Source organism: Vibrio wakamikoensis (genome assembly GCF_050337275.1).
In the GTDB taxonomy this organism is placed as follows: Bacteria; Pseudomonadota; Gammaproteobacteria; order Enterobacterales; family Vibrionaceae; genus Vibrio; species Vibrio chaetopteri.
Window position 1 is genome coordinate 1 of record NZ_JAKJST010000032.1, and the last position, 55,638, is coordinate 55,638.

At 47.0% G+C, this 55,638-nt stretch carries 66 protein-coding genes (1 of these 66 only partly in view); 17 read left to right on the forward strand and 49 right to left on the reverse strand.

The genetic code is table 11. The annotated features are described in order from the left end of the window. From L4C42_RS18595 to dusA, 7 genes are all read right to left on the reverse strand, one after another. Window positions 1-192: IS4/Tn5 family transposase DNA-binding protein (locus tag L4C42_RS18595; RefSeq protein ID WP_429761594.1), on the reverse strand; the 192-nt coding region annotated here is incomplete at its 3' end. A 140-nt stretch (window positions 193-332) separates the two neighbouring features. Then, window positions 333-1,166 carry a phosphoadenylyl-sulfate reductase gene (locus L4C42_RS18600; RefSeq protein WP_429761595.1) on the reverse strand — a complete coding sequence of 278 codons (834 nt, stop codon included), beginning with the start codon at window positions 1,164-1,166 and terminating at the stop codon, window positions 333-335. Beyond that, window positions 1,159-2,892, reverse strand: coding sequence for an assimilatory sulfite reductase (NADPH) hemoprotein subunit (cysI, locus tag L4C42_RS18605; protein ID WP_429761596.1), 1,734 nt, complete (start codon window positions 2,890-2,892; stop codon window positions 1,159-1,161). The genes L4C42_RS18600 and cysI overlap by 8 nt, the downstream gene beginning before the upstream one ends. Beyond that, entirely contained in the window at window positions 2,892-4,766 is a 1,875-nt protein-coding gene (locus tag L4C42_RS18610) for an assimilatory sulfite reductase (NADPH) flavoprotein subunit (RefSeq protein WP_418641775.1), read from the reverse strand. The genes cysI and L4C42_RS18610 overlap by 1 nt, the downstream gene beginning before the upstream one ends. Before the next feature lie 98 nt (window positions 4,767-4,864). Continuing rightward, on the reverse strand, window positions 4,865-5,095 hold the full coding sequence (locus L4C42_RS18615; RefSeq protein ID WP_042478735.1) for a hypothetical protein: 231 nt from the start codon (window positions 5,093-5,095) through the stop codon (window positions 4,865-4,867). A 98-nt stretch (window positions 5,096-5,193) separates the two neighbouring features. Continuing rightward, window positions 5,194-5,403 (reverse strand): envelope stress response protein PspG, encoded by a 210-nt coding sequence (locus L4C42_RS18620; protein ID WP_353497219.1) that lies wholly within the window; start codon window positions 5,401-5,403, stop codon window positions 5,194-5,196. Between the two features lie 169 nt (window positions 5,404-5,572). Then, window positions 5,573-6,577, reverse strand: coding sequence for a tRNA dihydrouridine(20/20a) synthase DusA (dusA, locus tag L4C42_RS18625; RefSeq protein ID WP_353497220.1), 1,005 nt, complete (start codon window positions 6,575-6,577; stop codon window positions 5,573-5,575). A 111-nt stretch (window positions 6,578-6,688) separates the two neighbouring features. Here dusA and L4C42_RS18630 point away from each other — a divergent pair, with 111 nt between their 5' ends. Beyond that, on the forward strand, window positions 6,689-7,756 hold the full coding sequence (locus tag L4C42_RS18630) for a site-specific integrase (protein ID WP_429761597.1): 1,068 nt from the start codon (window positions 6,689-6,691) through the stop codon (window positions 7,754-7,756). Window positions 7,757-7,766: 10 nt separating this feature from the next. On the opposite strand, the gene L4C42_RS18635 is transcribed toward L4C42_RS18630, so the two are convergent. The 21 genes from L4C42_RS18635 to L4C42_RS18735 all read right to left on the reverse strand — a co-directional run bounded on the left by L4C42_RS18635 (window position 7,767) and on the right by L4C42_RS18735 (window position 18,682). Beyond that, window positions 7,767-8,696 (reverse strand): abortive infection family protein, encoded by a 930-nt coding sequence (locus tag L4C42_RS18635; protein ID WP_429761598.1) that lies wholly within the window; start codon window positions 8,694-8,696, stop codon window positions 7,767-7,769. Window positions 8,697-8,814: 118 nt separating this feature from the next. After that, window positions 8,815-8,973 carry a hypothetical protein gene (locus L4C42_RS18640; RefSeq protein ID WP_429761599.1) on the reverse strand — a complete coding sequence of 53 codons (159 nt, stop codon included), beginning with the start codon at window positions 8,971-8,973 and terminating at the stop codon, window positions 8,815-8,817. Continuing rightward, window positions 8,966-9,166 (reverse strand): hypothetical protein, encoded by a 201-nt coding sequence (locus L4C42_RS18645; RefSeq protein WP_171391212.1) that lies wholly within the window; start codon window positions 9,164-9,166, stop codon window positions 8,966-8,968. Before L4C42_RS18645 ends, L4C42_RS18640 begins: the two co-directional genes overlap by 8 nt. Before the next feature lie 97 nt (window positions 9,167-9,263). Further along, entirely contained in the window at window positions 9,264-9,743 is a 480-nt protein-coding gene (locus L4C42_RS18650) for a structural protein (protein WP_429761600.1), read from the reverse strand. A 5-nt stretch (window positions 9,744-9,748) separates the two neighbouring features. Beyond that, window positions 9,749-10,513 carry a hypothetical protein gene (locus L4C42_RS18655; protein WP_429761601.1) on the reverse strand — a complete coding sequence of 255 codons (765 nt, stop codon included), beginning with the start codon at window positions 10,511-10,513 and terminating at the stop codon, window positions 9,749-9,751. Window positions 10,514-10,515: 2 nt separating this feature from the next. After that, window positions 10,516-11,235 (reverse strand): hypothetical protein, encoded by a 720-nt coding sequence (locus L4C42_RS18660; protein WP_429761602.1) that lies wholly within the window; start codon window positions 11,233-11,235, stop codon window positions 10,516-10,518. After that, a complete protein-coding gene (locus L4C42_RS18665; RefSeq protein WP_429761603.1) occupies window positions 11,232-11,789 on the reverse strand; it encodes a chemotaxis protein in 558 nt (185 codons plus the stop codon). The genes L4C42_RS18660 and L4C42_RS18665 overlap by 4 nt, the downstream gene beginning before the upstream one ends. Window position 11,790: 1 nt before the next feature. After that, window positions 11,791-12,165 carry a DNAase gene (locus L4C42_RS18670; protein WP_429761604.1) on the reverse strand — a complete coding sequence of 125 codons (375 nt, stop codon included), beginning with the start codon at window positions 12,163-12,165 and terminating at the stop codon, window positions 11,791-11,793. Continuing rightward, on the reverse strand, window positions 12,162-12,362 hold the full coding sequence (locus tag L4C42_RS18675; RefSeq protein WP_429761605.1) for a hypothetical protein: 201 nt from the start codon (window positions 12,360-12,362) through the stop codon (window positions 12,162-12,164). The genes L4C42_RS18670 and L4C42_RS18675 overlap by 4 nt, the downstream gene beginning before the upstream one ends. Beyond that, window positions 12,363-12,491: a hypothetical protein gene (locus tag L4C42_RS18680; protein WP_353497230.1), complete on the reverse strand. Its 129-nt coding sequence runs from the start codon at window positions 12,489-12,491 to the stop codon at window positions 12,363-12,365. Further along, a complete protein-coding gene (locus L4C42_RS18685) occupies window positions 12,491-12,826 on the reverse strand; it encodes a hypothetical protein (protein WP_429761606.1) in 336 nt (111 codons plus the stop codon). Before L4C42_RS18685 ends, L4C42_RS18680 begins: the two co-directional genes overlap by 1 nt. Window positions 12,827-12,837: 11 nt before the next feature. Further along, window positions 12,838-13,671 carry a major capsid protein P2 gene (locus L4C42_RS18690; protein WP_338163416.1) on the reverse strand — a complete coding sequence of 278 codons (834 nt, stop codon included), beginning with the start codon at window positions 13,669-13,671 and terminating at the stop codon, window positions 12,838-12,840. A 3-nt stretch (window positions 13,672-13,674) separates the two neighbouring features. Next, window positions 13,675-13,803: a hypothetical protein gene (locus L4C42_RS18695; RefSeq protein WP_275426429.1), complete on the reverse strand. Its 129-nt coding sequence runs from the start codon at window positions 13,801-13,803 to the stop codon at window positions 13,675-13,677. Between the two features lie 125 nt (window positions 13,804-13,928). Continuing rightward, the gene (locus L4C42_RS18700) at window positions 13,929-14,678 is read right to left on the reverse strand and encodes a hypothetical protein (protein WP_252013261.1); all 750 of its coding nucleotides are present in this window, start codon (window positions 14,676-14,678) and stop codon (window positions 13,929-13,931) included. After that, window positions 14,653-15,090, reverse strand: coding sequence for a hypothetical protein (locus L4C42_RS18705; RefSeq protein ID WP_429761607.1), 438 nt, complete (start codon window positions 15,088-15,090; stop codon window positions 14,653-14,655). The genes L4C42_RS18700 and L4C42_RS18705 overlap by 26 nt, the downstream gene beginning before the upstream one ends. Continuing rightward, window positions 15,083-15,613, reverse strand: a complete 531-nt coding sequence (locus L4C42_RS18710) for a hypothetical protein (RefSeq protein WP_429761608.1) — start codon at window positions 15,611-15,613, stop codon at window positions 15,083-15,085. Before L4C42_RS18710 ends, L4C42_RS18705 begins: the two co-directional genes overlap by 8 nt. After that, complete coding sequence (locus L4C42_RS18715) at window positions 15,606-15,914, reverse strand: hypothetical protein (RefSeq protein WP_429761609.1); 309 nt, start codon at window positions 15,912-15,914, stop codon at window positions 15,606-15,608. The genes L4C42_RS18710 and L4C42_RS18715 overlap by 8 nt, the downstream gene beginning before the upstream one ends. 206 nt (window positions 15,915-16,120) lie before the next feature. Next, a complete protein-coding gene (locus L4C42_RS18720) occupies window positions 16,121-18,013 on the reverse strand; it encodes a replication endonuclease (RefSeq protein WP_429761610.1) in 1,893 nt (630 codons plus the stop codon). Between the two features lie 3 nt (window positions 18,014-18,016). Further along, window positions 18,017-18,235 (reverse strand): hypothetical protein, encoded by a 219-nt coding sequence (locus L4C42_RS18725; RefSeq protein ID WP_429761611.1) that lies wholly within the window; start codon window positions 18,233-18,235, stop codon window positions 18,017-18,019. Between the two features lies 1 nt (window position 18,236). Further along, a complete protein-coding gene (locus tag L4C42_RS18730; RefSeq protein ID WP_429761612.1) occupies window positions 18,237-18,422 on the reverse strand; it encodes a hypothetical protein in 186 nt (61 codons plus the stop codon). Beyond that, window positions 18,419-18,682, reverse strand: coding sequence for a pyocin activator PrtN family protein (locus tag L4C42_RS18735; protein WP_353497238.1), 264 nt, complete (start codon window positions 18,680-18,682; stop codon window positions 18,419-18,421). The genes L4C42_RS18730 and L4C42_RS18735 overlap by 4 nt, the downstream gene beginning before the upstream one ends. 134 nt (window positions 18,683-18,816) lie before the next feature. Here L4C42_RS18735 and L4C42_RS18740 point away from each other — a divergent pair, with 134 nt between their 5' ends. After that, window positions 18,817-19,422 carry a S24 family peptidase gene (locus L4C42_RS18740; RefSeq protein ID WP_429761613.1) on the forward strand — a complete coding sequence of 202 codons (606 nt, stop codon included), beginning with the start codon at window positions 18,817-18,819 and terminating at the stop codon, window positions 19,420-19,422. A 22-nt stretch (window positions 19,423-19,444) separates the two neighbouring features. Here the strand turns inward: L4C42_RS18740 and L4C42_RS18745 are convergent, their stop codons facing one another. The 3 genes from L4C42_RS18745 to L4C42_RS18755 form a co-directional block, all read right to left on the reverse strand. Next, a complete protein-coding gene (locus L4C42_RS18745) occupies window positions 19,445-20,278 on the reverse strand; it encodes a DUF3800 domain-containing protein (RefSeq protein ID WP_429761614.1) in 834 nt (277 codons plus the stop codon). Between the two features lie 539 nt (window positions 20,279-20,817). Further along, window positions 20,818-21,261: a hypothetical protein gene (locus L4C42_RS18750; RefSeq protein ID WP_353497241.1), complete on the reverse strand. Its 444-nt coding sequence runs from the start codon at window positions 21,259-21,261 to the stop codon at window positions 20,818-20,820. After that, window positions 21,245-21,571, reverse strand: coding sequence for a hypothetical protein (locus L4C42_RS18755; RefSeq protein WP_418641777.1), 327 nt, complete (start codon window positions 21,569-21,571; stop codon window positions 21,245-21,247). Before L4C42_RS18755 ends, L4C42_RS18750 begins: the two co-directional genes overlap by 17 nt. 273 nt (window positions 21,572-21,844) lie before the next feature. On the opposite strand from L4C42_RS18755, the gene zur reads away from it, so the two are divergent. Further along, window positions 21,845-22,297: a zinc uptake transcriptional repressor Zur gene (gene zur / locus L4C42_RS18760; RefSeq protein WP_112460381.1), complete on the forward strand. Its 453-nt coding sequence runs from the start codon at window positions 21,845-21,847 to the stop codon at window positions 22,295-22,297. 8 nt (window positions 22,298-22,305) lie between these two features. Next, the gene (locus L4C42_RS18765) at window positions 22,306-22,767 is read left to right on the forward strand and encodes a chemotaxis protein CheX (protein ID WP_112481216.1); all 462 of its coding nucleotides are present in this window, start codon (window positions 22,306-22,308) and stop codon (window positions 22,765-22,767) included. 75 nt (window positions 22,768-22,842) lie between these two features. On the opposite strand, the gene pmbA is transcribed toward L4C42_RS18765, so the two are convergent. After that, window positions 22,843-24,186, reverse strand: coding sequence for a metalloprotease PmbA (gene pmbA / locus L4C42_RS18770; RefSeq protein ID WP_353497243.1), 1,344 nt, complete (start codon window positions 24,184-24,186; stop codon window positions 22,843-22,845). Between the two features lie 117 nt (window positions 24,187-24,303). Between pmbA and yjgA the strand changes: the two genes are divergently transcribed. Beyond that, window positions 24,304-24,831, forward strand: coding sequence for a ribosome biogenesis factor YjgA (gene yjgA, locus L4C42_RS18775; protein ID WP_353497244.1), 528 nt, complete (start codon window positions 24,304-24,306; stop codon window positions 24,829-24,831). A 65-nt stretch (window positions 24,832-24,896) separates the two neighbouring features. On the opposite strand, the gene thiQ is transcribed toward yjgA, so the two are convergent. The 5 genes from thiQ to mpl all read right to left on the reverse strand — a co-directional run bounded on the left by thiQ (window position 24,897) and on the right by mpl (window position 30,559). Beyond that, window positions 24,897-25,601, reverse strand: coding sequence for a thiamine ABC transporter ATP-binding protein (thiQ, locus tag L4C42_RS18780; RefSeq protein WP_353497245.1), 705 nt, complete (start codon window positions 25,599-25,601; stop codon window positions 24,897-24,899). Further along, entirely contained in the window at window positions 25,585-27,216 is a 1,632-nt protein-coding gene (gene thiP, locus L4C42_RS18785) for a thiamine/thiamine pyrophosphate ABC transporter permease (protein ID WP_353497246.1), read from the reverse strand. The genes thiQ and thiP overlap by 17 nt, the downstream gene beginning before the upstream one ends. Before the next feature lie 79 nt (window positions 27,217-27,295). After that, entirely contained in the window at window positions 27,296-28,279 is a 984-nt protein-coding gene (gene thiB, locus L4C42_RS18790) for a thiamine ABC transporter substrate binding subunit (RefSeq protein WP_418642299.1), read from the reverse strand. Between the two features lie 310 nt (window positions 28,280-28,589). Continuing rightward, window positions 28,590-29,210, reverse strand: coding sequence for a flavin prenyltransferase UbiX (locus L4C42_RS18795; RefSeq protein ID WP_353497247.1), 621 nt, complete (start codon window positions 29,208-29,210; stop codon window positions 28,590-28,592). Beyond that, window positions 29,210-30,559 carry a UDP-N-acetylmuramate:L-alanyl-gamma-D-glutamyl-meso-diaminopimelate ligase gene (gene mpl, locus L4C42_RS18800; protein ID WP_353497248.1) on the reverse strand — a complete coding sequence of 450 codons (1,350 nt, stop codon included), beginning with the start codon at window positions 30,557-30,559 and terminating at the stop codon, window positions 29,210-29,212. Before mpl ends, L4C42_RS18795 begins: the two co-directional genes overlap by 1 nt. Window positions 30,560-30,841: 282 nt before the next feature. Here mpl and fbp point away from each other — a divergent pair, with 282 nt between their 5' ends. After that, on the forward strand, window positions 30,842-31,852 hold the full coding sequence (gene fbp, locus L4C42_RS18805; protein WP_353497249.1) for a class 1 fructose-bisphosphatase: 1,011 nt from the start codon (window positions 30,842-30,844) through the stop codon (window positions 31,850-31,852). Between the two features lie 136 nt (window positions 31,853-31,988). Continuing rightward, window positions 31,989-32,519, forward strand: coding sequence for an inorganic diphosphatase (gene ppa, locus L4C42_RS18810; protein ID WP_353497250.1), 531 nt, complete (start codon window positions 31,989-31,991; stop codon window positions 32,517-32,519). Between the two features lie 114 nt (window positions 32,520-32,633). Here the strand turns inward: ppa and L4C42_RS18815 are convergent, their stop codons facing one another. From L4C42_RS18815 to tamA, 4 genes are read right to left on the reverse strand one after another with little or no spacing between them, the layout of a single operon-like run. Next, the gene (locus L4C42_RS18815; RefSeq protein ID WP_353497251.1) at window positions 32,634-32,987 is read right to left on the reverse strand and encodes a DUF2799 domain-containing protein; all 354 of its coding nucleotides are present in this window, start codon (window positions 32,985-32,987) and stop codon (window positions 32,634-32,636) included. Window positions 32,988-33,035: 48 nt separating this feature from the next. Further along, complete coding sequence (locus tag L4C42_RS18820; protein ID WP_353497252.1) at window positions 33,036-33,389, reverse strand: DUF2799 domain-containing protein; 354 nt, start codon at window positions 33,387-33,389, stop codon at window positions 33,036-33,038. Between the two features lie 58 nt (window positions 33,390-33,447). Next, window positions 33,448-37,215, reverse strand: coding sequence for an autotransporter assembly complex protein TamB (tamB, locus tag L4C42_RS18825; RefSeq protein ID WP_353497253.1), 3,768 nt, complete (start codon window positions 37,213-37,215; stop codon window positions 33,448-33,450). Then, window positions 37,212-38,927: an autotransporter assembly complex protein TamA gene (tamA, locus tag L4C42_RS18830; protein WP_418641780.1), complete on the reverse strand. Its 1,716-nt coding sequence runs from the start codon at window positions 38,925-38,927 to the stop codon at window positions 37,212-37,214. Before tamA ends, tamB begins: the two co-directional genes overlap by 4 nt. Before the next feature lie 164 nt (window positions 38,928-39,091). On the opposite strand from tamA, the gene msrA reads away from it, so the two are divergent. Then, the gene (gene msrA / locus L4C42_RS18835; RefSeq protein WP_353497255.1) at window positions 39,092-39,715 is read left to right on the forward strand and encodes a peptide-methionine (S)-S-oxide reductase MsrA; all 624 of its coding nucleotides are present in this window, start codon (window positions 39,092-39,094) and stop codon (window positions 39,713-39,715) included. 59 nt (window positions 39,716-39,774) lie between these two features. On the opposite strand, the gene L4C42_RS18840 is transcribed toward msrA, so the two are convergent. Then, the gene (locus L4C42_RS18840) at window positions 39,775-39,975 is read right to left on the reverse strand and encodes a DUF1107 domain-containing protein (protein WP_112460392.1); all 201 of its coding nucleotides are present in this window, start codon (window positions 39,973-39,975) and stop codon (window positions 39,775-39,777) included. 279 nt (window positions 39,976-40,254) lie between these two features. Here L4C42_RS18840 and L4C42_RS18845 point away from each other — a divergent pair, with 279 nt between their 5' ends. From L4C42_RS18845 to L4C42_RS18865, 5 genes are all read left to right on the forward strand, one after another. Continuing rightward, on the forward strand, window positions 40,255-40,806 hold the full coding sequence (locus L4C42_RS18845) for a YtfJ family protein (protein WP_353497256.1): 552 nt from the start codon (window positions 40,255-40,257) through the stop codon (window positions 40,804-40,806). 244 nt (window positions 40,807-41,050) lie between these two features. Beyond that, entirely contained in the window at window positions 41,051-41,758 is a 708-nt protein-coding gene (gene zrgA / locus L4C42_RS18850) for a zinc uptake protein ZrgA (RefSeq protein ID WP_429761615.1), read from the forward strand. A gap of 55 nt (window positions 41,759-41,813) precedes the next feature. Next, window positions 41,814-42,503 carry an ABC transporter ATP-binding protein gene (locus L4C42_RS18855; RefSeq protein ID WP_353497258.1) on the forward strand — a complete coding sequence of 230 codons (690 nt, stop codon included), beginning with the start codon at window positions 41,814-41,816 and terminating at the stop codon, window positions 42,501-42,503. Then, window positions 42,500-43,759 (forward strand): ABC transporter permease, encoded by a 1,260-nt coding sequence (locus L4C42_RS18860; RefSeq protein WP_353497259.1) that lies wholly within the window; start codon window positions 42,500-42,502, stop codon window positions 43,757-43,759. Before L4C42_RS18855 ends, L4C42_RS18860 begins: the two co-directional genes overlap by 4 nt. Before the next feature lie 79 nt (window positions 43,760-43,838). Next, a complete protein-coding gene (locus tag L4C42_RS18865) occupies window positions 43,839-44,300 on the forward strand; it encodes a DUF3299 domain-containing protein (RefSeq protein ID WP_418642300.1) in 462 nt (153 codons plus the stop codon). A 58-nt stretch (window positions 44,301-44,358) separates the two neighbouring features. Here the strand turns inward: L4C42_RS18865 and L4C42_RS18870 are convergent, their stop codons facing one another. Beyond that, on the reverse strand, window positions 44,359-44,493 hold the full coding sequence (locus tag L4C42_RS18870; RefSeq protein ID WP_353497260.1) for a hypothetical protein: 135 nt from the start codon (window positions 44,491-44,493) through the stop codon (window positions 44,359-44,361). A 198-nt stretch (window positions 44,494-44,691) separates the two neighbouring features. Between L4C42_RS18870 and L4C42_RS18875 the strand changes: the two genes are divergently transcribed. After that, on the forward strand, window positions 44,692-45,594 hold the full coding sequence (locus L4C42_RS18875) for a TIGR03899 family protein (protein WP_353497261.1): 903 nt from the start codon (window positions 44,692-44,694) through the stop codon (window positions 45,592-45,594). 12 nt (window positions 45,595-45,606) lie between these two features. On the opposite strand, the gene cysC is transcribed toward L4C42_RS18875, so the two are convergent. From cysC to cobA, 5 genes are all read right to left on the reverse strand, one after another. After that, window positions 45,607-46,239, reverse strand: a complete 633-nt coding sequence (cysC, locus tag L4C42_RS18880; protein WP_353497262.1) for an adenylyl-sulfate kinase — start codon at window positions 46,237-46,239, stop codon at window positions 45,607-45,609. Window positions 46,240-46,261: 22 nt separating this feature from the next. Next, a complete protein-coding gene (locus tag L4C42_RS18885; protein ID WP_353498736.1) occupies window positions 46,262-47,986 on the reverse strand; it encodes an SLC13 family permease in 1,725 nt (574 codons plus the stop codon). An 87-nt stretch (window positions 47,987-48,073) separates the two neighbouring features. Further along, window positions 48,074-49,486, reverse strand: coding sequence for a sulfate adenylyltransferase subunit CysN (gene cysN, locus L4C42_RS18890; RefSeq protein ID WP_353497263.1), 1,413 nt, complete (start codon window positions 49,484-49,486; stop codon window positions 48,074-48,076). An 18-nt stretch (window positions 49,487-49,504) separates the two neighbouring features. Then, window positions 49,505-50,413, reverse strand: coding sequence for a sulfate adenylyltransferase subunit CysD (cysD, locus tag L4C42_RS18895; RefSeq protein WP_042502781.1), 909 nt, complete (start codon window positions 50,411-50,413; stop codon window positions 49,505-49,507). 84 nt (window positions 50,414-50,497) lie between these two features. Then, complete coding sequence (gene cobA / locus L4C42_RS18900) at window positions 50,498-51,373, reverse strand: uroporphyrinogen-III C-methyltransferase (RefSeq protein WP_418641782.1); 876 nt, start codon at window positions 51,371-51,373, stop codon at window positions 50,498-50,500. Between the two features lie 319 nt (window positions 51,374-51,692). On the opposite strand from cobA, the gene cpdB reads away from it, so the two are divergent. Both cpdB and L4C42_RS18910 read left to right on the forward strand, forming a co-directional pair. Next, the gene (gene cpdB, locus L4C42_RS18905; RefSeq protein WP_418641783.1) at window positions 51,693-53,654 is read left to right on the forward strand and encodes a 2',3'-cyclic-nucleotide 2'-phosphodiesterase; all 1,962 of its coding nucleotides are present in this window, start codon (window positions 51,693-51,695) and stop codon (window positions 53,652-53,654) included. Window positions 53,655-53,774: 120 nt separating this feature from the next. Then, on the forward strand, window positions 53,775-54,227 hold the full coding sequence (locus L4C42_RS18910; protein ID WP_353497266.1) for a GNAT family N-acetyltransferase: 453 nt from the start codon (window positions 53,775-53,777) through the stop codon (window positions 54,225-54,227). Between the two features lie 64 nt (window positions 54,228-54,291). On the opposite strand, the gene L4C42_RS18915 is transcribed toward L4C42_RS18910, so the two are convergent. After that, window positions 54,292-54,888: a LysM-like peptidoglycan-binding domain-containing protein gene (locus L4C42_RS18915; RefSeq protein ID WP_353498737.1), complete on the reverse strand. Its 597-nt coding sequence runs from the start codon at window positions 54,886-54,888 to the stop codon at window positions 54,292-54,294. Between the two features lie 211 nt (window positions 54,889-55,099). On the opposite strand from L4C42_RS18915, the gene bamJ reads away from it, so the two are divergent. Beyond that, on the forward strand, window positions 55,100-55,638 hold the 5' portion of the coding sequence (bamJ, locus tag L4C42_RS18920) for a BamJ family beta-barrel-assembly machinery protein (protein WP_042502775.1). Its footprint extends 85 nt past the window's final position; the window shows 539 of its 624 coding nt (coding positions 1-539); the start codon lies at window positions 55,100-55,102; its stop codon lies beyond the right edge, outside the window.

Here is a 55,638-nt window from a genome sequence, read left to right on the forward strand (position 1 = left end):
TTGGTCATTACGGATAAAGCGGTAAGCGCCTTCCATATCTGCGGGTGAAATAGCAAGCTTAGACACGGCAACGCCTGGTTGATTAGCAAGTGAAGTAGCCATTGATATCAATCGTTGAGTTCGTCTAGGGTCGTTAAGCTTTGCCAGACCAAACTGTACTTGTGCCCACTTCATTGGTGTTAAGTTTTCCATATTAGCTACCTAATCAATATTGCTTAAGTGATCAGATCGCAGCCTTGGAAAAGAGTTCAAAAAAATCCCCGAACTAAGTTCGAGGATTTGTGTATAAGAGACAGGGCTCAGCCCTCCTTTTTTAATAATGTGAGCAAAGGTTAAATACCAGAACCGTCTGTCTCACCGTCGTCTTCATGCAAACCACACTCTCGTTTTAAACCGTTAAAGCGTGTTTCCTCTTCTTTCATACCTGGTTCCCACTTCACTGTAGAGTGAATGTCACCCAAAGATAGGTACCCGGCTTCTTTAAGGGGGTGGTAACTCAAGCCATGCTCTTCTATATAGCTATCAACTTGTTCGTTGCTCCAATCGATGATTGGTAAGAACTTAAAACGGCCATTTTGAATCACCAGTACTGGCAAGTTAGCTCGACTCTCTGACTGCTCACGTCTTAGGCCAGAAAACCAAGTGTGAACATCCAACTCTTCGAGTGCCCTTTTCATTGGCTCTACTTTATTAAGCTGGTTGTATTGCTTGAGTCCATCGAGCCCTTTTTCCCATAACTTACCGTAGCGAGCCTCTTGCCAAGCTGGCGAGATGTTCGCTTTATATATATGTAGGTTCAGATCTAGTTGCTTCTGAAGCTCATCTATAAACTGATACGTTTCTGGAAATAGATACCCAGTATCGGTAAGCACTACCGGAACGTCTGCTTTTACACTTGTTACTAAGTGAAGCATAACCGCTGCCTGAACTCCGAAGCTTGAGCTTAGGATATGCCCACCAGGCAAATTCTCTAGCGCCCACTCAACTCTCTGCTTCGCAGTTAATAGCTCAAGCTGACCATTTAGCTCTGCTAGCTTTAAAATTTGCTCGGTTTTAGTCAGTGATAACAGGTCTTGAAGCTCTAGCGCTTTTCTCTGACCTTGCACGCTTTCGCTAACTGAGCCTTGTTTAACTGCTTTTTTCTGGGAAATAACGTCTCTAGGCATAGAAGTCCCTTTTCGATACTTTGACTTCTTCTATAATCCCAGCGCGGATAACGAAGTCACCAAATGCTTCACCTTCGTTACGTTGCTCCGCCCATTGACCTACCAAAGCATCAATCTCTTCTAGGATTTGCGCATCCGTAATGTTCTCTTTATACATCTTAGGTACACGAGTACCTGCTTTGTTGCCGCCTAAGTGCAGGTTGTATCGACCAGGCGCTTTACCAACTAAACCAATTTCAGCCAGCATCGCTCGACCACAACCATTTGGACAACCGGTGATCCTCAAGATGATGCTCTCATCACTTGGGATCTGGTGTTTATCCAGAATGCTCTCTACATCAGTAACAAAGCTTGGTAGGAAACGTTCCGCTTCTGCCATGGCAAGAGGACAAGTTGGGAAAGCCACACACGCCATAGAGTTTTTGCGCTGCTCAGATACCGCATCGTCCATCAGACCATGTTCACGAGCGATCTTCTCAATCTTGGCTTTGTTTGACTTAGATACCTTAGCGACAATCAGGTTTTGGTTCGCCGTCATCCTAAAGTCGCCTTTGTGAATCTTAGCGATCTCAGCTACACCAGTTTTAAGAGGCTTACCTGGGAAGTCGAGCAGTCGGCCATTCTCAATGAATAGTGCTAAATGGTATTTACCATCGATACCCTCAACCCAACCAATTCTGTCGCCACGCTCAGTAAACTCGTATGGGCGGCTTTGCTCGAAGCTAATCCCTGCACGTTTTTCAACTTCTGCTTTAAATACATCAATACCAACACGGTCAAGTGTGTACTTAGTTTTGGCGTTCTTACGATTTGAACGGTTACCCCAGTCACGCTGAGTCGTTACAACCGCTGCAGCTACATCAAGCGTTTTTTCTAGAGGAACAAAACCAAAGTCATCGGCACGTCTTGGATATGTCGAGGTGTCACCGTGAGTCATGGCAAGACCACCGCCAACAAGAACGTTGAAGCCCACCAGCTTGCCGTTATCAGCAATAGCGACGAAGTTCAGATCATTGGCGTGCACGTCCACATCATTTTGTGGTGGGATCACGACTGTCGTTTTGAACTTACGTGGTAAGTAGTTTTTACCCAGAATAGGTTCGTCTTCGTCTGTGCTTTCTACTTTCTCACCATCAAGCCAAATCTCTGCATACGCTTTGGTTTTCGGCAGCAAATGCTCACTGATCTTTTTCGCCCACTCATAGGCTTCTTGATGTAGCTCGGATTCCACAGGGTTGGTCGTACATAGCACGTTACGGTTCACGTCACCGGCTGTCGCAATAGAATCAATACCGATAGAGTTCAGCGTTTGGTGCATTAGCTTGATGTTTGGCTTAAGCACACCGTGAAACTGAAATGTTTGACGAGTCGTTAAACGAATACTTCCATAAAGAGAATGGTCAGTCGCAAACTTGTCGATAGCTAACCATTGCTTAGGCGTGATAATACCGCCCGGCATACGTGCACGAAGCATCACGTTATGCAGAGGTTCTAGCTTTTGCTTAGCTCGCTCGTTACGGATATCACGGTCATCTTGCTGATACATACCATGGAAACGAATAAGCTGGAAGTTGTCAGCGGTAAATCCACCGGTGATACGATCTTGTAGATCGTTCTCAATGGTTCCGCGCAGTAGGTTACTCTGCCCTTTTAGACGCTCGTTATCAGACAACGGCCCCAACTCTTCACCCAACACTTCTTGAATAGTGACTGATTGCTTGCTCATTAGTACACATCCTTCTGATAACGTTTTGCTTTTCTTAGTTCGTTGACAAATTCTTCTGCCTGGTCAGCTTCTTTTCCACCATGCACCTTAACAATCTCAATCAGGGCATTGTGAACATCTTTGGCCATATGGTTGGCATCGCCACATACATAAATGTGGGCACCTTCCTGTAACCATTGCCATACCTGCTCACCTTGCTCTAGCAATCGATGCTGAACATACACTTTCTCGTGCTGGTCACGGCTAAAGGCCACATCCAATCGGTTTAGCACACCTAATTTCAGGTACTTTTGCCATTCCACTTGATATAGGAAATCTTGAGTGAAAGTGCGATCCCCAAAGAACAACCAGTTTTTGCCAGTGTCGCCTTGGTTATCACGCTCTTGAATGAAGCTTCTAAATGGCGCAATACCCGTACCTGGACCCACCATAATCACAGGCGTATCACCATTTTCTGGTAGCTTGAAGTTATTGTTGTGCTCAACGAATACTTTGACTTCACCACCTTCTTCCAATCCACGCGATAGGAAGTAAGACGCGCCGCCAAATCGGCTTTCTTCACCTGCTTGATACTCAACAAGCCCAACCGTCAGATGAACTTCTTCATCCACTTCTTCTTGGCTTGATGCAATGGAATAGAGACGTGGGGTTAAACGGCGTAGTAGACCCAGTAATTGCTCGGCCTCTAGTTTTGCTTTCTTCTCTTTAAAGACATCAATCACTTGAGTATTCGAAGCATACTCGCGAAGTCTGTCTTTATCAGCCGCTAGCTTCTCAAGCTTCTTGCTGCCTGAAATCTCCGCGTATTGCGCGACTTGCTGAGGATTTGCCGAAGTGATCTCATAGTGCTTAATCAGCGCAGAGCGCAAAGATAAGCTCTCCCCATCCACATCCACACTTTCAATGCCTGATAAACCGACTTGAGCAAGAAGTACATCCACCAGCTCACTGCTGTTCTCGAACCACACACCCAGCGCGTCGCCCGGCTTGTAAGTGATGCCTGAGCCTTCAAGATCAATCTCGATATGACGAACATCTTTGCCAGAATCACGACCCGTGATCTTTTGGCTAGTCAGTAATGTGGCGGTATATGGATTTTTCTTGGTGTAGTTAACCGTAGCGGCTGCAGTTGCAACAGGCAGTGTCACAACATCTGCCGGTTGAGAGGCAAGATCCTCTTTGATGACCTCTAGCGCTTTCGCTCGCCACTCACCCGCTGGTGCGTCGTAATCAACGTCGCAGTCGATACGATCAATAAATGAGGTGGCACCTAACTTGCCTAAGTATTCATCAAAATCTTTACCCGTTTGGCAGAAGAACTCATAGCTAGAGTCGCCTAAGCCAATAACACCATACTTAAGGTTCGGAAGTTTTGGCGCTTTCTTAGATTGAAGGAACTCATGTAGTTCTATCGCGTTATCAGGCGCTTCGCCTTCTCCGTTTGTAGAGGCAACAACGATGACGTGTGTCTCTTTCGCTAGGTTTTTACCTTTGTAGTCACTGGCATCAAATAGCTCAACATCGATACCAAGCGCAGAAGCTTCTTCTTTTAGTTCCTCAGCAACCCCTTTGGCGTTGCCCGTTTGAGAGGCAAAGATAATGGTCAGCTTACCTGCAGGTACAGCAGCCGCAGCTGTATTCACTGCGCTAGCAACTGGAGTCAGCGTTGAAGGTGCACCCGCCTGACTCAATCCCCAAAAATACCCGCTTACCCATGCAAGCTGGTTTGAAGATAGGTTCGTTGATGCTTGTTGTAGTTGTGATAGCTGCTGATCGTTAAGTGGAGCAGCTAGGCTTGGTAATTCTTGAGAATTGTTATTACCGTTCGGCGACTGTTTTACGTTTGAAGACATTGTCACGACATCCCTAATCATTGCGTGACGATAGATTAACCAACCACCTTAATAACAAGAAAGAATAGATATGAATGTTTTATAACTTTTTGGAAGAAGAGGTTCGTTTGGAAGGGAGACTATTTAGCCTCAATACGAACCTCAGTGAAGCCGACGGCCAGCGCTGACTTAGACGCCTTGTCGAGATCATTGTACTGACACTCTGCGCCATGAATATCCGTCAACATAACGAAACCGCCCTGTTTGTGGCGAAACTCAACGATCCAACCGCCTTCAGATTCGGCGGGTTCAATGATCGCTTCTGCCAGTAAATCTTGATGGAATAAATACTTCAATTCCGTAATTGTCATGGCTCCCTCCAGAAATCCTATAATGACCGACGCCCTTGGTCATATAGATAACTATAGCAATTGTGCTTATCCCTGTAGGGTTATTTGTGATCAGTTTGTTAATTTGTGGGCGCCATTACCTTTTTATAGATCCAAATCGCTATAAGGAACGCGATAATGTAAGGCAAGAGATTGAACACAACCCCGACCATGCCCAATAGAAACATTACAGCAAACGACACCACAATCGCCATTGTCACCGTGACAAACGTAACGCCAGTCATTACTAGAGTTGCAAGGAATACCAAAACGAAAATTAGTTCAAACATAACCTCTCCCATTTCGTTGCTAGTTTAAGTCTTTTGAATTACTTAAATGGATTGCAGGAAACGTTCCAACTTTCATAAACCTTAAAAATCATAGACATAGTCAAAAACAAAAACTCCGACACGCTTTCGCACAGTCGGAGTTGGTATTTATCGCCAAATGATTGGTAAATTACACATCCAATTCAGATGGGATTTTTGCTAGTGCTGTTTCAAGCACTTCAATGCCTGCACCTTTCTTATGTGCATTTTCACTGATGTAACGACGCCACTGACGAGCGCCCGGCATTGCTTGGAACAAACCAATCATATGACGCGAGATATGACCAAGATACGAGCCGTTCGAAAGCTGACGCTCAATGTACGGGTACATCTCTTCAACCACTTGCTTACGCTTTTTCACTGGTGTGTCTAAACCAAAGATAAGCTGGTCAACCTGCGCGAGGATATACGGGTTCTGATAAGCCTCACGACCAATCATCACGCCATCAAGATGCTGCAGGTGCTCTAGAGATTCTTCTAGCGTTTTTACGCCGCCATTCACCGCCATATTCAGATGTGGGAAGTCTTTCTTAATTTGGTAAGCGCGAGGGTAATCCAACGGTGGGATCTCACGGTTCTCTTTAGGGCTCAAGCCACTTAGCCAAGCTTTACGTGCGTGAATGGTAAACTGATCCACACCGCCCTTCTCAGATACCGTAGATACAAACTTAGTCAAAAACTCATACGAGTCTTGATCGTCGATACCAATACGAGTTTTTACCGTCACTGGAATATCAGCCACTTCACGCATCGCTGCCACGCACTCAGCCACTAAATCAGGTTCAGCCATCAGGCATGCACCGAAGCGGCCATTCTGAACGCGATCTGACGGGCAGCCTACGTTTAGGTTTACTTCATCATAGCCACGCTCAGCAGCAAGCTTTGCACAGGTTGCCAAATCAGCAGGATTTGAACCACCTAGCTGAAGTGCCACTGGGTGCTCTGCTTCGTTGTACGCTAGAAAATCACCTTTACCGTGAATGATCGCACCAGTTGTCACCATCTCGGTGTACAGCAAAGTTTGTGATGACAGAAGACGATGGAAGTAGCGGCAATGTCTATCTGTCCAATCGAGCATCGGTGCCACGGATAAGCGGTTTGATTGGAAATTGCTTGTGTTATCTGGCTTGGTCATTGTTTTACCTAATAATTTTACCCATCAAATCCGCTTTGAATATCGTGGAATTTTCCCAAATTTCGTCCTATAGTACCCCTTACAGTACCCCTCAAAGAGTAGGACGACGGAATGGCTTCACTCTCAATCGAAAAGCGGCAACTTAAAAACGGTGAATTCCGCTATAAAGCAACAATCATCGTCAAGAAAAAGCAGGCAATCATACACAGAGAGTCAAAGACTTTCAAAAAGAAAGAACATGCTCGTACCTACGGTAAGAAACGCCTATCCGACATTGAATTGAACGGCGTAAATAGTACCAAAACAGTCCCCCTTTCGGTACTCCTCGATAAGTTCATGGCGGATAAGGATTTATGGAACAACACAGGACGAACCAAGCGCTACGTTATAGAAATGCTTAGGGATTGCGACATAGCGCAAATAGACACTAATGAGCTAAAAACTAGCGACCTCATCCAGCACTGCAAAAATCGTCGTGGTGCTGGTGCCAAACCTGCAACCATCTATCACGATATCGCTTATCTTCGTTCTGTAATGAAGAAAGCAAATCCCGTGTTCGACATTGAAGCCAACTATAAGATCTTTGATGAAGCAGTACCGGTACTAACGGATATGCAGCTTATTGGAAAAAGTGAGAAGCGAACTCGCCGCCCTACTGGTGAAGAACTCGAAGCGCTAAAACAAGGGTTGATTGAACGTCAAAACGCTAGAGCCAATGGCCAAGCTCGTATCCCGTTTGTCGATATCCTTGAGTTTAGTATTTTGACTTGCATGAGGATTGGTGAAGTTTGTTCTCTGCGTTGGGAAGATATCAACGAAGAGCATAAAACTGTGGTTGTGCGTGACCGTAAAGACCCACGCAAGAAGCAAGGGAACCATATGGTTGTGCCTCTATTGGCAGAGTCGTTTGATATTGCAATGCGACAACCAAAAGAAGGTGAACTAATTTTTCCTTTTAACTCTCGAAGTGTGACCGCAGGTTTTCAAAGAGTTAGGAACAAACTTGGCATTGAAGATTTGCGTTATCATGATTTGCGTCGTGAAGGGGCTAGTCGTCTATTTGAGAAAGGCTACTCCATTGAAGAAGTAGCGCAAGTTACAGGGCACAAGAACTTAAACATTCTATGGCAGGTTTATACTCAATTGTTCCCTCACAAGTTACATAGTAAACCTCTATGACAGATGTTTTCTAAACCATGTTTTCTTCACAATTGGCCAAAAACAATAAGTTAGTTGCTGTCAAATGTAAGGTATAACGAGCAAGGTGCTCAGGAACATTTGTGACCTCAGATCCTTGCCCGTGACCACCTTCTTTGTTTCTCACAGTCGGGGTGCCACTTTCCAACAAACTTCTGATCGATGAAAACTGATTTTGCAGATAGTCTGGAACCAACTTGTTTTCCAGACAGCTATTAATAAGCTTCTTTGATGTATCCGAAGGCTTATAAGACCAGCCATGTTTGTCATGAATTGCCTTCATCAAACTTTCAAATGATTTTAGACAATCATTCAAGCACTCTTTGTATCGCTTGTGTCGATAGTGCTCATGCGCTGAACGAAATTCATCGTTAGCTCCTTCATATGATTTACTGCCACCAAGAATGCAAAGTAACGGTTTTACTGCATCAGAATGCAAATATTGTGAATCAACTCTTATCAGTTCACCTGATTCAAATTGATAGCCAAAAGCAGCCTCCTTAAAACGAAAATTCAACTCCTCTATTGCTGAATTACTTGTATGAGTCACTCCTGTGTTCTGCTCAAACCGATATGATTCACTCCTCACAAAATCATCAATGATACTAAAAGTAAGGTCTATGACATCGAGGCACTTCTCAGTGTCATTCTCGTTTAGAAAAAAATCATATACTTCTGCAAATTTTGAGCGAGCGTGCTCTTTAAGATAAAACACTCCATACTCTTTACACAGGGTTTTACATATGTGTTCATAGATAGCATAAGCTGAACCATTGTAAGAAGACTCATCACCAATCGTTTCATTAACTATCTGAACAATCTGCACTTTTAGCTTTGGTGGCAAATCATCATATTGATAAACATCCGATACTTCACCTCGTAATTTCTTCTGCCGTCTGGAGAATAAATTGAATATTGCCATGTTGAAACACTCTCTCGTCGAACTAAAACACTGCAATTTGCGCAGCACGATTTGACCAATACTCAAATCGTATCATAGTTGTTCTAAGCCCGAACAAGCCGTGAATCAATAAGCTAAACTAGCCCACATTTTTACTCTCTAATCGAGTCAAACGCTCATCCATTTTTTCCATCATTAAACGCAGCCACTTAACATCGGTCTTGAGTGCAATTCCCACACCAATACCACTGGATAGGGCACTGACGGCAGCTACAAGTAAAGTCTGATACTCAGCCATTAAACTCATCCCGAATCGCTTCCCACAATCCCAACAAAATCGGCGCAGCCACACCAATCAAACCACCCACTTGCACACCTTCTGGCGTCACGCTTGCCGTTAATAATTCAGGATGCCCCGTTGCAAGCGCTACACCTGCACCAATGAGCGCAAGCCCCTTCTTAGTTGATGCCTGTTTCAAATCTATTTTCATTGCTGTTACTCCTAGCCGTTGATGCGCTTCCAGATATAAGCGCTGATTAAAGCGGTCAGGATGCCAACCGCTAAACGTTGCATTACTTCTTTTTGGGTCATGCCAGTGCTACCCCTTGCGCTGCATCCTCTAATGAGTAGTAACGCCCGACTTCCATAATCGACATGGAATGCACAAGACGAGTCATAAACTCATCATCAAAAAGGTTAAGCGGGGTACTGGCGCCCACATTGAGGCGACCCGCCACGAACTGCACATAGTTGTCCGTGTCGTTGTTATCACTCTTTGGCGCAAAGCGGCTGATAATTCCTTGAAGGGTGTTTAGCCCATAAAGGTTTTGGTAGTTGCGAATGAGCTTAGTCGCCGCACGAAAGCCGTATTTCGAGTGCGAGAAGGTTTCAAACGCTTTATCTTTGGAGGGCGTAACTTTGCCCGTCCAAGCATTGTTACTAATGCGAATGTTGAGCGGGTTGTTGATACGAATCCCACGATTGAGTTGTGATTTCACGATGTTTACCCCTTTGGGTGCGCCAATCATCAGCGCACCAATTATCAGAACAATGATGATTAGACGCATAATGATTACTCTGGCTCTGGCATCGAATAAGGCAGCTTATGAGCACCCACGAACCTAACACGCACATCATCTTTACGCGGTGTCACATTGGCACTAGCAAACGCCGTCAGCGCTGCATCATTGTCACCATGCATTCGAACGCCCATCACTAAATTGGCGGTGTCTTCGTAAGTGTCAAAGAAGTGGTTTACTGTTTGGCACTGTGTGCCCTGAAGTGTTACGGTGATTTCACCCCGAACACCTAGAAACGATTGGCCACCCGACCCACGCCCCAAACGGCTCAAGTGATAGGTTTCACCATCCAACAACGAAATCACTGACATGCCTTCATTCGGCGTATCTTCAATAAACACATCGTAAGCCATGCGAACCATTGGCTCGTATTCGTCAATTTGTGCTTGAGTTAACGCCGCATCCCATTCGATGCGCCACACACCCTCAACACTGAAAGCCATTTGGAGTACTTCATTTGGCTGTGGTGCAAAATCCTTAACCAATTGGTTAACACTCACGCAATCGTTGTAGCGAGTTGATGAGTCCAGAGCTAAACAAGTTGAGCTGAAAATATCGCTCATGCCGCTAACGGCTTGAAGTCGATACATTCTGTATGGTTCATCAGATGAATTGACCCAATCTACCCCATGAGAAAACTCACAATCACTTTGGATAAATTGAGCGCCGCCAGAGTTGTCTAGATTCGCTAGAAGGTCATACAAAAACTCAATCTTGTTGCGGCTGCTGCCCGTTGGTAAAGCTGGAAAGGTGGACATGATTAGTACTCCAATACCTGCGCTTTATCGGGCGCGGTTCCTGTTAGTGTGAATGTGGCGGCAGTTTCAACCGTGAGCTTTTCACCTGCCGTAAGCTCAAAGCCGTTAAGACTGATTAGCCCTGCATTGGCGCTACTGGCTTTGATGATGACGCCTTTACGGGCGGGATTAGCGGGTACCTCTAACGGCATTTCTCCGCTGTGTACTGAAAGCGCACTACCAGAGAGCACCTTGATTGTTTGCCCTGCTGCCAATTCAACGCTTGGCATGGTGCCAACATTCACCGACTGACCACTTTTAAGTTGAACATCAGGCAAGCTGGCAATATCGACTTGCTGACCATCTTCAATCTGCACCTTTGGTAGTGAGGAAACCCCCACGCTTTGCCCTGCTTCAATTTCGACTTTGGGTAACTCGGTCACCCCTACCGTTTGCCCAGGCAAAAAACTAACAGAGGGCATGGTTTGAATATCGAGCTTTTGCCCTTCCACTGGCGGGGTGAAATCACCCACACCATGCTCAAGAGACAGCGCCCCTTCGCCAGATAGAAGGATTCGGCCTAATGGCTTGCCATAGCGAAACACCGAGCGATTGGGTAGCGAGAAGCTTTCCCCTGTCGCGTCAATTTGCACCGATAACTTGCCCGAAATCGACTCAACAAAGAGCCATGTAGAATCAATGGTCAGGGGAATGGTTTGCCCCTTAGTGAGATTTAGGTTCATTTGCTTACCGCCTTAACCAGCACAAAGCCCAGTACCAACACAATCACCGCCATGAGTATCAATTGCTGCTTGTTGAGTGCGCTTTGTCCGTTGTCTTGTTTGAACTTCGCAAGCTCGGTGAGCTTGGCAAGATTCTCGGTGTTTTGAGCCGCTTGGTTACCCGCGAGCCCTGCCATCATTTGCAAGTTTTCGCTATTGGTTGAGCTGAACTCGTTGAGCGCACCCGCCGCGAACTTGAGACTGTTGTCCGTGTTGCGCTCCACTAAACCGAGCGATTCACTCATTGCTCCACTAGCGAACTCGTATGACTCATCTAGGGCATCCCCCGCAAAAGCAAAGGACTCATCCACCGTGTCACTGGCAAAATCAAGGGTTTGCTCGCCAAAGGCAAAGGCTTTATCCACGGCGCCGTGGTCGGTTGCGGTGATATTGAGCGTTGAATCGCTCACCCCGCTGACCGCTACGCCTAAGTTGTCGCCGTCAATGGCATTCTGACCACTGACGTTTTTAGTATTCGTTGTTGTATTGCTTGAGGAGCTACCGCCACCACCCATGCTACAACCTCCACTTTAGGTATTTGGCGTTGCCGTGGGTCGATTCCGTCACACCACCTAGCCGCTTGAGTAGCCTCACCACTAAAGGAAAATAAGAGTGACAAGCCATTGCGGTTAAGTCGTTTTGCTTCACGAACTCGGAAAGCACACGGGTAGCCTTGAGCGCGTTTTTTCCTACCGCCGCCCAAATGAAATAGGTATCGCCGCGCACCTCACCCGCCAGTAAGCAATCTACCCCTTCCCCTTGGATGTGATAGACACTAACGCGCCCCGCCTCAATCTCATGCAGCATCACTGCAAAGTCATTGGGGCAAGCACGAAAAGCGGGTTTGAGTGCGTCAATCGACGCTTGGCTTTTGGTGACGACGCGAATCATTTCTTTCGCATCCAAACGATGAGCACAGCGACCACGGCTACGACTATCAACCAAGTCGGCACACCGCCGCCCATGTTGATACCGCCAACGCTTTGCCCTGAACGGGTCGAGCCATAAGCAGAAGATGGACCAGCCGCGCCGCCACCTGCATTGATGGGCATCGAGCCGCTATTGGTCAGAGAATCAAAACCAATCATTTACCACCTCAGCTTGAACCAGATGACCAGCGCAATCACTGCGAAAACCATCCACTTTGCTTTGTTGATTTCCTTGGCGGTGAGGTAACCCAATGTCACCCCCGCCAAGCCTAAGTACGCTAACGGCATCACTTGCCCCCTTTGAGCGCAAAAGCAAAACCACCAAGTAGCACTAGCGCAATGAGCACGATGATTACCACGGTTTGCCACTGCATACCGCCAGAGGTGGTGTGCACGGGTTGCCCGTTGGGTTGCTGATAGTCGTTATTGTTGGCGCGGTTCTCGTCAGGGCTGGCAGATTTAGCTCGGTCTAACTCGTTATCCATCTTGATACCAAGCCAATCCTCACCAAAGCCACCGACCACATCGACGGCACCACCCACTAGTTCACCCGCACCCTCTAAGATGCCATCGAACCAACCGCCACCACTTGTGGCGGTTTGCGTCACACTAGGGTTTTCCATCGGTCACCCCCTTACTTTGGTTGTGCGATAACGCCCACTTGCTCAATCGCTTCAATCAGCACGGGCACACTTCCGTGTTGTGATTTATCAAGCTCGAATTGCAATTGCTTCATTGCATTAGTTGGCAAGCGACCCTCAACGCCGAAACCAGTGCGAACAAAATCAAGGCTGAACCAACCTGCGTTTTGCTCTAGACCTGAAATCGCCAAGTCAAAAGCGTTATCCGCTTTGGTAACGTTGATTTCTTCCACGCTGTCACGAAGCACACGAACACGGTCAATAGACGAGTCTTTGAAGTGCACACGCTTAAGTGAAAACAGGGGTGAACGCTCGGCAAAGTCGAACGGGGTGCGACCTGTCGCGCTGGCGAACCAAGTCAGTGAATAGATACGTGGTAGGTAAACACGCTTTGATTGTGCGGCTGTCGTATGAGAGCGAGCACGGATACTTGGCGCAGGCGTACCACCCGCTTTTGAGGCAAGCTGGATATACACAAACCAGATTTCGCCTTGCAGCGTGACCAGTTCACCAGTACGAACGCCGCCTTTGGTGCGAAGGGTTAAATCCGCAAATGGGATAACGTAGCGACCTTCTTGAGTAAATTGCTTACGGTGTTCTTGAAGGTCAACCAAGTCTTGACCTGTCAGGTTATACACTTCCTTACCGTTCAGCGTGATGCGTACACGCTCAACATCGGCAGGGTCAGTAATATCAGTGACCAGTTCGATGGATTGGTAAGTTGGACCACTCACCAAGCGCAGTGTGGCTTGGTTGCCCCAATTCACACCCTCAACAGGGTCTAAATCGAGTGGGCGCGGGTTAAATGGCGTGTTTAGTAGTTCCATAGCTTAAAACCACCCTGAGTTACCATTGATTTGCTCTTTGATAGGCTTGAGCGCGCCTACGTTGTTAATGACTGCCAATGCAATCAACATGACCACGATGGTCATTAGCATTGTTTTGTGCGTTGCTTTCATGTGTTTCCCCTGCTTCACAGCGTTGGAACGGTTAAAGGAGTAATTATCAAATCAGGTAGAGGGGATTTCGTCACTAAGGTTCAACCTATAGGTATAACTTTTAACCTATAGGTTGAAATGAGAGGTTAGCGGTAGTTTCGAGAGAGCCTTTTGCCCGTTTCGCAGTTCAGCGCGCCGCGCTCTAGGTTGCCAATGCCGTCACGAATAATCAGGTATTCAGCAATCGCTTTGCCGATACACTGCTTATTGACCTTGGCACTTTTAAGATCGGCCACTTCGTTAGAATGCACACCTTTTTGCTTGGCAACCCAATCAGCATCAACGCCAGAGTTCACGGCACCGAGCCACCACACGCTTGATTGGTTAGTGACGGTTTTGGGCACCTCCTGACCGCGCTGAAAAATGGTGTGAACCACATGACCAAACTGGCGACCACCACGAAGCAATTCACCTGTTTTGCCTTCAAGCTTACCTGACGTTTCCGCGCAGCTTGCCAGCTCCTCAATCACCACATGCAGCTTGGGTTTATGACCATCACCAAGCGCCCAAGCAATCGCGCTAAAGGTTTCAAGCTCAGACATACACGCGCCCTTTGGGGGAATGTAGGCGAGCTTAAACGAACATCCCGAACGGCGCCCTTGTACCGCCGCCTTGATAAACTTAGCGGGGTCAGTAAAGCCGTGGCACATTTGCCCGTGAAACTTTTGACCTGCGTAGTTGCGGTACGGGTCAAAGAACAGGGCTTGCGACTTTTTAGGTACTAGCCCCATGTATTTCACTGCACTGGTTTTGCCGCTACCCGTGCCGCCAAGGTACACGGTGTGCTCGGCGTCATGGGATGGGTTCGAGTTAATCGGGTTTACGATGAGAGTCACGCTCGGCCTCCTGCTGCTTTTTCAGTTCAAGGGCAGTGATTTGCTTTTTCGACGCCCACCACAAACCAAGGATTGCCAAGGCAAGGGTCATGACATTCATGTAATCACCACATTGGTCGAGCAGTGTCCCGCCGTATTGCTTGGCAACAGGGCGAGCCGCATTCACCACGCTTTGCTTGGCGCGTTCATCAAACTCAAAATCAATATCTTTGAGAATCGACACAGCTTGCTCAACCACCACAAGCCCCGTGGTGACCAGTGCATCAAACGCCTCACTGGTATCGACCTCTGACTGACTTTCAGTTGAAGCTAACGCGCCTTCTTGTGCTGACGGCTCATTGTTAAGGTTGGCAATGTACGCATCCAACTCATCAAGGTTGTCAGCGCTTGTTTCAACGGTTGGGTTACTCATGGCTATCGTCCTCCTCACTAGATTGTGGTTTGGCTAACATGCGCTTGATGGCAAACAGCAACACGACAATGACGCCAAGACAGGCGGCAACCTTAAAGATTTGCGGTTTCAGGCTTGCCTCTGGCGGTGTTGGCTCAGTGGTTTCAGTGGTACTTGGCTCGGTTGGTGGCAGCACTTCAGCGGGAGGGGTTACCGTAGGCGAAAAACTCTCAACGCTTTCAACAGTCGGTTCAACCGTTGATTCAACCGACTCGCTCACCGTTGGCTCAACCTTGTCAGATAAGGCTTTGAGCGCATCGGCGGTTTCGGTCATATTGTCAGTGCAATAGCCACTCACGGTTTTGCTCATTGAACTGTTGCCGCAGCTAGGGCACTTGTAATAGAGCAAGCCAAGGTTGCGACCGTTCTTGACCGTTTCCCCGCTATCTATCAAGCGACCTTCACCCACCATGTGAACGGTGGCAGTACTGCTGCAAACAGGGCACGGCACATAGCCGCGCACTGGATTGGGCGTTTTACTCATCGGTGGTCGCCTCCTCAATCACTGCATTCAACTGCTTTTCAAGCGCTTGTTTGCGCTGCGCTCGAATCACTCGGTTTGATTTGGCGACGAGTTTTGCTTTGTCTATGAGCTTGGGGTCTAAGCCAAGCATGGAAAGCGGGTCTGCACCGCCCATAAGGACTTTGGGCGCCAGTGATAAAAGCTCACTTGGTGACAGGTCTTTCACGGTATCAAACGCCGTTTCTAACTCCGCTTCCAGTGCGTCAATGGTGTTAAGGCGCGCAAGCTCGGCTTGGCACTCATCTTTGGTCATGGTTTTCATGGTGTTCCCCTGTCTCTCGACGTTGGTTGATTATTTATATTGATATGACATCTATCACATAAAATACATGCAGTTAGAGGTTTTAACTCCTACACTTAGGTTGGGCGTTGGGTTACTAGCACTGTTTAGACACTTCCAAATCTGAACTGGATTCAACGCCCATACCTTTCCCTATGATTGCCCCTGATTCACATCGTTGGCACTTCCTACGTTACACCTCTGGCGGCGAACTCCTCCCACTCTGGCGAGCCAAACCTATCTAGCTCGTTGAACAGGAAAAAGTTATCAATGATTTGTTGTTGTCTTGGTGGCGAAATTTTCTGCGTACAATTATTGCCACTAGACCAAGGCGCAAGCTCCCGCTTGCTTGTTTGAGCCTCCGACAAGTCGGAAGGCTTTTTGATGAGCTTCCACTCTATCTCATGGGTGAGCACTTCTAGACCGCTTCCACGTAACCCAATAACACGCGCTGTCATTTCGCCGTATTTGTTCTCTTTGGCTTCTTTCTTGGTGGTGATTGGGCGCATGGATTGAGGCAGTCTGTGGCCGCCCATGTAATCGAAAAAGGCAGAAAAGAAACCCGCATCAGCCGCACGGCGCGCCTTCTCAAAGGTGCAATATTCTTGCTCGTCGCTAATGCGTCTTAGCTCGCGCCATACCGTGACAGACGGTGTTTTTTGAAATTGGAACTGACGAAAACAGAAGGTGCGTGACCATGAGGTGACGTTTTTCACCGTGTCTTGCAGCTTGGCTTTCTTGTTATCGAGATCCGATAAATCCTCAAGCCCAAAGCCGTCAACGTTCTTAGAAATGTACTTGGCAAGATAAGCCACGGCGCCGCCTTCGGTGCCGTCCAACATCTTAGCTTCAAAGCGCGCTTTCATAGCTCGGTGTTTTGGGTCGCCGTTCTTGAAATAAAGCTCATCGCTGTCACGCTGAAATTGGTACTCCTGAAGCATTCTGATAAACACGGGCATTTGCTCAAGTGGCATGAAAAACACGCCGTGCCAATGCGGTGTGCCGTCTTGGTGAGGCTCCACGACTCGCATCCCGTAATAGGTTAAATCATTGCGCCCCGCCCATGCTCGAAAGCGATTCCAAGACATAGACAACCAAGCATGAGCACCTTTTGGGGTGCCACCGTCCCAATGGGTGTTTTCAATCCAGTATTCACCGCGCTTGGTGAGTCGGTGAAAACGGCTTGGTGCCGTCATAGTGATAAAAATGGCGGCGTGGTTGTTTGAGTCGGCATACTCCTGACAGCCAGCAATACGGGTCATGAGTTCGTGACGACGATTGACAGGGTTGGACTGTGACGACTCATGCACCTGTGACATTTCCACCACATCACCCTCAACGGATTCAATCGCCATGAGTTCTAACCATTCACGCTGTCGCTCTTGGCGAATCTTGAGCCACTCACACGCCGAAATCGACGCATAAGGGGAAATGTGCGGCGATACCATTCCCGCCGCCCTGCGCGCATTCTCAAACGCTGCAATGGTCTGTTTATCGATGGCTCGGCGCCATACGCCCTCATCAAGCAAACGAGCAAGGATGGAATAAGCCTCATCTTCATCGTTGGCGACTTCAAATTGAGGCATCCAAAGGCAAGCCCCAACATATTCATGAATGCGTTTAATCGCATCAAACGCCGTGCCGCCTGTTTTGGCGACAAGTTCAAAGTGAAAACTTGCGCGCCCTGAAAGCTCAGTAGCAAGGCGAGCACGTTTTAACTCTGTGTTGATTGTCCAATATGGCTCTGGCAATACGCCAAGTGCAGACGATGCCGCCGCGCTGCGTGACTCAATGAATTGCAATGCGCGCTTAAAGCCGTACTTACGAAAACGAACTGCTGACGCTTTATCAAGGTAGTTGCGAATGTCATTAGGTAGCTTGAACTTGTTAGCGACTCGGTGAGCGAACTCAAACACACGTTCTTTGGGCGTGGCACCACATAGCGGTTGATGCTTTTCCGCTACCATCGCCAAATGAGGCGCCGTGGCTTGGTTTTTCATCACATACGTTGCAAGCTCCTGACGCAGATTGGTCGGGAGCTTAGTCAACGGATTATTGGTGGTCTTACCGATTTTCTGCATTGATTAACGCTTAGTCCAAGTCAGAGGGTTAACGTTGAGTTTGCGAGCGCGTGGGCGGTTCAAGCCAAGCTCAGAACGTAGCTTTTGAACCATACGCGCCGACTTCTCACTCTTGTCAGGGTCGAAGTTGGCGCACCCCGCCATATCCTTACAGGGTGCATGTATTGGGTCGCTGATTGGTGCGTCAACAATTGAGATTGCTGGGGTATAGTCAACGTCCAAACTAAACCTCCAAGCTTTCTAACAGTTCAACGTCTTGCTTGAGCTGCAAATATACGGGATGCAAAAAAGCGAACTCAGGAGAGCTAGGGCTAAGCCAATCCAAACGAGCTTTGACTATCTTGAAAAGCTCCATCGCTTCGCTCGAATGCGAAAAGTCAATACTGATTGCATGTAGTGGCGTTTTCATAGTGCACCTCCGTTTACTGACTGCCAATCACTCATAGCTTCAGCATGGCGTTGGTCGATATACGCAGCGAGATCTTCAATTTTGATTAGTGATGGGCTGCGCTCAGAATCACGCAACTTGAAGGTAGGAACGGGAAAGTCACAAGCCTTCGCTCGTTGCTCTGCCGTTTTGGGTGTGATACCGAAAAACTCTTGGCATACCTGCTTTAGTTCCACCGTGGGACTTTCGAATCGTGCTAGTAGTGCAAAATTTGTGTTCATACTTCCTCCGTGTAGTACACTTAAAGGCATTAAAGGAAACTCCAACATCCCTCAAACACCCCGAAATAGCTTGCAGGGAATTATTGAGGATCAAAATCAAGAATACAACCCCAAAAGTACACGGAGAAATCTATATGGGAAGTTTTGAGGAACAATTAAAGGAACTAAAGAAACTAACCAACACCTCTAAGAACGTTGATTTAGCAAGGGTTTTAGGTAAGTCACCAAAGACTATTTCCAACTGGAAACACCGAGATCACATTCCTGAAGATATTTTCTTAAAAGCGCAGGAGATCGCAAAAACGGGCTCTCTCGCACCAAGGGGGTATCTTGAACTGAAGTTTTTTGATATCGAAGTGAGCGCGGGTCATGGCGCACTAGTCGAGAAGATTGAAGAATCAAGTTCAATGGTATTCAGTGAGCGCTTTATACGCCAAGAGCTAGGCTACAACCCCAACAATATCTTCTTAATGCCAGTGCGCGGCGATAGCATGAGTCCTACTCTGCAGAATCAGAGCATTGTGATGGTAAACCGTGTAGATGGTTTCACGACTGACGGTGTTTATGTATTCCGATACGATAGCCGCTTGATGGTGAAAAGGCTTCAGTTCTTGCCAAATGGAATCAAGGTCGTGAGTGATAATGCTGCTTATGAGCCGTGGGAGCTAAGTCGTGAGGATATTAAAGGGGCTGACTTTGAGATTATTGGGGAAGTGGTTTGGTCAGGGCAAAGGATGTAAAGGAGTCGAATGACTCCTCATTTTACTTTTGAAACTTATCAACCAACTTGTTCAAAGCTTCTTCGGTTGGCTTTCTAGGTCTTGGAAAGCTATTTCTGACATTACTACGCTTTTGCGCTTGTGCTATACGATTACCAAAGTAGCGCTTAAATAGTTCGTAGTCAGGTTTACTATCTGGTTCTACGTCATAAAAAGCTATTTTTCCGTAAATCGCACAAAGCCAGTCAGCACACTGTATCGTTTGGTAGAGTTTACTATCCACCTGAATAGGTGCTTCAATTAGCTGAAATTTCTGTTGCTGATGCATTTCGTAAATGGCATTTTTTACGATTTGTGTTCGAGTTTCATGATCATCCATGAAAATCAAAAACTGCGCATCCTGCCCTTTAAACTCATCATCTAAGCGCTTGATTATTTCTTTTAGGCTTGCTGTATATACTCGCTGAGGTACATGTCCTTCCTCACCGATATGCTTAGCTTCACCGACATAGAAAAGAAAACCACCATCTCGCGTGATTCGTTTAATGATTTGGTATGTAGAGTCAAGTAGAAAACGTTTAAACTTCTTCAGATTGGCAACTGAATACTGTTTTGACCCCTTCTTTTCCCAAGTAGAAAGTTGAAAAAACTCCCCTTTTCGCTCTGCTTTTTTTCGAGCTTCAGGGATATCGTAGTTACCGAATAAATCTTGCTTGAGCTTAAAGAAAAACGATGAGAATGATCTAACTTTAGAAGCAGGTAATACAAACCCTCCGAGTCCAAAGACAGGGTGTGTATTGTGGCTGGGATGTTCAGGAGAGACATAGGGGCCAACATGGCCAAATTCGTCAAGATAGACTATATAAACTTGCGTCATTGCATTTCCATGTTCCAGATACGCGGAAGCTCGACTAAAAAGCCGAGCCCCGAAATCAGCAGCAAACATATATAGTGCTTGCTTCTGGTGCAGACTATAGCCCAACCCAAAACATCTAGTCAACAGTTTTAGTTACTGGTTTTATATACATACAACGCATGAGTGGTACCCCTATAGTTCCCCTTAAACTTGGTTAAGCTATATATAGCAATGCATTAGATCCAATCGAGCATGGGCGCAACGGATAAGCGGTTCGCAGTGTATTTACTAGTTTCTTCAGGCTTCATATGGTGTTACTCGAAATCTTGATGCTGTATATATACATGAACTTGCTAGAATTGCCCCCAAATGTCCCCTCCATAATCATGTGGAAGAAGCAGGACAAATGACATCATTCAGCAGTGCAACGTATACTAAAAAGCGTCAAAACGCTTCATTGTAGACGTCGTCTTCAAAAATAGGTCGGAGATTATACACAGAGATTCGAAAACATTCAGAAAAAAAGCACTGCTCTCTATTGTTAACTGACGTATCGGACTCTATAAGACATTCAATTGTTCAGCGACAACCAAAACACTGAAGACAGAGATCTGCTCGCTGATTAGCTCAATTTGTCGGTAGTCCAAATCTTCAATGTCGTTTTTGTCGGGTTCATCAAGCCTAAGCGTAGAACCAAGCATCTTTTCCAACTCTTGAACGTCTTGTTCCGAGTATCTCTGCTTTATCTTACTTGTCTCCCCTAATGTACATTGGTACATCTTGAGCTCAGACAAATACAAAACGACCCGTTTCTTATCATCTTTAGTCAAAGATTCAAACCAAGGTGTTATTGGAAACGTTTCAGCATTGCGGCTTCGGATGTCAAAGCACTCCGAGTGTCTATTGTTCCACTCGACCAATAAATCAAAGCGGTCTAAAGTTGTTTCAGCGGCGCACGCCGAGAGTGGTAGAAGAAGCAGAATCCTACTAAAGTGCAGCTTCACTTATACACCTCCAAAACTTTTGTTCCGACCCACTTGTTGTCCATGTAAGAGGTTCTGCTATTTGCAAAACCCTGTCTTTTGAAATTTTAGAAACACTCGACATCGCCTCGCCAAAGATCTCCCAATCGTATTCACGAATTGTAATCATGGTTTCAACCGGCTTCCCTGTCACACTTGGACTAAAAAATATCTGATAGAGCGGTGTTGAAGCAATCGCAAAGCCCAACATTCCCCCCCCGATTAATAATATCGTGAACTTGTGATACTGCCGTTTTGCTTGATGGACTAAGTTGCAGGTCATTAACTTCACAATATCCCACTCTCAACATACCGCCTCCTTTCTCCAATGCCATATTATTATGCTGGTCATCGCACCGAAAAAAGACTGATTTAAGTTGAAGCCGGTCGTAAAAATCTCACTCAAACCACACTCTAGAATTGTGAACTGTGGCTGCTCTTATGTCGTCAACTCGGCTTTGCAACTTACAACTAGATACGCTGCCAACAATTCTATAATCGAGACTAACGACCTACCGAAGGAATTAGTATAAAATGAACAGAATTCGCAAACATAGGTGGACATGTGGATCAGAAGCTAATCAAACAACTAGAAGAAACGTGCTCGGCGCGAGGGGTTCGTTTAACGCCTCAGCGTAAGCGTGTGTATGAGCTGATTTGTGACAGTAATAAGGCCTCAAGTGCCTATGAACTCCTTGACCAACTCAAGGTCACTGAACCGCAGGCAAAGCCACCAACGGTATACCGAGCACTGGACTTTCTTTTAGAGCAAGGATTTATCCATCGCGTTGAATCGACTAACAGTTTTGTCTCTTGTTGTTCATTTGGTGAGCATAAGCACTACTCGCATCTGCTGATTTGTGACAAGTGCGGTAATGTCGTTGAACTACAAGATGATATTCTGATAGCCTTGCTTAATAGCAACGTTGAAAAACATGGCTTCCAGTTTTCAAATCACGTCATAGAAACTCATGGCACATGTCAGACGTGTTCATCATTGGAAGAATCGAACAAATAGAAGAAGTTATGCGCGCTGAATTTGTAAATCCGTTTTTAGCCTCATTGATGAATGTGCTAAAAACGATGGCTTCAATGGAGATCAAGCCACTTAAGCCAAGAATAAAAAAAGACGAGATCGCTCGAGGCGATGTGTCTGGCCTCATCGGTATGGTAGGCACACAAACCCGTGGTTCAATGTCGATTACGTTTGAGGAAGGGCTTGCCCTTGAAATCATGCAGAACATGCTGGGTGAAAAACCACATGGGTTGAATGAAGAAGTGACCGATATGGTGGGTGAGATCACCAACATGGTGACGGGCGGAGCGAAACGTATCTTGGCAGAAAACGGCTTTGATTTTGATATGGCAACACCGGTTGTGGTATCAGGTAAAGGCCACACCATCCGACACAAATGCGATGGCGCGATCATCATCATGCCATTTACCTCAGACTGGGGTAATGCGTTTATTGAAATTTGTTTTGAATAAACACATATCGCTAAAATGCAAAAAGGGCGTCATGATTATGACGCCCTTTTACTATCTTTGGTAATGCCTTGAGGGTTATTCCCCCGCCACCTTCATCGACTCCAGCAAAATCGAGCCAGTTTGGATTTGTGAACGTGTCTCTACATCATTACCTACAGCAACAATTTGTTGGAACATTTGTGCCAAATTGCCCGCAACCGTAATTTCAGATACTGGGAATTGGATTTCACCGTTCTCAACCCAGAAACCTGCTGCGCCGCGCGAGTAGTCGCCAGTTACGATATTCACGCCCTGCCCCATCACTTCAGTCACCAATAGACCAGTTCCAAGCTGCTTGAGCATGGCGTCAAAGTCTTGGCCTGTCGATTTTACGTACCAGTTGTGGATGCCGCCAGCATGACCAGTTGGCGTCATGTTCATTTTACGCGCCGCATAGCTGGTTAGAAGGTAGGTCGCCAGTTTACCGTCTGTGATGATGTCCATGTCGCGCGTAACAACACCTTCATTGTCAAACGGGCTTGATGCCAGTCCGCGTAGCACGTGAGGCTTTTCTTGTATCGAGAACCAATCTGGCAAGATTTGCTCGCCCAGTTTGTCCAATAGGAATGAAGACTTGCGATACAGGTTACCACCACTGATACCCATCACGAGGTGACCTATCAATCCAGTCGCAACATCGTTGGCAAACAGTACTGGGTATTGACCAGTTTTGATCTTTCGTGCGTCAAGACGCTCAATCGTTTTCTTCGCTGCTTGCTCACCTACAGACTCAGGTGTCCAAAGATCGTCACGATGGCGAGCGAGTGTATAGCTATAGTCTCGCTCCATGTCACCGTTTTGGCCTTGGCCGATCACGCTGCAACTTATACTGTGGCGGCTTGATGCGTAACCCGCTAGCAGGCCGTGAGAGTTACCATAAACCTTTACCCCATAATGACTATCGTAGCTCGCGCCATCACTTTGTTTGATTTTGTCGCTGTACTCCAGCGCTGCCTTTTCAGCAGCAATGGCTTTTTGCGCCGCCATATCTGGGTTTGGCTCATCAGGGTGGAAGAGATCAAGGTCTGGAATATCAGTCACCATAAGCTCTTTTGGCGCAGGGCCTGCGTATGGATCTTCTGACGTGTATTGAGCAATATCCAGCGCAGCTGCTACCGTTTGAGCAATCGCTTTTTCGCTCAGGTCAGAAGTTGAGGCGCTGCCTTTTTTCTGTCCACGGTAAACTGTAATACCTAAAGCACCGTCACTATTGAACTCAACGTTTTCCACCTCGCACATACGCGTCGATACGCTAAGCCCCGTGCTTTTGGTGATCGCAACCTCGGCCGCATCTGCACTTACCGAAGCCATGTCCAATGCTTTCGCAACTGCCGCTTCTAGCTCAGCTTTTTGCTGAGCAACTTGCTCTCTTACGTCCATATTTATCTAATTCTTTGCTAATAACTGAGTCTAGAATAACAAGGTTTTCGCATTCTCCCCAGATTTCTTGCTAAAATAGCGGATATTCGTAATGAGATAGTGATATAGGCAGACATCATGGCACGCAAAAATCAGAAAGCGCCTTGGGAAGAGGAAGAAGAGATCATTTGGGTAAGTAGAACCGAAATGAAGAACGACATGGAAGAGTTGCAAAAGCTCGGTGAAGAGCTCGTTGAGCTAAAACCTGCTGTGTTGGATAAATTCCCACTTAGCGAAGATCTGAGAGAAGCGATCGCAGATGCGCAGCGCTTTAAAAATGAAGCTAGGCGTCGTCAGTTGCAATACATTGGTAAGCTGATGCGTACCGAAGATCCTGAGCCGATTCAAGCGGCGCTCGATCGTGTACGCAACAAGCATTCACAATCTACTGCAGCTCTACATAAGCTTGAGCAATTGCGCGACCGTATCATTGCTGAAGGTGATGAGGCGATTGCAGCAGCAATAGCACTTTATCCTGAGCTAGATCGTCAGCGCCTGCGCCAGCTTGCTCGCCAAGCAAACAAAGAGAAGCAAGCCGGGAAGCCTGCAAAAGCATTCCGTGAAATCTTCCAAATGCTTAAGCACGAAGAAGAGCAAGAGTTTTAAGACTGTTCTCGACTGAGTATCACGAAAGGCAACTGAGCAGTCAGTTGCCTTTTTATTTATGGGCGCTAGTGCGCCGCCTGGACAAACTCAGCCAATGCCGCATTCGGATGCACATCCGTCAGCTCACCAATGTCCCCTTGCGCTTCAATGCAGCCATTCGCCAAATAGGCAAAGCGATTCGCTATGGCGCGTGCATCACTTAAGTGGTGCGTTACCATGATCACGGTGACTTGTTTCTCGCTCGCTAGCTGTTTCACCACACTCAGCATTTCTTTACGAAGAATAGGATCAAGGGCAGAAAAAGGCTCATCAAGTAGCCATATAGGATGAGGCTGTACAAAGCAACGCGCAAGCGCCACCCGCTGTTTTTGACCACCTGATAGCTCTGAAGGGAGTCGCGTTAACATCTCTCCGAGCCCGACTTTTTCTGCTGCATTACGCACTGTCTTTCTGTCAGCTTCATTGAGTTTAAGAGCGGGACTTAGTCCTAAGCCAATGTTGTCAAACACTGATAGGTGATCAAAAAGATTGTGCTCTTGAAATAGCATCGACAACGGCCTTTGATGAGGCTCAAGCCTATCGATGTCCTTCCCCTCTACTTGAATTGCCCCGGATTCAGGCTGACAAAAGCCAGATACTAGTGCCAACAATGTCGATTTTCCCGCACCACTTGGACCAATCAACGAGACGATGTCGCCTTGGCTTACTTCAAGTTCAAAGTGGAACCAATCACTATGGTAGCGATAGGCGACGTTATTTAGGTGCAACATGACGAGAGCCTTCCTGAAAGTGTTTTTTGGTTGAGCTAGCTTTTCTAGACGTTCTATTCAGTGTATCGGTCAGTGAAAAAATACCGATACTCAATGCAAACAGCACCAAGGATACTACGGCAGCCGATTCGAGCTGATAGCTGCCCATAAGCTGATAAAGATACAGTGGCAGGGTATTAAAATTTTGGCTACCGAATAGGGCAATCACGGTAAGGTCACCCATAGACAAAATGAAGCTTATCGAAAATGCATGCAGTATCGGTGCTCGAATAGCGCGCCATTCCATCAACCAAAATCGGCGCAGTCCGTGCATTCCGAGACTTTGCCATAGCGGATAGTATTGACTAGCAAGGCGCTGCATCGGCTGATTCAAGGTCTTAATCACATAGGGCAGCGCCATTAGGGCATTGACCAACACGACAATGCCAAACGCTAGGCTGAACACATTTGTCATGCCTCGCAGCATCAAGAAGGTAGCAGTACTAAGGACTAACGCTGGTGTCACCAGAATAACGGTTCCCACAAGCTCAAGGCTGTCCGCTCGTCGAGCTTGGGACTTAAGCCTAAAAACCCGCGTTGTTGATAGCAAGACAACGCCCACCAGCAGAGCAATACTCCCTGCTAATGCCGCCACTTGCAGCGAAGTACCCATAGCACTCCAAAAGCGCGAATCGGTAAATACGTCAAACAATTTCGAGTTCAAACCACTGAGCAAAATAGCCAGAATCGGAGGTATCACGAGCATTAGGGTTGCCATGATCCAAATGCTATCCCAGCCCTTTTTAAACACCGTATCTTTGGGTTGCAAGCTAGACGTCGCGTGAAAATTACTCTTACCGGAAACGGGTTTACTAAATCGTCCAACAAACATCACCAAAACGGCACAGATTACCATTTGCCAAAGTGCTAGCACCGCGCCAGTGGGCAAATCAAAGTCGAACTTAATCGCTTGATAGATAGCCAGCTCGATGGTGGTCGCTTGTGGTCCGCCCCCAAGTGCCATGACAGTTGCAAAGCTAGTAAAGCAAAGCATAAACACCAAACCAATAACGTGAGGAAGATGCGACTTTAGCCTTGGCCATTCCACTAACCGAAAGCATTGCCAACTGTTCATGCCAAGATGAAGTGCCAACTTTCGCTGCTCCTCTGGCACGCCCTCTATCGTTACCAACAATAGCCGAGTAGCAAAAGGCAGATTGAAGAACACGTGAGCGAGCAAAATACCATTGAGCCCATAGATGGAAAAAAGCGCTGAGCCACCAGCGAACCATTTGGCAATCACTCCTTGGTTACCATAGATAGCCACAATGCCAAACACGCCAACAAGCACAGGCATGACCAAGGTTGTGGCAAACAGCTTGAGTAGCCACTCTCGCCCCCAGAAATGGCGACGCGAAAGCGCATGAGCCACGGGGACAGCAAGTCCAACACTTAACAGCGTCGAGAGGCTAGCTTGCCAGAAACTGAATTTGGCCACGTGCTGATAATAAGGATCTCTAAACAGCAGACTAATATCATCAATGGAAGAATAGGAAAGCAGTGTCCACAAGGACGCAACGACATATAGGCCAATGAGCAGCGCAACCACTAAGCCGGCTTTGGGAATTCGAATCACAGTGACCTCTAGGGAAGAACAAGATTTCCAACGGTACGTTATTCTCTAGTAAGAATAACGTACCGCCGAATAGACAGCGTTACTTAATCAACGCAGATTGCCATTCAAGGATCCACGCCTTGCGATTATTCGCCACTTCGTCAGGAGAGAAAGACAACGCCTTGGCGGGAATGGTTAGGCTCTCAAACCCAGCGGGTAAGTTGCTATCCACCACTGGGTACATCCAGTTACCCGTAGGTATGTTGGATTGAAAGCTATCAGAGACAATAAACTGCATAAACTCATCGGCAAGTTTCTGGTTGCTGCTTCCTGCCACCTTGGCAGCAACTTCTATTTGAGTGTAGTGACCTTCTGCAAAATCAGCCGCTGCGAAACGTTGGTCTTGCTCTGCAATAATGTGGTAAGCCGGAGATGTCGTGTAAGACAGCACGAGATCCGACTCCCCTTCTAAGAACATCGAATACGCTTCAGACCAACCCTTAGTCACAGTGACGGTTTTCTTCGACAGTTGCTGCCATGCAGCGCTTGAATCATCCCCATACACAGACTTCATCCACAGCAGTAAGCCTTGGCCTGGTGTCGACGTGCGTGGGTCTTGGTAAATCACTTTAAGGTCATCACGCTGTTCAACCAACTCTTTAAGGCTTTTAGGTGGGTTCTTTACCTTCTCTTTGTTGTACACAAAGGCAAAGTAGCCGTAATCAAATGGGACGAATACCTCATCACTCCAACCATTCGGCAATACTACCGATGACAAATCAGCACCGTGGTTAGCAAGCAGCCCCGATTTTTTCGCCTCGCTCATTAGGTTGTTATCAAGACCAAGCACGACATCTGCTTGAGTGCTGCTGCCTTCCAAGCGAAGTCGGTTGAGGATAGACACGCCATCATCAAGCGCTACATAGTTGAGATCGCAACCACATTGGGCTTCGAATGCTTTTTCAATCGCAGGGCCTGGCCCCCAATCGGATGCAAATGAGCTGTAGGTATAAACGGTCAGCGATTGTGCCGATGCTATGAGTGGAGTTGAAAAAAGTGCTGTCGCTAACGCGATTTTGCTGATTGAGTGGTTTTTCACTGGTTCTGTCCTTAGTTATTGTTTTGAGACCCAGAGAAAACGCGCGATGTGGGAGTGCATCCAATAAATTGGAGCTAGAGTGTCTACTTAGCCGATTAATAGCAAAGGAGCCTCATCCCTACGCCAGCATTATCTGGATCAGGGCTGTTACTTAACGTACGCGGGTATCAGGCTTGACCTTCTCTCAGCACCACTGCTAGTGCACCCCGTGAGTTACAACCTTTGAGGGCGAATTGTAACCTTTTCGTCACAGATTCGCCAAATCTATCCTTAATATTCGTTAGCTAACGTCGATCTATCGCTGATCGTAGCCCCAACGCGGCACTAGATTTTGTTCCAGCCCCATATGATCGAGCACCCTAGCCACGATAAAGTCCACCAAATCTTCAATAGATTTGGGCTGATGATAAAAGCCAGGCGCTGCAGGCATAATGGTGACCCCCATTTGGGAGAGCTTGTGCATGTTCTCAAGGTGGATGGTTGAGAACGGCGTTTCACGCACCACCAACAGCAGTTGCCCTTTCTCTTTGATCACTACATCAGCGGCACGCTCTATTAGGTTATCTGACATGCCGTGAGCAATCGCTGCTACGCTACCCGCCGAACAAGGACAAACTATCATCTGCTTCGGCGCAGCTGAACCAGAAGCCACGGGCGAGAACCAATCTTCTTTACCACACACAATCAGCTTTTCTGGCTTGCAGTTTAAATGCTCTGTCAGAGCTTTGTGGGCAGCATCTGGGCCGCTTGGCAGCTTAATATCATGCTCGGTGGCAAGCACCACGCGTGCTGCCGACGAAATCAATAGATACACGGTGTAATCTTGAGCAAGTAAACACTCGAGCAGGCGCATACCGTAAGGCGCCCCAGAGGCACCAGTAAACGCAAGGGTAATGGCTTTGTCTGCCGATTTCATTAGGCTAACGCCTCCAATAATTTCTGATGAATACCACCAAAGCCACCGTTACTCATCACCAAGATCTGATCGCCAGGCTCACCCTGCGCTGCAATCTTAGCCACCAACGCATCAATGTCGCTGTCAACTTGAGCGGGCTGGCTGCACGCATCGGCAATGTCTTGTACCGACCATTCAATACTGTCTGGCTGAAACAAGAACACTTGGTCGGCTTTAGTGAGTGATTGGGCAAGCGTCTCTTTGTGCACACCACGTTTCATAGTCGCACTGCGCGGCTCCAACACCGCGAGAATACGTTTATCGCCGACCTTGTTACGCAGACCATCTAACGTCAGTTCAATTGCCGTTGGGTGATGGGCAAAGTCATCGTAGACCGTCACCTGATTCACTTCGCCTTTTAACTCGAGGCGTCGCTTGGTGTTGATAAACTTACCCAGTGCCTCACACGCTAAATCTGGCGTAACACCTACGTGTCTTGCACCTGCAATCGCCATCAGTGCATTATCGACATTGTGGTCACCCACCAAATCCCATTTCACCTCGCCCACTTTCGCACCATGCAAGAACACTTCAAAATGAGAGCCGTCGGCAATCAGTTTGTTAGCGTGCCAATCTGCACCAGCACCCGTATGTTCAACTTCACTCCAGCAGCCTCTACCTAAAACATCTCCGAGCGCTTTGTCGCTTTTCGGTGTCATGATCCTTCCGTTACCCGGAACCGTGCGTACTAGATGATGGAACTGCCTCTTGATCGCTTCAAGATCATCAAAAATATCCGCATGATCAAACTCAAGGTTATTCATGATCAAAGTGCGAGGATGGTAGTGAACAAACTTAGAACGTTTATCGAAAAAGGCACTGTCGTATTCATCCGCTTCGACCACAAAGAACATCGACTCACCCAGCCTCGCCGATTGTCCAAAGTTGCCCAAAACGCCGCCCACCAAGAAGCCTGGTGTATAACCGCAGTCTTCTAAAATCCAGCTAAGCATACTCGAAGTCGTAGTTTTTCCGTGCGTTCCAGACACGGCCAATACCCAGCGATCATGCAAAAGAAATTCCTGAAGCCATTGAGGTCCAGAGGTGTACTTAAGGTTGTGATTAAGGACATATTCGACACAAGGATTACCTCGACTCATCGCATTACCAATCACTACGAGATCGGGCGCTGGGTTGAGCTGCGCAGGGTCAAAACCTTCGATGATTTCGATTCCTTCCGATTCCAATAGAGTGCTCATTGGTGGATAGACGTTTGCATCACTGCCCGTGACTCGATGCCCAAGTTGCTGGGCCAGTACAGCAGCGCCACCCATAAAGGTGCCGCAGATGCCAAGGATATGAATATGCATAACTTGCTCTCTTAAATTCCGTTGCGTCTTAGTTTACGCCATTGTCGCTATATATACCCAAAGCGTGTGTTAAAAGCGAGAAAGTTAGTGGTTAGACAAATAAATGTGACATTCATCATACAAATTACCACTCTGTACTCTTACTTCATTACCATTAAAAAGTTCTGCCCCCTACAATATCCATGTGTGTTGATGAATACCCCCAACTCGCGCAATCGTTTGATTTCGCGTCATTCCACACACATACCCCCAAGAAAATAAGTAAAAAGTTAAGGATATAACATGTCTGATATGCGCACCCTTGGCGAATTCATTGTTGAGAAGCAACATGATTTCCCCCACGCTAGCGGTGATCTCTCCTCTCTTTTGTCCTCGATTCGACTTGCTGCAAAAATTGTAAACCGAGAAATCAACAAAGCTGGCCTTGTTGATATCACAGGTGCTGTTGGTACAGACAATGTTCAAGGCGAAGCTCAGCAAAAGCTCGATGTCTATGCGAATGATAAGTTCAAAGCCGCGCTAGAAGCACGTGACCAAGTTTGTGGTGTCGCGAGTGAAGAAGAAGATGAGGCAGTCGCGTTCAATAAAGAGCTCAACAAGAACGCAAAATATGTTGTGTTGATGGATCCATTGGATGGTTCGTCAAACATCGATGTCAATGTCTCGGTCGGTACTATTTTCTCTATTTACCGCCGTATCTCACCAGTAGGCACACCTCCAACTCAAGAGGACTTCCTACAACCAGGCAATAAACAAGTCGCGGCTGGTTATGTAGTCTACGGCTCGTCAACCATGTTGGTATACACAACAGGTAAAGGCGTAAACGGCTTCACTTACGACCCATCTATCGGTAGCTTCTGTCTTTCACACGAAAACATGTTGATACCTAAAGATGGAACTATCTACTCAATCAACGAAGGTAACTACATCCGCTTCCCTATGGGTGTGAAGAAGTACATTAAGTACTGCCAAGAAAACGTACCAGAAGAGAAGCGTCCATATACCTCACGCTATATTGGCTCACTCGTATCTGATTTCCACCGTAACCTACTTAAGGGTGGTATCTACCTTTACCCAAGCACGCAGAGTCACCCTAGCGGTAAACTGCGTTTGCTGTATGAGTGCAACCCAATGGCATTCATCATGGAACAAGCGGGCGGCGTCGCGTCAGATGGTACCCAGCGTATTATGGATATCAAGCCGACAGAGCTTCACCAGCGCGTACCATTCTTTGTAGGTTCAAAGAACATGGTTGAACAAGTCGAATCCTTCCTCGAAGAGTACCAAGACTAATAACTTCGAAGTGCCTCTCAATGAGGCACTTTTTGTTTTAAAAGTAACCAAGTATACTGACTGTAAACGATTCGTGTTTCAGCCCTCAGTTCCTTACGCCTAAAGGAATATCGAACAAAGAAAAGGAAAGTCAAAAATGAGCTTAAACAATGTACCTGCGGGTAAGTCACTCCCAGATGACATCTATGTCGTCATTGAAATCCCTGCAAACGCTGATCCCATCAAGTATGAAGTCGATAAAGACTCTGGTGCCGTATTCGTTGACCGCTTTATGTCAGCCCCAATGTTCTACCCTTGTAACTACGGCTATGTAAACCACACTCTATCACTGGATGGTGACCCGGTAGACGTGCTGGTTCCAACTCCGTACCCGTTGATGCCAGGCTCAGTGATTCGCTGCCGCCCAGTAGGGGTACTGAAAATGACCGATGAGTCAGGCGAAGATGCTAAAGTGTTCGCAGTTCCACACAGCAAACTGAGTAAAGAGTACGACCACATCCAAGATGTAGACGATATTCCAGAGCTTCTAAAAGCGCAAATCACGCAATTCTTTGAGCGTTATAAAGAACTAGAAGCAGGCAAATGGGTGAAAGTCGATGGCTGGGCAGATGTTCAAGCTGCGCGTGATGAAATCCAATCATCGTATGAACGCGCTCAAGGCAAGTAGGCTTTAGACAACCGGTTTACTCCGACTGACTAATACAAACATCAAAAAGGGCTCACCAACTTGACGTTGGTGAGCCCTTTATAAATCGTGGAGGTTTTAGTAAGAAAGAGGACGTTAATAGCGACTTCGAGACGCTTTGCCGTTGTTATACCAAATCCGAAACGTCGGTCGGATATCATCGCAAATACCGCGATACAACTCGCCTTTTTTACCGAGTATTTTCGGATCTTGCTGACAGTACTCCTGTCGGCCTTGCTCGTAGCCTGCTGAATACGCTTGATACAATTCGCTATCAACACTGACATGTGATGACTGCTTCAATTCATCATCACCCTGTTTTTCATAGCCAACCAGCGCTTGCTGCTCTCCAAACTGAAACCAATCTTGCTGCGAGGTACTGCTCGGCTCGCTTTTTTGAGCGCACGCCACCAGTGTCGCGGCAAACAATGAAACCCAAATTATTTTCATTGCTCCTCCTTATTACCTGCGTCGCCGTTTGCCAGAGAAATCGCTTAATCAACGGCGATTGCGAGCATTCTTACCTCGCCAGTACTCTTCGTTATAGCGGCGGTCGAGGTCATTGCAAATGCCATAATAAATTTTACCATCATAGCCAAGTATAAATGGATCCTGCTTACAATAGTCCGCTTTACCTGTTGCATAGCCTGCTTGATACTGAGCAAATAGCTCAGCGGACAACTCAGGGGCTTTTTTTGCCAAATCAGATTGGCTTTCAATGATGTAACCTTTCATCGCCCATTGATAACCAAAATCTTGCCAGCTTTGAGCGCTTTCTTCGGTTGGTGGTTTGAGCTGCACACACCCTGACAACAGCACAAATGCCGTAACCATTATCCCTTTTCTAAACATAGATCCTCCTTGCCACTTAGGGTTGTACGAGCCACAACCCCATCGGCATCACTGTTTATCAATCCACTTCAAATTGGTATAGGAAGGTGACAGAGCTATACAGACCAGAAACGGCTTCGACATAGAAGTCTTCAATAATGCGATAACGCACCGTAAACTCACCCAACGAGTTGAAGATACCCACGCCATATTTAACCTGTAACCCTGGCAATACGTAGCCGCTTACCGTGACCTGAGAGTCATCCCCAGAGCCTGCTGTATCGAGTTGCAGATCTTGCACACCAAATGCTTGGCCAATATCACCAACCACTTTACCGCTTCGCGCTAGACTCAAACCAATCAACGTCGTCGTTAGGGCGTTGCCGCCAGTTTCACCATCGATATCTTGTCCACGCAACAAGTAAGAAAGCGCGTTCGCCTGCGGCATGGTTGGATCCGAGAAAATATCAATTTTCGGCTCAGTCGCAAGACCAGATACTTTCACACCCGCCTTCACATCATCTGCCGTTGTATCAGGGTTACGGATTGCCGTGATGTTGACGTAGGGTTGATCGACTGGGCCTGTCAGGAGGATCTTACCTTCTTCAATCAACAAGTCCTGACCAAATGAGCTATATGAACCATCGATGATATTGATTTCACCCTGTACAAATGGCCCTTGGTCTTTTTGAGACACATGCAGTTTACCGCGCAGTCCGCCCTTAAGACCGAAGGCTGAGATAGTAAAGTCGTTACCAATGGAAATCGACACATCAGTCTCAACGTTAAATGGTACCGCCGCTTCTTCATTGACAGGGGTCATATCTGGATTCAATAACACTTGGTCGCTAGAGACAGCGACCGCACTTTGCGGTAGCTCCTCTACCAAAATACGCCCCCAAGGCAATCCGATAGAACCGGTGATTTTCGCTAATGTCGGATTGGCCTCAATCGTCATGTCTGGCACCACCTTCACTTTCACCATAGGTGGTACGTCAACATTAAGCTCATCAGCAAACACTCTTAACTTGGTTCGCCACGCTTTTAAGTCTTGCCAGTTACCATCACCTTCCAGCTTAAGCTCACCATCATTGGTTTGGATATTTGCATCAAGCAGCGCATTGTATCCATTGAAAGCAATATCGACCTTGCCAGACTCAACCTGAATCGGCGAGATATCACCTTGCAACGACAAATCCGCAACCGAGAACTGCCCATAAAGCTCTGGATGCAACGCATCACCCTTGATCTTAATGTCCGCCGCTAAATTCGCCTTCAACTGGTTAAATTCACCCACCAACGGCTGCAAAAAATCGAGATTAAATGTTGAAAGATTCAACTCACCATCAATCGTTTTTTGTTCGGCGAGCACATTTGGCAAGGTCACCTTACCAGAGAGGTCACCATTGTCGGTCACATCAATCAGCCAACTCGCGTCAAGCTTGTCATCGGCTAGGTTTGCTTTCACGCTCACCGACTCCCAACCCACCACCAATGGCGTTTCTAGATTTTGAGTCACGGTACCTTTTGGTAGTGCCACATCCAACTTCACTTGTGGGGATGTCTCAGGCGCCCATTTTGCCCAAGCAGTAATATTCGCACTGCCCTCTACCAGCATGTTTTCTGGGATATAAGCCTTAATTTGCTCAAAGTCGAAGTTTTTCACTGTGACTAAAGCTTCACCAGACTGCCCCGCCTCGATGTCTTTTTCGAGACATACTCGAGAGTCGGCCTGTTTCCAGCAATGCGCAGCAACATTGGCCACTTGCTTATCAATATCGACTTTGATTGCCACTGGCTCAGTTAAATCAAGAGGGCCTTGCTCAGTCTCAAGATGCACTTTCGCCAACTCGCCATCCCAAACTAGGTTAGGCTTATCCGTGAGTTTACCGCTGACCGCTAGATTTAAAGACGCTATCTTAGAAACCACATCTAGAGCTAGCGTATGTGCTGCTTGAGTACCGGAGAGTGTCAGACTAGCGGAATCGACAACTTGATCTTGATAGTTAACGCCGCGCGCATTGAGTCGGAGATCCGCTTGCGCGCTCTCAATTGGCAGAGGTTTAGCCGTACCGGATAGAGTTAACGCCTCAAGACTTGCTTCGTCCTTCCACTGAATCTTTTCGATACTAAGATCAGTGGCAATATCCGGCTCTTTCATGTCCCCCTTGAGGTTAAGCTTACCGCGTAGAATACCAGAGAGATCCGGCACTGATTTCGCCAGTTCGGGGAAATCGATATCGACGCTCATATCCCAGTTTTGATCAAGCTTACCGCGTGCATTGAGCTGGTTAGGACCATGGGCGACCGAAAGCCCTTGGGTATCGACCTTGAACTCCCCTTTACCGGTTTGATCGGACGCATCAAGCTGACCTTTGATGTTAATAGGGTAGTTTCTAAGTATGCCGACGATATCCAATGTCGGCATTGACACTTGCCAGCCCCCTGCATCAGTGAGAGAGCCAGACGTCACTAATTTGCCGCTAATATCGCCCTCGGCTTCTGGCCACTGCAAACCCGGCTGAATGTTAGTGAGGTTAATATCGCCTTGCCAATTCACAGGTGCCGACCAGTTCGCCATCACTTGACCCGCAACATTACCGCCTAGCGTGTCAATGGAAAGCTTACTCAAATCAATATGCTCTAAATCGCCAGCACCCTCCAAATCCACAGCAAGGTCAGGAATCTCTTTGCCTGAAGCTGACGCCGCTAGATTAACTTCATAACCTTCTAACGAGCCTTTCGCTCCTAAGGTATCGATAGATACTTGGTAATCTGATTCACCGCTCAATGGCCAATTTGCTTTGGCGCTCGTAATGGTTGCATCAAATGGAATTGTCGGCTCTAGCGGTTGAACTTGTCCTTTTAATAAGCCCGAAATGAGTCCTGAAAACTCACTATCAAGCTGAAGAGTTTGCACACTACCCGAAGCATTGAGCTTCAGCTTCTGTCCCGTAAAATCGGTTTGCTTAAGGTGCGCGCCTAAATCAAGGTCAAGTGGATAGCCATCTTTCAGGGTCACCTTGCCTTGTAGACTGGCATCGACCAACGGCATTTCCAGCTCTAGCGCTGACACATCCACATCGTGCTTACCCGCCTTACCAACGAGCTTGAGCCTATCGACAATCACAGGCTCAGACTGATCGAGTTTAAAATCGAGGATCTCAATCCCGGTAATATTGACGAATAGAGGGATTAATACCTCAGGCAGTTCAATCGCCGCCGCAGGTTCGTTTGATGCCGCCGGTGCTTCTTCACTCGTTTGTGCAGTTTCCGTTGCAGGTGGCAGCGCAACCACAGGAGAGGTTAACTTTGTCTCGCCGACCGTTAAGTTAGAGCCCGTCATCGACAGTGCGGTTGAAAAGCTATCCCAACTCACCTTAGTGCCAAGAATATCCAAATGAATATCGTCAAAATTGACCTGACCAATCGCCACTGGAATTGGCAGCGTTATTTTGGTTAATGGCTCTGTAGGCTCGGGAGAGGGCTCGCTTGGTGCCACTTCCGGCATACTAAAATCAAGCCCTTGAATCGCCAGTTCATTCACACAGACTCTTGGATCTGACAGGCAATTGAGATCGACAGCCAGCGTCAGCGATTGCGCATTTAAGTCAATAAACAAGCTTTCATCTTTAAAGCTCACATCGTTAATCGTGAATCTGGGAAACAGCGCCCCTTGTGTCTCACCTACTTCAAACTGTGGCAAGGCTTTATTTACCCCCCACAATACGCTGTTAAGACCGGCATTGGTAAACAGTGCAAACGCTAACGTCGCGAGAATCAGTAAAATCAGAGTAATGAGGCCAATTGAACACCATTTGGTGACTCGCCAAACTTTCGACATCATAGTTCAGGCCCTAAGCTAAAGTGAATGCGCCATTCGGCTTGCGGTTTAGTATCCAGTCCTTTCGCATAATCGAATTTAACCGGGCCGACTGGAGAGACCCAACGTATGCCAAAACCGGCACCACGCTTCCATTCGGGATCGTCATCAAAGGCATCACCAACATCAACAAAGGTAGCCGCCCACCAGTTACCTGTTAGGCGATATTGATATTCAAGGCTGCTGGTCGCGAGATATTGGCCACCCGTTTTATTACCCGCATCATCGACAGGGGAAATGCTCTCGTAATCGTAACCACGCACACTGTTGTCACCACCAGCATAAAAACGCAGCGATGGGGAAAGTTTGGAAGGATCACTGGCAATGTTGGCACCAATATCCACCTTGAACAAACCACGATGATTCTCACCTATGCTAGATATCCAAGTCGAGGTACCGCGAAGCCTAAACACCGAGGTTTCAGACAGCGCCCGCTCGTCACCTACTTCAAACATAATAGTTTGTTTGTTGCCACTCATCGGCAAGACGCCACCGCGTGAGACGACGCGAGAATAAGAAAGCCCGGGCAACACAAACTGACCTAGCTCACCTTGTGAATTAAATTCATAGTTCTCAACCAAGTACCGCAAGTAAGCAGTTCGATGCCAGCCGCTATCCAGCACCCAGTGACGCTCAAACGCTAGGTTCGATTCCAAGGTCTTTTTGTCGCTTCGGTTGACGTTTTTCAAACCGTATTGAATGACGTAGTAGTCTTTAAGCACATCGTCGAGAGGGATTTTATAGCTCGCCGTGACCTGCTGTTCAGGAATGGATAAGTCCAAGCTGGTTTTGAAACTATGACCATGCTCGTTCAACCACGGCTTTTTCCAGCCAAATTTCACTTTTGCTCCCACGTCTGTGGAATAGCCAAGACCGGTTTCAAACTGGTTACGCACTTGAGGTGCCAATGACACTTTCATTGGCAGTTCTCGCCCTTTACCCACTTCAGACAGTTCAGGCTCGACAAATACCGATGAAAACCACTCGGTATTGGATAAGTTTTGGTTGTGCTCACCCACCTTGGCAACTTGATATTCATCGCCAACTTTATAGGGCTGCAATGACTGCACTTTCTGAATATCGATTTGACTGCCCGTTATGGTTACCTTACCAAACTGGTAACGGATACCACTGTCATAGTGAAGTCTCACAATCGCTTCATTCCGCTCCGGGATCACTTCGAGACGGCTCATGGTATATGCGCCATCAAAGTAGCCTTTTTGCAGCGCTAAATTACGAATGCCCGATTTCAAACTGTCATATTGATTGTGATTGAGCGTGTCCCCCTCTTTGAGCGGCGAGATACGAATGAGGCGCATGAAATCCTCATCCTTTTCAGCTTCACCCGTCAGCTGGACATCCACCAGCTTAATGCGGGTTGGCGGCCCTGGGTTAACTTTGACCGTCAATTCATCGCCACGCTCATTCACGGAAAAGTCGATCTTGGCGTTGTAGTACCCCAAAGCATTGAGTGCTTCGTTGATTTCTTTAGTGAGCCGAGATTGGAATCGCAGCGACGTCGAGTACTCATTCTCCGCGATCGCGGAAACGTAGGCATTAACGTTATCTTGCAGTGCGCCACTTAACCCCTGAACATCCAAAGACACGCTCCCCTCTGCAAAAACGAGTGCGGGCGATAAGGTCAAGAATAGCGGTGGTAAAAGTCTCTTTATCATGCTTTATTGTGAGGCTGTGATGCGTTTATTTTTGTTGTTACGTAGAATGATAACTCTGATTGATAAAGAAGTCTTCAGACAAGGGTGAAACAGATAAGTGACTACACTCATTTTGTTTTCAGACGCTTTGCATTTGAAATACTAGTCTAAAAAAGGAACAGACGATGCGTAAACAAGAAATGATTTCCGCCGACCAAGCACTTCCGGGTCGAGATAACGCCATAGCGAATATGGAGCCGCACTTTATCAATCAATCTGACCTTTACGCACCACTTAACGCGAAGCAAGAGAGCATTGTTTTAGGGTTAGGCTGTTTTTGGGGTGCAGAGCGCTTGTTTTGGCAATTACCGGGCGTGGTTTCAACGTCTGTTGGCTACTCTGGCGGGTTTACGCCTAACCCAACTTACGAAGAGGTATGCAGTGGTTTAACCGGCCACACCGAAGTGGTTCGCATCGTATTCGATACCACGCAAACCTCGCTAGCTGCCATTTTGCGCACATTTTGGGAAAAGCACGATCCGACTCAAGGAATGCGTCAAGGCAACGATATCGGTACCCAATACCGCTCAGCGATTTACACCACAAATAACGAACAGGCAGAGATTGCCAAGCAAACGCAGCAACAATATCAGCAAGCGCTTGGAGACACTGGTATCACCACTGAAATTGCCCCTCTTGACGAGTACTACTTTGCCGAGGTCTACCACCAGCAATATCTTGCGAAAAACCCGAATGGCTATTGCGGTATTGGCGGCACCGGAGTGTGCTTTCCACCAGAATTAAACTGACACCTACAAAAATGCCCTCGCAATTGCGAGGGCATTTCATTTTAATTTGTTTAGCCTTTTTAGAGTGCCAATGCGGCAATCTCTCCGTTTATCTCTTTAAACGCCACCAGTTTTTGCCTGTCCTCTACTTCTGGAAGCAGCACCTTGCCGTTATCAAAACGAAACAATCCAATTCCTGCAATAAAGAACTGACCTTTAAACAACGTCTTTACGAACTTCGCAATTTGACGCGGACGATAAACCGTAAACTTACGCAGCATAACCTAACCTCAATATCCGTTTGAGTACATCTAATCGTGACCACATTTCTGCGAGTCATTTCGCAATATAGTTTGCGTTCGATTGAAATTATACTCGAAATTCTTGAGGACACAAACAAAAGTTAACAACTTTGCAACAAGCTATAAATTGCTGTTATGCTTGAGATGATTTTATTGAGAGACAGACAATTCTTGGTCAAATCATCACTCATTACATTGTGGCTCACCATGAGTTCACCTAAGGTAGCCGCCCACTAAAAAATAACGGAAACTATTACAATGAAACTAAAGCCTCTCCTAACTCTTGCGATGCTGCTTGTGCCAGCATTTGCTATGGCAACCAACCTACAAGTCGGTGGAAATGCTCGCTCTGTATCGGTCAGTGATCACGGTGAACTTATCCTAAACAACGACGCAATCAACTACCAAGCTTGGAGCACTAATGACATGCTAGGTAAAGTTCGTGTCATCCAAGCAATCGCCGGCCGCAGCAGCTCAAAAGAGATGAACGCGCCACTGATGGCTGCTATCACCGCTGCCGATTTTCCAAAAGAGAGCTATCAAACCACAACTGTCATCAACCAAGACGATGCGATGTGGGGTACCAGCTCTTTCGTTAAATCTTCCGCAGAGGACAGCAAAAAAGAGTTTCCTTGGTCATCAATGGTACTCGATAAGCACGGCTTAGTATCGAATGCTTGGCAACTAGCCGCAGAAAGCTCAGCGATTATCGTTCAGGACAAGCAAGGTAAAATCCTGTATGTCAAAGAAGGCGCGTTAAGCGAAGCAGACATTCAGCAGGTATTAGGTCTGGTTAAAGACAATATGTAACCTGTGGTAAAAGATTCTAAAAAGGAGCCTTCTGGGCTCCTTTTTTGTTGTTTTCCGGTCATAAAACTCAGGCTGAGTGTTGTTTCCTCTGGAAAATATCCTTATTTGTTATAACATAACAAACAACAGTTAAACGAGAACCGATCGCATCGTTCTCACTGGAGACCTCTGCACCCGGCTTTTTCAATAGTATTTTCACCTGCATAGGTACCCCGTATTTTTACCTCGCTATTAAGGATTAATCATGAAACTAAAGATGACACTCTTAGCTGGTCTTGTCGTATCGCAGTTCGCTGTCGCTGAAGATCAATTTCGTCAACACGATGCCCATGTGCATGGCCATGTAGAATTTAACATTGCTCAAGATGGTCAAGATCTTTTAGTGGAAATCACCGCTCCAGGTGCTGATGTGGTGGGCTTTGAACACGCGCCAAAAACAGACGCTGAGAAAGCAGCAATGGCTGATGCTAAAACAAAACTGAACAATGTGAACAGCATCCTTACCATTCCAGCGGCGGCGAACTGTAAGTTGGTTGAGGCTCATATAGAAAATACGCTAGAGAAAGGTGAACATCACGACGAGCATGATCACCATGACGAGCATAAAGATCATGATGATCACAAAGGTCACGACGATCATAAGGGACATGATCATGAAGGTCATGACCACCATGATGACCATAAAGGACATGATGAACACGAACATCATGATGAGCACAAAGACCACGACCACGACCACGACCACGACCACGACCACGACCATCATGATGGCCACGGTGAATTCTCTATTCAATATCAATTCTCTTGTGAAGACGTCGCTAAAGTCTCTCAAATTGATACACAATGGTTTACACACTTCCCTGCAACTGAGAAAGTATCTGTGAACCTGCTAACGGATAGCGCACAGTCGGCAACGGAACTGACATCAGGTAGCACAACTATTAAATTCTAAACCGTCCAACCCTCAGGCCTCGCCCGAGGCTTGAAGGTCGTTTTTAGAGGACACTATGGCTAGCGTAATCAAACTCAAAGACGTCACATTTAAGTGGCAGCCCGACCAAGCTCCAACTCTTGATATTCCCTCTCTCATCATCGAACAAGGTGAGCATTTATTTCTCAAAGGCCCAAGTGGTTGTGGTAAGTCGACATTACTCGGTTTGCTCACCGGTATAAATACGGCCACCAGCGGTGATATCTTGGCACTCGATCAAAGCTTAACTGCGCTTTCAGCGTCAAAACGCGATAGATTCCGCGCCGACCACATCGGTTATATTTTTCAACAGTTTAATTTGATCCCTTACTTGTCAGTCATCGACAATGTCACGCTGCCTTGCCACTTTTCGCAAAGACGTAAAGAAAAGGTATCTGGCTCGCTAGCTGATGAAGCAAAGCGACTTCTTGACCACTTGCGTCTGCCATCCAATTTACTGCAAAAGCCAGTTATTGAACTCAGTATTGGTCAGCAGCAACGCGTAGCGGCTGCTAGGGCACTCATCGGCCAGCCCGAATTCCTGATAGCTGACGAGCCGACCTCAGCCTTAGATCACGATAACCGTGAAGCCTTCATCGAGCTGCTCATGGAACAAGCGAACCGCGCTGAGTCGACACTCATCTTCGTCAGCCACGATCCAACGCTCGAGCCTTTATTCAAGCGTACTGAAAACCTACAAGATATTAATCAAGTGAGGCCGCTATGAGCATCACATTAAAGCTGGCGTGGAAAAGCCTACTCAACCGTAAAACCACGGCACTACTCACCATTCTGACAGTGGCGATCTCAGTTATTTTGCTAATGGGCGTGGAGCGAATTCGAACTCAAGCCAAAAGCAGCTTTGCCAACACAATTTCTGGCACAGACTTAATTGTGGGTGGGCGCTCGGGACAAGTGAACTTATTACTCTACTCTGTGTTTCGTATTGGTAACGCAACCAACAACATCGACTGGAAAAGTTTTGAAGAATTTAGCAATCATCGCGCGGTAAAATGGGCGATCCCTATCTCTCTCGGTGATTCTCATCGCGGCTTTCGAGTAATGGGCACTAATCACAGCTACTTTGAGCATTATCAATATGGTCAAAAGCAGCATCTCTCTTTAAGCAAAGGGGAAGAGTTCGATAGCTTATTTGAAGCGGTTATCGGCTCAGAAGTGGCTAAGAAGCTTGGCTATGACATCGGCACTGAGATCATTATTGCTCATGGCATCAGCGATGTGGGTTTTAGCCGCCATGAAAATACGCCATTTAAAGTCGTGGGCATTTTGGCACCCACCGGCACCCCGGTTGATAAAACAGTTCACGTGTCACTGGAAGCCATCGAAGCCATTCACGTCGGTTGGGAGTCGGGTGCAAACCTTGGCAACAATCCAAGTAAAGAACAGCTACTCGAAATGGATTTCCATCCCAAGCAGATCACGACGATGATGATTGGACTGAAAAGTAAAATCCAAACCTTCGCCTTGCAGCGCCAGATCAACACCTATAAACAAGAACCGCTCAGCGCAATCCTCCCTGGTATTGCATTGCATGAACTTTGGGGAATGATGAGCGTAGCAGAGCAAGCGCTGTTGATTGTCTCGGTGTTTGTGGTCGTAGCAGGTCTTATGGGCATGCTATCAAGCTTATTGACCAGTCTTCAGGAGCGTCGCCGCGAAATGGCGATACTCAGAGCAATGGGGGCAAGGCCGCGCCATGTGTTCGTTTTACTGATTAGTGAAGCCACGGTTTTAACCACTATAGGTATCATTTGCGGTGTGGGTGGAATGTATGCGATGCTTGCGGTCGCAGCGCCAATCATTACCTCAAGTTACGGGATTAATATTGCCTTATCTGGGATCAGTTCACACGAATGGATGCTACTTGGGTTTGTGCAGTTAGCAGGCATTATTATTGGCTTCTTCCCTGCGCTGCGTGCGTACAGACAATCATTAAGTGATGGCATGACCATCCGTATTTAGTGGGACTTCGATGAAAACCTTGAAAACGCTACTTTGTGGCTTACTGCTATCCCTGAGCGTACTGGCTGCGCCACTGGCGATGGCTGAAACTGACTCAGATGTATTAACACTTGATTGGATTGATCTCATTCCGGAGAAAGAGCGCAATCAGTTTGATGCGATGGGGATGCCTTCAGTCGATCACTCCGGTGGTGTGATGGAACAATCGAAAGTCGGTACCGTGCGCCAAGAGCTCAATGGCAGTAAGGTGAAAATTCCTGGCTTCGTGATCCCACTCGAGGGGGATGAAAATGCGGTAACGGAATTTCTATTGGTACCCTACTTCGGTGCCTGTATCCACGTTCCACCACCGCCGCCAAACCAAATCATCTACGTGAAGTTCAAAGAAGGCGCACCTGTACACCGTCTATGGGATGTAATCTATGTAGTAGGTACGCTAAAAACCGAAACCATCGACTCAGAGCTAGCGCAAACTGGCTACTTAATCGATGGTTATGAGATCGAAGACTACGATGATGGATATGACGAAACCGAGTGGTAATTGAGCCACGTTGCAGTTACATACGAAACCGTTAGATACGAAACCGCGTGCTAGGCTGTTAGCCTATCAATGTAGAAAGATAGCCCAGCACGCCAATATAGACACACAGCAGCAAGACAACCGAGACCTGCTTTTTCATTTTGCTCTGTGGCGTATGACTCTCTAACGAGTGATTGTCTCTTGAGTGCCTCATAACGCCCTCCTCTATTATGAAGCATAAACTTAACAAAATTTTAGCATTTATCCTAGAGTTTTTACAACCGCTTCTCACATCCGTCATTTTCGGACATCAGCTCACATAAATTACGCTGGTTTTTGCACGAAATTCCCGCTAAATTGAAGGCTTATTGCACATTATTGCTTCGTTTTCGCTTCATATTGAGTCTGAGTAATGAGTCATCATCCCGTTGAGAGCAAGCCTGCTAAAGTAGAATCCACCTCGTCCAGTGACTCTGGGCAAAAGAAAGCCCATCACATGAAAGACAGCGCCAGTCGTTTACGTGCGATTGCCGAATCTCATTACCTCGATGCCCTTATCCGTGAGGAAACGCCAAGCCAATCATTATTTGAACGAGCCATGCTGCGTGAAAAACAAGGCAAAGAGCAGCGCCAGAAAAACCTGGAGCAGATCATCAAAGCAGCAATGGCAGCGTGCAAGAACGAAGTGGCGGGAGAACCTGATTTTGACTGGTTAGTACGCTATTTTGATATGGCGAAAGAGATCCACAACTCGTCGATGCAAAAGCTTTGGGCTCAAGTGCTAAAACGCGAAATCACCAATCCCGGAGCCACTTCGATGAAGGCACTTAAAACGCTTAGGGACATGACCCCTAAAGAAGCGCAAACTCTACAAAGAGCCTCTTCATTGGCTTGCAGCTTTGGGACAGACAGCAGTCGTAAGTTGCTGCTGGGCATTAAACATCAAACAGGGTTATTCAGCTTTTCTCGTCGCGAGAGTGTGGATGAATTGAGTTTAGGCGAGTATCAATTGCCATATTCTAGCATTCTGCTGTTGGTCGAGTTAGGTGTATTGCTGGCAACAGAGCTTGAATCAGGAGAGATCAGTAAAGATGCACCCTTAAAGCTAACCTATCAAGGCCAAGAAATGACGCTCGCAGCGAAAACCAAAGGCATCACGTTGACCTACTACCGCTTTACGCCGACCGGCAATGAGCTATGTCAATTGCTTGGTCATCGCAGCAACGCTCAATATCAGGAGCAATTGGTGGCGCTGCTGAATCGAAAATTTGTGGTCAAAGGTGAGCTGCCAACCTCTTTTCATCATACGGTATAGCAGCCCTATTGATTAGCTGATGACTTGCTTAGCCTTGAGTATCGCGAAACATTGCTCCACCAGCTCGGCGACGGCATAGTCGCCGGCTTTAAGATGGATCTCAGGGTTAAGCGGCGCTTCGTACTCAGAGTCGATACCGGTAAAGTTAGGGATCTCGCCAGCACGCGCTTTCTTGTACAGTCCTTTTGGATCGCGTGATTCGCACACCGCTAAGCTCGCATCGACAAACACTTCCATAAACTCGCCGTCCGGTAGCAACTCGCGAACCAAAGCTCGCTCTTCTCGATGTGGAGAGATAAACGCAGAGAGGACAATCAGGCCAGCGTCCGCCATTAACTTAGCCAGCTCACCAACACGGCGAATATTCTCACGTCGGTCTTGCTCCGAGAAACCTAGATCGCGGCAAAGACCGTGTCTGACGTTATCACCGTCTAACAAATAGGTATGGTAGCCACGAGTTGCTAGTTCTGTTTCGAGCGCCCCAGCAACGGTGGATTTGCCTGCCCCCGATAAGCCAGTAAACCACAGTACTACAGGCTGCTGTTTTTTCAATTCAGCACGCTCTGACTTGGTCACTACATGTTGATGCCAAATCACGTTTTCATCTTTTTCGATAGTGTCAGAGGCTTGTACAGTATTCGACATAACTCGTCCTTAGGTAACGCCGTTAAAAAGGAAAAAAGTAAGGGATAAGAGTGAGCACCAACACCGAGTAAACGATGGAGATGGGAATGCCAATCCGCATGTAATCTTTAAGCTGATAATTACCCACGCTATACACCAATAGGTTGGTTTGATAGCCGTAAGGAGACACAAAGCTTGCGCTCGCCCCGAACAGCACTGCCATGATAAACGGCATAGGATCGACGCCATAGGCGACCGACATGCTGTAGCCAATCGGAAAAGCCAGTGCCGCGGCGGCATTGTTAGTAATCAATTCGGTCAGTAAAAGTGTTACTAAGTAAGTGGCCACTAACGCGCCAAATACTCCCCAGCCATTGAACATCTCGATGAACATGTCACCCATACGCTCAGAAAGGCCGGTTGAAATCATCAATTGAGCAATGGAAAGTGCTGAGCCGACAATCACCACAATATCAGTTGGGAAGCGGCGACGCAGCTCTCCTAAATTAACGATACCAAACGCCAATACCGCTATCAGATACAGTGCAAGCCCTTTGATGATAGGCAGCACGTTAGTAAGTGCTAACGCTATGACCGCAACAAAGCCAAACAGAACATAGCTAGACTTCGCTAGATCAAGCTTGGCACTGGAGTCTAAATCGTTGACCAGTACGAACTCTTTGCGATGCTGACGACGAAGTGCCTCAAAGCGTTTACCCGGAGCGAGTACTAACGTATCACCCGCTTGCAGTGTGATGTTACCTAGTCCACCTTCCAAGCGCTCATGACCGCGACGAATCGCCACGACTACCGCATCAAAGCGATCTCGAAACTGACTCGACTTGAGGGTGTTATTACAGAACGTCGCCGACGAACTCACCACCACTTCCAGTAGATTCTGCCCATTAAGATGATGCTGGCCAAAAAAAGTTAAGCCGGTAATTTCTTGTAGCGTCGCGACACTTTCCACATCACCGCAAAACAGCAAACGGTCTTTGGCTTCTAATACAAAGTCAGGACCAACCGATGCCAATGTTTGGCCATCTCGAACCACTTCGGCAAGGAACAGCTTTCGCAGTGCTCTAAGGTTATTTTCGGCGATACTACGTCCCACCAATGGTGAACCAGATTCCACTCGTGCTTCTAAGAAATACGGTAGATCATCTTGGTTAATGTCATCGTAGTTCGGTAAGAAATAGCTAAGCGGTATGAGCACCAGCACGCCACCGAGCAATACACTCAAACCAATCCAAGTTGGCTCGAAAAAACCTAAACTCGGTAAGCCTACATCCTCAACAAAGCTATTGATAATGAGGTTGGTTGAGGTACCAATCAGCGTCAGTGTGCCACCGAGAATGGCGGCATAAGATAGCGGGATAAGTAACTTGGATGGTGCGTGGCGTTGATTGCGCTTGATAGCACCAATTAACGAGACAACCACCGCCGTGTTGTTAGTGAACGAGGAAAGCAGTGCGGTCGAGATACCCAGTTTAGCGACAACTGCCCCTAAACGCCCAGTCGCAATAGAGCGGCTAACCCAGCTAATTAAGCGTGTTTTCTCTAGCGCTGCTGAGGATAAAATCAGCAACACAAGTGTCAGCAGTGATGAGTTGGTGAAATTGCTCGCAACCGCATTGATATCTATCATGCCAGCAATAAACGCCAAAAACGCAGCGCCTGCAAAAATAAGGCTCGGTTTGATCTGGGTTGCTATCAAGCAAGTGATGATGGACATCAGTAAAGCTAGCACCACTCCTTGTTCCCACATCATCCTATTCCTTAAGTAAAGTCACTGCGTTGTTATTATGGGCTCTAGCGATAGTTAAAGCCCATGGTTACGGTTGTATTGAGCAGATTATATTTTTGCGTCCCACTCAGGGAAGTGCTTCATGATCAGAGCTTTAAGCTCTTTCTCAAAGGCACCCATACGCTCTTGCGATGAACGCTGCTCTTCCGCCAAAGCTTCACGAACTAGGCCGGCACCCACTGTCACGTTAGTGAGGCGATCAATAACAATAAAACCACCGGTATCTTGAACCGAATCGTAGCTATCAATGGCTACAGCCTCCGTCAGTGACCACTCACACAAACCAATGCCGTTTAACGGCAATGAGTCTGTCTTAAACGATTTCAGCGAGTTGATGTCGTACTGATGGCGAATCGCATCTAACTGACCCTGCGTTTGCTTACCCGCAATCTTGATGTCGTAGCTGCGACCTGCTGCTAGTGGTTCATCCGTCATCCATACCATATCCGCTAGTAGACGATTTGATGACGCAACACGTGCGTCTTGCTTAACAATCAAGTCACCACGGCTGATATCAATTTCATCGGTCAGCGTTAACGTCACCGCTTGACCAGCAAATGCGCTTGGCAAATCACCATCGAAGGTCACAATACGCTCAACTTTAGAAGTCTTACCGGACGGCAATGCTTTAATTTCATCGCCAACGCGGATTTCACCGGAGCCAATGGTGCCGGAAAAACCGCGGAAATCGAGGTTTGGTCGGTTAACGTACTGAACTGGGAAGCGGAACTCGCCTTGCTGTTTGCCTTGGTCGATGTCTACTTTCTCAAGTAGATCAAGCAAAGACTCACCTTGATACCAGCCCATCTTGTCACTCAGATCCACGACATTATCACCCTCTAGGGCAGAGATCGGGATCATCTGAATGTCGATGTCTTTGCCTAGATTTTCAGAGAAAGTCAGATACTCATCGCGGATCTCTTCATAGCGCTGCTGGGAGTAATCGACCAAATCCATCTTGTTCACCGCAACAATAAAGTGCTTTAAACCAAGTAGACTGGAGATAAACGAGTGACGACGAGTTTGATCGAGCACGCCTTTACGTGCATCAATCAAGATCACCGCAAGATCACACGTCGATGCGCCTGTTGCCATGTTTCGCGTGTACTGCTCATGTCCTGGAGTATCAGCAATAATGAATTTACGTTTTTGGGTCGAGAAGTAGCGGTATGCCACATCAATCGTGATCCCTTGTTCACGCTCTGCCTGCAAGCCATCGACAAGCAAGGCTAAGTCTGGCTTTTCACCGGTCGTACCAACACGTTGGCTGTCTGAGTGAACGGCCGCCAGTTGATCTTCATAAATTTGTTTCGAGTCGTGGAGCAAGCGACCAATTAAGGTACTTTTACCATCATCAACTGAGCCACAGGTTAGGAATCGAAGTAACGATTTGTACTGGTGCTGACTCAGGTAACCTTCAATACCGAGCTCGGCAAGTTGTGCTTCTACTGCGCTGTTCATAATCTGTTCCTTCGATCCTTAAAAGTATCCTTGACGTTTCTTAAGCTCCATCGATCCTGACTGATCGTGGTCGATCGCTCGTCCTTGTCTCTCACTGGACGTTGCGACAAGCATCTCTTCAATAATCCCTGTGAGCGTGGTCGCTTCCGACTCGATAGCACCAGTCAATGGGTAACAACCGAGCGTTCTAAAGCGCACACTCTTGTGTTCAACCGTTTCATCCGGACCGATCTCCATGCGGTCATCATCCACCATGATCAACATGCCATCGCGCTCTACCACTGGACGCGGTGCTGCAAGATACAGAGGCACGATTTCAATGCCTTCTAGCAAGATGTATTGCCAGATATCGAGCTCAGTCCAGTTAGAGAGTGGAAACACACGGATGCTCTCACCTTTGTTGATTTGGCCGTTGTAGGTTTTCCACAACTCTGGACGCTGGTTCTTCGGATCCCACGTATGGTTCTTATCGCGGAATGAGTAAACACGCTCTTTGGCACGAGATTTCTCTTCATCACGGCGTGCACCACCGAATGCTGCATCAAAACCGTACTTGTTGAGCGCCTGTTTCAGACCTTGCGTTTTCATAATATCGGTATGCTTAGATGAGCCATGCACAAACGGGCTACAGCCCATGGCTAGACCTTCTGGATTCTTGTGCACCAAAAGCTCGAATCCGTAGTTCTTTGCTGTACGGTCGCGAAATTCAATCATCTCTTTGAACTTCCAATCGGTATCAACGTGCAGCAATGGGAATGGGATCTTACCTGGGTAAAATGCCTTACGCGCTAAATGCAGCATCACCGACGAGTCTTTACCGATCGAGTACATCATGACGGGATTATCAAATTCCGCCGCGACTTCGCGGATGATGTGAATACTTTCCGCTTCCAACTGTTTAAGGTGTGTGAGTCTTTCTTGGTCCATGAGTTGTGCTTCCTTTGTTCATGTTGACGTGACTTGGCCAACACACGACTGATTTAGAATATGAGTGAGCTATCCTCTTAGGGATTAAGCTCTAATACTTTGTAGTGTTTCGATTTGGCTTGGCTGCACACTATCTTCACCAAACCAAGAGAGTTCATCGGCTAGCGAGACCACTTCACCGACAACAATCAGTGATGGCGACTGCGCATCTTTGGCCATCTCCGGTAGAGTCGCCAACGTGCCACGTAAGACCTTTTGGGTTACCTGTGTCCCGCGCTCAATAATCGCAACAGGCACGCTAGAGCTGCGGCCATGTTCAATAAGTTGCGACTGGATATAGTCAGATTTCATTAGCCCCATATAGATAACGAGAGTCTGATTGCCACGCGCCAACGTAGACCAATCCATGTCATCGCTATCCGGTTTTAGGTGCCCAGTAACAAACAACGCCGATTGCGCGTAGTCTCGATGAGTCAAAGGGATACCCGCATAAGCTGTCGCACCAGCGGCTGCGGTAATGCCCGGTACGACTTGGAATCGAATGCCGGCTGTAGCAAGAACTTGCAGCTCTTCACCACCACGACCAAATACGAATGGATCGCCACCTTTAATACGAACGACTTTATGACCGCTCTGGGCAAACTCGACCAACAGTTGATTGGTTTTCTCTTGAGGAACGCTGTGATGACCGGCTCTTTTGCCCACACAAACTAAAATAGTACTATCTGGTACCAGCGCCATAATTTCTTCAGAAACAAGATAGTCATAGAGGACAACGTCAGCTTGTTGCAGCAGGTTTAATGCTTTTATGGTCAGTAGTTCAGGATCACCAGGACCGGCGCCGATTAAAGCCACCTCGCCTTTATTGAGCTGTGATTTAGCCAGCCTAGGCTTATCGTGGCTGCTAACCAAAGTGGGTTTGGTTCCCTTGCCCGGCTGGTTAGTAAAAGTTGAGTTCATAATGGCAATCCTTCGCATATCGAATGATGGCATTATGACCACTCGCCTATATTACTGGAAATTCTAAAATTTCATTTTTTATTCCAAAAGCCACTAAAGAAGCTATTTAGCCTGAAAATATGTACAGATTTCGAGCTAACTCGCCGCATTGAACCTCTATCAGTTGTAGTCTTACTGATAAAGGTGAGAGATCGGTATCATAACCCCAGTAAGTAACAAATACAGATCACACTTTTATAGTCATAGAGACATTTATTACATCACAAATTGATACACTTAACGCGTTTTTGAATCACCCTCGAATTAGAAGGATATGAAGATGAAAGTGGCAGTGAACCCCATTTCTATCGCTGTGCTAGGCGGTATGCTAGCAATGGCAGGCCCAGCAATGGCTGACGAGATCAAGTTAAGAATTATCGAAACGACGGACATTCACACCAATGTCATGGATTATGACTACTACAAGGATAAGCCGTCCCAGAAAATCGGCTTGGCTCGTGCTGCTACTTTGGTGAAAGAAGCTCGAGGTGAGGTAACGAACAGCGTATTGGTGGACAACGGTGACCTACTTCAAGGTAGCCCGATGGGTGACTACATGGCATCGAAAGGTATCAAGCCAGGTGAAATCCACCCTGTTTATAAAGCGATGAACCAGCTTGATTACGATGTAGGTAACATTGGTAACCACGAGTTTAACTACGGCCTTGAGTTCCTTAAAACCTCATTGGAAGGCGCTAACTTCCCTTACATCAGCGCTAACGTATTTGACAAAAAAACCGGTGACCACTACTTCAAGCCGTACCTGATCAAAACTCATACGTTCAAAGACATCGATGGCAATGCACATGAAGTTAAAGTAGGTTATATCGGCTTTGTACCACCACAAATCATGGTTTGGGATAAGAAAAACCTCGAAGGCAAAGTGTTTGCTGAAGACATCAAAGCTTCAGCTGAAAAGCTTGTGCCACAGATGAAGAAAGAAGGTGCGGACATTATCGTTGCAATCCCGCACTCAGGTGTTTCAAGCGATCCGTATAAAGCCGGCGCAGAGAACTCGACGTACTACCTTTCTGAAGTAGAAGGCATCGATGCGATTGCGTTTGGTCACTCTCATGCGGTCTTCCCTGGCAAAGGTTTTGACAATATCCAAGGCGTCGATAATGAAAAAGGCACCATCAATGGTGTTGCAGCCGTGATGCCAGGACGCTGGGGTAGCCACGTTGGTGTCATGGATCTTGTGCTTGAGCAAGACGGTGACAGCTGGAAAGTAGCTGACGCACAAACAGAAGCTCGTCCAATCTTCGATGCAGCTAACAAAAAGCCAATTGCTGAAGCAGATCAAGGTATTGTCAACGCGGTTAAAGGCGACCACAGTGCGACACGTGATTTCGTTAACCAACCGATTGGTAAAGCGAATGACGTAATGTACAGCTTCTTAGCGCTAGTTCAAGATGATCCTACAGTACAGATCGTTAACCTTGCGCAAAAAGATTATGTTGAAACCATGATCCAAGGCGACCCGGATCTTGATGGCCTACCAGTGCTATCAGCCGCTGCGCCATTTAAAGCCGGCGGACGCAAGAACGATCCTGCTAACTTTACCGAAGTAGAATCGGGTCAACTTACATTCCGTAACGCAGCCGACCTATACCTATACCCAAATACGCTCGTAGCATTGAAAGTAACGGGTAAAGAAGTGAAGGAATGGTTGGAGTGTTCTGCGGGTCAGTTTAAACAAATCGATGCGAACTCTAACAAGCCACAATCATTGATCGATTGGGACGGTTTCCGCACCTACAACTTTGATGTGATGGATGGTGTTGAGTATCAAATCGATGTCACTAAACCAGCCCGTTATGACGGCAACTGTAAACTACTGGATGAAGGCAGCGAGCGTATCGTTGGCCTGACTTATAACGGTAAACCAATCGACATGAAGCAAACCTTTATCATTGCGACCAACAACTACCGTGCATACAGCAACAAGTTCCCTGGTACAGGTAGCGAGTTTATCGCGTTTGATTCTCCAGATGAAAACCGCTCTATCGTTGCTAACTACATTTCAAAAGTAAGTAAAGAGAAAGGCGAAGTCACGCCAAGTGCGGACAACAACTGGTCATTTGCTCCAATTAGTACAAGCGCTAAGCTGGACGTGCGCTTTGAAACCTCTCCATCAGAGAAAGCGGCGCAATTTATCAGCGACAAAGGTCAATACCCAATGAAAAAGGTAGCGACTGACGATGTTGGCTTCGCCGTTTACCAGATCGACTTGCAGAAATAAGGTGATCTAAATTTAGTATTGCCTTAGTGAATCTAGCCACGTGTAATGCGTGGCTTTTTTATTGGCCTCGGTTTAGTCTAAGAATGATTAGCCGTTGATAGCAATAAAGAGAAGTACATCATGATTATCTGGAAGACAAAAACGTTCACTGAACTCAACACGACTGAGCTATATGAGTTGATCAAACTGCGCGTCGACGTCTTTGTGGTTGAACAAACCTGCCCTTATCCAGAACTGGATAACAAAGACCAAGTTGAAGGCGTACACCATCTACTAGGCTACCAAGGGAGTGAACTCGTCGCCTGTGCGCGACTGCTACCGAAAGGGACCACCTACGATCAAGTGAGTATTGGCCGTGTCGCGACAAAGCAGACGCATAGAGGGGGCGGTTTGGGTCATGACTTAATGCTGCAAGCAAAACTCGAGTGTGAGCGTCTGTGGCCCAATGAGAGCATCCAAATCGGTGCGCAATCTCACTTACAAGGCTACTACTCAAAACATGGCTTTAGTGCCTGCTCAGATGAATACCTAGAAGACGATATCCCTCATATTGACATGAGGCTTCTCAAATAACGGTCACTTAAACAACAAAGACTTGGACTAAAAAAGGGGCTTGCGCGCCCCTTCTTGTCTCTATTTATTTACTGCGACCAAATCCGCCATCAGACAAACGGAAGAACATGATAGACTGGTCTCCACGCTCAATCTGTAAGATATCTAAACTACCTTCTTCATTGAACTTGAATCGAATTAGCTGACCTTGCTTTATTCGGCTTAGTGGTTTGTCACTGCCTTCAATGCGTGCCAGCGCATTCAAGTCTGCCATCGGCAATTGGTTAGTGCGGAATACGCGCGCGAGCGTGTCACCCTTTTTCACCGTGTACTCACGCCAATCCGTTTCAACTGGCTCTTCCACGTTAACCTGCGACGACTGCTCACTCAATGGCGCGGTATTGACGCTGACCGCGACTCGTTGATTGGTAGGTGTTACTTGAGGCGCCTCGGCCTTTTGACCAGGCAGAAGCATCAATACAATAACAACAGGAATGAGAACGCTCAAAACCCTTCTGTGTAGACGCGGCAAACGATGCCATAGCGCCTTAGCCTTATCACGTATCGCAGACAATCGAGACAAGTCGATTTGCTTTAGACGCGATAAATCGAGCGCTTGCCATTTATCTTTCAGCACTTGAACGTGGTCAACTTTCTGCTTTTTACGGTGACGACGATTCATTCCCATTGGTCTCCTACTAAACAACCGTCTCAGTTTAAGAAAACCTGCGTTCAGAGTATAGAAAAATCGCAGGTCTGCTAATTTATAACCGCCTAATGTCACAAGTTTAACAACCAAAACGAATTAATTAGTAAAAGTTGGTTAGAGCGTTTCGGTTTAAAGTCAGAACTGGTATGCTTTCGTCTTCATTCGAATAGCAAGAGAGACCGTCATGTCTGACGTGAAATTAGAAACTGTAGAACAGAAAGCAAGCTATGGTATTGGTCTACAAATGGGCCAACAACTAGCAGGTAGCGGCCTAGAAGGTCTAAACGTAGATGCAATCGCTAAAGGTATTGCAACTGCACTAACTGGTGACATGCCAGAGATCGAAATTGACGAGATCAACAACGCACTGCAAGAGCTACACACTCGCGCAGAAGCACTACGTCAAGAAGCAGCAAAAGCAGCTGCAGCTGACGGCGAAGCATTCCTAAAAGATAACGCTCTTCGTTCAGAAGTAACGGTTCTTGAGTCTGGTCTTCAATACGAAGTCATCACTGAAGGTACTGGCGAAATCCCATCTGCAGACAAAACTGTACGTGTTCACTACCACGGTGAGCTAACAGACGGTACTGTATTCGACAGCTCTGTATCTCGCGGTCAACCAGCTGAGTTCCCAGTAACTGGCGTAATCAAAGGCTGGGTTGAAGCTCTTCAACTGATGCCTGTAGGTTCTAAGTGGAAACTGTACATTCCTCAAGACCTAGC

Excerpts from the sequence above, each read along its gene's own strand:
- L4C42_RS18610 (WP_418641775.1), bottom strand. The coding sequence starts at position 4,766 with ATGATTAGGGATGTCGTGACAATGTCTTCAAACGTAAAACAGTCGCCG.
- L4C42_RS18855 (WP_353497258.1), top strand. The coding sequence starts at position 41,814 with ATGGCTAGCGTAATCAAACTCAAAGACGTCACATTTAAGTGGCAGCCC.
- L4C42_RS18665 (WP_429761603.1), bottom strand. The coding sequence starts at position 11,789 with ATGGGTGGTGGCGGTAGCTCCTCAAGCAATACAACAACGAATACTAAA.
- L4C42_RS18695 (WP_275426429.1), bottom strand. The coding sequence starts at position 13,803 with ATGAAAGCAACGCACAAAACAATGCTAATGACCATCGTGGTCATGTTG.
- L4C42_RS18615 (WP_042478735.1), bottom strand. The coding sequence starts at position 5,095 with ATGACAATTACGGAATTGAAGTATTTATTCCATCAAGATTTACTGGCA.
- L4C42_RS18885 (WP_353498736.1), bottom strand. The coding sequence starts at position 47,986 with ATGTGGGAACAAGGAGTGGTGCTAGCTTTACTGATGTCCATCATCACT.
- L4C42_RS18870 (WP_353497260.1), bottom strand. The coding sequence starts at position 44,493 with ATGAGGCACTCAAGAGACAATCACTCGTTAGAGAGTCATACGCCACAG.
- L4C42_RS18690 (WP_338163416.1), bottom strand. The coding sequence starts at position 13,671 with ATGGAACTACTAAACACGCCATTTAACCCGCGCCCACTCGATTTAGAC.
- zrgA (WP_429761615.1), top strand. The coding sequence starts at position 41,051 with ATGAAACTAAAGATGACACTCTTAGCTGGTCTTGTCGTATCGCAGTTC.
- L4C42_RS18645 (WP_171391212.1), bottom strand. The coding sequence starts at position 9,166 with ATGAAAATAGATTTGAAACAGGCATCAACTAAGAAGGGGCTTGCGCTC.
- L4C42_RS18740 (WP_429761613.1), top strand. The coding sequence starts at position 18,817 with ATGGGAAGTTTTGAGGAACAATTAAAGGAACTAAAGAAACTAACCAAC.
- L4C42_RS18715 (WP_429761609.1), bottom strand. The coding sequence starts at position 15,914 with ATGAAAACCATGACCAAAGATGAGTGCCAAGCCGAGCTTGCGCGCCTT.
- L4C42_RS18735 (WP_353497238.1), bottom strand. The coding sequence starts at position 18,682 with ATGAACACAAATTTTGCACTACTAGCACGATTCGAAAGTCCCACGGTG.
- L4C42_RS18820 (WP_353497252.1), bottom strand. The coding sequence starts at position 33,389 with ATGTTTAGAAAAGGGATAATGGTTACGGCATTTGTGCTGTTGTCAGGG.
- L4C42_RS18910 (WP_353497266.1), top strand. The coding sequence starts at position 53,775 with ATGATTATCTGGAAGACAAAAACGTTCACTGAACTCAACACGACTGAG.
- L4C42_RS18670 (WP_429761604.1), bottom strand. The coding sequence starts at position 12,165 with ATGATTCGCGTCGTCACCAAAAGCCAAGCGTCGATTGACGCACTCAAA.
- L4C42_RS18840 (WP_112460392.1), bottom strand. The coding sequence starts at position 39,975 with ATGCTGCGTAAGTTTACGGTTTATCGTCCGCGTCAAATTGCGAAGTTC.
- L4C42_RS18815 (WP_353497251.1), bottom strand. The coding sequence starts at position 32,987 with ATGAAAATAATTTGGGTTTCATTGTTTGCCGCGACACTGGTGGCGTGC.
- mpl (WP_353497248.1), bottom strand. The coding sequence starts at position 30,559 with ATGCATATTCATATCCTTGGCATCTGCGGCACCTTTATGGGTGGCGCT.
- L4C42_RS18765 (WP_112481216.1), top strand. The coding sequence starts at position 22,306 with ATGCGCGCTGAATTTGTAAATCCGTTTTTAGCCTCATTGATGAATGTG.
- cysC (WP_353497262.1), bottom strand. The coding sequence starts at position 46,239 with ATGTCGAATACTGTACAAGCCTCTGACACTATCGAAAAAGATGAAAAC.
- L4C42_RS18705 (WP_429761607.1), bottom strand. The coding sequence starts at position 15,090 with ATGAGTAACCCAACCGTTGAAACAAGCGCTGACAACCTTGATGAGTTG.
- L4C42_RS18620 (WP_353497219.1), bottom strand. The coding sequence starts at position 5,403 with ATGTTTGAACTAATTTTCGTTTTGGTATTCCTTGCAACTCTAGTAATG.
- yjgA (WP_353497244.1), top strand. The coding sequence starts at position 24,304 with ATGGCACGCAAAAATCAGAAAGCGCCTTGGGAAGAGGAAGAAGAGATC.
- L4C42_RS18720 (WP_429761610.1), bottom strand. The coding sequence starts at position 18,013 with ATGCAGAAAATCGGTAAGACCACCAATAATCCGTTGACTAAGCTCCCG.
- L4C42_RS18795 (WP_353497247.1), bottom strand. The coding sequence starts at position 29,210 with ATGAAATCGGCAGACAAAGCCATTACCCTTGCGTTTACTGGTGCCTCT.
- tamB (WP_353497253.1), bottom strand. The coding sequence starts at position 37,215 with ATGATGTCGAAAGTTTGGCGAGTCACCAAATGGTGTTCAATTGGCCTC.
- L4C42_RS18710 (WP_429761608.1), bottom strand. The coding sequence starts at position 15,613 with ATGAGTAAAACGCCCAATCCAGTGCGCGGCTATGTGCCGTGCCCTGTT.
- L4C42_RS18875 (WP_353497261.1), top strand. The coding sequence starts at position 44,692 with ATGAGTCATCATCCCGTTGAGAGCAAGCCTGCTAAAGTAGAATCCACC.
- cobA (WP_418641782.1), bottom strand. The coding sequence starts at position 51,373 with ATGAACTCAACTTTTACTAACCAGCCGGGCAAGGGAACCAAACCCACT.
- L4C42_RS18675 (WP_429761605.1), bottom strand. The coding sequence starts at position 12,362 with ATGATTGGTTTTGATTCTCTGACCAATAGCGGCTCGATGCCCATCAAT.
- pmbA (WP_353497243.1), bottom strand. The coding sequence starts at position 24,186 with ATGGACGTAAGAGAGCAAGTTGCTCAGCAAAAAGCTGAGCTAGAAGCG.
- L4C42_RS18635 (WP_429761598.1), bottom strand. The coding sequence starts at position 8,696 with ATGGCAATATTCAATTTATTCTCCAGACGGCAGAAGAAATTACGAGGT.
- L4C42_RS18860 (WP_353497259.1), top strand. The coding sequence starts at position 42,500 with ATGAGCATCACATTAAAGCTGGCGTGGAAAAGCCTACTCAACCGTAAA.
- L4C42_RS18730 (WP_429761612.1), bottom strand. The coding sequence starts at position 18,422 with ATGAAAACGCCACTACATGCAATCAGTATTGACTTTTCGCATTCGAGC.
- cysD (WP_042502781.1), bottom strand. The coding sequence starts at position 50,413 with ATGGACCAAGAAAGACTCACACACCTTAAACAGTTGGAAGCGGAAAGT.
- L4C42_RS18865 (WP_418642300.1), top strand. The coding sequence starts at position 43,839 with ATGGCTGAAACTGACTCAGATGTATTAACACTTGATTGGATTGATCTC.
- L4C42_RS18685 (WP_429761606.1), bottom strand. The coding sequence starts at position 12,826 with ATGGAAAACCCTAGTGTGACGCAAACCGCCACAAGTGGTGGCGGTTGG.
- L4C42_RS18915 (WP_353498737.1), bottom strand. The coding sequence starts at position 54,888 with ATGAATCGTCGTCACCGTAAAAAGCAGAAAGTTGACCACGTTCAAGTG.
- L4C42_RS18655 (WP_429761601.1), bottom strand. The coding sequence starts at position 10,513 with ATGTCCACCTTTCCAGCTTTACCAACGGGCAGCAGCCGCAACAAGATT.
- dusA (WP_353497220.1), bottom strand. The coding sequence starts at position 6,577 with ATGACCAAGCCAGATAACACAAGCAATTTCCAATCAAACCGCTTATCC.
- tamA (WP_418641780.1), bottom strand. The coding sequence starts at position 38,927 with ATGATAAAGAGACTTTTACCACCGCTATTCTTGACCTTATCGCCCGCA.
- L4C42_RS18600 (WP_429761595.1), bottom strand. The coding sequence starts at position 1,166 with ATGCCTAGAGACGTTATTTCCCAGAAAAAAGCAGTTAAACAAGGCTCA.
- L4C42_RS18650 (WP_429761600.1), bottom strand. The coding sequence starts at position 9,743 with ATGCGTCTAATCATCATTGTTCTGATAATTGGTGCGCTGATGATTGGC.
- L4C42_RS18680 (WP_353497230.1), bottom strand. The coding sequence starts at position 12,491 with ATGCCGTTAGCGTACTTAGGCTTGGCGGGGGTGACATTGGGTTACCTC.
- thiQ (WP_353497245.1), bottom strand. The coding sequence starts at position 25,601 with ATGTTGCACCTAAATAACGTCGCCTATCGCTACCATAGTGATTGGTTC.
- cpdB (WP_418641783.1), top strand. The coding sequence starts at position 51,693 with ATGAAAGTGGCAGTGAACCCCATTTCTATCGCTGTGCTAGGCGGTATG.
- L4C42_RS18660 (WP_429761602.1), bottom strand. The coding sequence starts at position 11,235 with ATGAACCTAAATCTCACTAAGGGGCAAACCATTCCCCTGACCATTGAT.
- L4C42_RS18640 (WP_429761599.1), bottom strand. The coding sequence starts at position 8,973 with ATGGCTGAGTATCAGACTTTACTTGTAGCTGCCGTCAGTGCCCTATCC.
- cysN (WP_353497263.1), bottom strand. The coding sequence starts at position 49,486 with ATGAACAGCGCAGTAGAAGCACAACTTGCCGAGCTCGGTATTGAAGGT.
- L4C42_RS18630 (WP_429761597.1), top strand. The coding sequence starts at position 6,689 with ATGGCTTCACTCTCAATCGAAAAGCGGCAACTTAAAAACGGTGAATTC.
- ppa (WP_353497250.1), top strand. The coding sequence starts at position 31,989 with ATGAGCTTAAACAATGTACCTGCGGGTAAGTCACTCCCAGATGACATC.
- msrA (WP_353497255.1), top strand. The coding sequence starts at position 39,092 with ATGCGTAAACAAGAAATGATTTCCGCCGACCAAGCACTTCCGGGTCGA.
- fbp (WP_353497249.1), top strand. The coding sequence starts at position 30,842 with ATGTCTGATATGCGCACCCTTGGCGAATTCATTGTTGAGAAGCAACAT.
- L4C42_RS18845 (WP_353497256.1), top strand. The coding sequence starts at position 40,255 with ATGAAACTAAAGCCTCTCCTAACTCTTGCGATGCTGCTTGTGCCAGCA.
- cysI (WP_429761596.1), bottom strand. The coding sequence starts at position 2,892 with ATGAGCAAGCAATCAGTCACTATTCAAGAAGTGTTGGGTGAAGAGTTG.
- L4C42_RS18745 (WP_429761614.1), bottom strand. The coding sequence starts at position 20,278 with ATGACGCAAGTTTATATAGTCTATCTTGACGAATTTGGCCATGTTGGC.